Here is a 57182-nt window from a genome sequence, read left to right as displayed (position 1 = left end):
TGGGGTGTGCCGCGCACGCGGCTGCGGAACTGCGCGTGTGTCACGCGCCGCGAGGGCCGGGCGACGCCGGGCGGAGCGTTCGGTTGCCCGTTCCCTCCGAACCCATACACTGATAATTCTAGTCACTTCGGCATAAGAGCGGCAATGTGGACGGCTTCGGGTGAGTGAGGTGGCCGGGTCATGGGAGAGCCCTCGTCGGACCTGTTCCGTTCGTGGCTCCACTCCTACGAGGAGGACCACGAGGACGTGCGGGTCTACCGGCCCGACGACTTCGCGTTCCCGCCCGCGCGCGGGCGCCGCGGCATGGAGTTCGCACCCGACGGCACCTTCGTCGACCATCCGCTGGGACGCGGTGACGCCCCCGGCGCCGTGCCCGGCCGCTGGCGGCTCCTGCCGGAGGACCGCATCGCGCTCACCTTCGGCGGCACCCGCCCGGACCGGGAGCTGGAGATCGTGCGCTGCGGCACGGACGTCCTCCAAGTGCGGCGCCTGACCTGAGGAGGGACGCCCGACACGGGCCTGCCCGGGGGCTGACGCGGGCCACTTGGCGTGGGCGCACCTGACGAGGGGGCGCCTGGCGAGGGGCGGCGAAGGGCCCGTCGGTTGCCCCGGCAACCAACGGGCCACTTGTTCCCGCCGCGGAGATCAGACCTTGAGGGGCTCGCCCTCGTCGTTCCGCGCCGCCGGTGCGGCGACCGCCTGCGGCGTCTCGTCGTGCGTGAGGTCCGGCAGCCGGTGCAGCCACTTCGGCAGGTACCAGTTGCGCTCGCCGAGCAGCGCCATCACGGCCGGCAGCAGCACGCCCCGGATGATCGTCGCGTCGATGAGCACCGCCGCCGCGAGGCCGACGCCCATCTGCTTCATGGACTGCATGGACAGCGTCCCGAAGATCGCGAACACGGCGACCATGATGACCGCGGCGCTGGTGACCACCCCGGCCGTGGTGACCACGCCGTGCCGGATCGCGTCCTTCGTCGCAAGACCCCGCAGCCGCGCCTCGCGGATCCGGGAGACGACGAACACGTGGTAGTCCATCGACAGGCCGAACAGGATGACGAAGAGGAACAGCGGCAGCCACGTGATGATCGCGCCGACCCCTTCCGCGCCCACCAGGGAAGCGCCCCAGCCGTGCTGGAAGACGGCGACGAGGATGCCGTACGCGGCGCCCACCGACAGCAGGTTCAGCACGATCGACGTGATGGCGATGGTCAGCGAGCGGAACGACAGCAGCATCAGCGCGAAGGCGAAGACCACGACGAACGCGAACACCGGGACGACGGCGCCCGCCAGCTGGTCGTTGAAGTCCTCGGAACCCGCGACCTGACCGGTGATGGGCGCCTCGACCCCGTCGACCTTGCCGAGCGTGGCCGGCCGTACCTCGTCGCGCAGCTTGTCCAGGCTCGCGCCCGCCTTGTCCAGATCGGAGCCGCCGACGAGCGGGACGTAGACGAACGCGATGTTCTGCGCGTCGTGCAGCTTGATCTCCACCGGGCCGCGCGAGGCTCCCGAACGGATCGCCCGGTCACGGAAGTCGGCGAGCGCGGACTTCACCTCGGGCGCGTTGATGTCGTCCGCCTTCACGACCACCTCGGCCGGCTCGGAACCGCCCGGGAAGGCCTCGTTGAGCCGGTTGTACGTCTGGACGATCGGCAGCGAGTCGCCGAACTCCTGGTCCAGCGTGAGCTGCTGCGTCTTCATGCCGAGCGCGGGAGCAGCGATGGCCAGCAGCGCTCCGGTCGCGACCGCCACCGCGATCACCGGCCTGGCGAGGACGCGCCGCAGCACGGCCGTCCAGAACCGGCTGTCCTGACCGCCGCCGCTCCGCTTGCGCCGGCCCAGGAACGGGATGCGGCCCTTCTCGACGCGCTCGCCGAGCAGCGACAGCAGCGCGGGCAGCACCGTCACGGACCCCACCATCGCCACGGCCACCACCATCAGTGACGCCAGGCCCATCGCCTCGAACTCGGCGAGGCCGGTGAACAGCATGCCCGCCATCGCCACGCACACCGTGACACCCGAGACGACGATCGCCCGGCCGCTGGTCGCCGCGGCGATCCTCAGGGCCGTCTGCGCGTCCCGGCCGGCCTCGCGCTCCTCGCGCTCGCGGCGCAGGTAGAACAGGCAGTAGTCGACGCCGACGGCCAGACCGACCAGCAGCATCACGGAGTTCGCGGTGTCGCTCATCGGCATCACATGGCTGACGACGCCCATCAGACCCATCGTCGCCATGATCGCGGTGATCGCCAGCACCACCGGCAGCAGCGCCGCGACCAGCGCGCCGAACGCGATCAGCAGGATGCCGAAGGCCACCGGCACCGCGGAGTACTCCGCCTTCTTGAAGTCGTCGCCGTACGCGTCGGCGAACGTCTTCATCATGCTGGCGCCGCCGATCTCCTCGATCCGCAGTGCCTGATGGTCCTGCTGCACGCCCTCGACGGCCTTCAGCACCGGCTCGACCCGCTCGCCGGCGGTGTCGGCCTCGCCGCGCATGTCGAACTGCACGAGCGCGCTGCGGCCGTCTTTCGAGATCGTCTTCGTGTCGTACGGCGAAGTCACCTCGGTGACCCGGCCGGTCTCCTCGACAGCCCGCACGACGGCCTCGACGGCATTCCGGAACTCGGCGTCCGTCGCCTTCAGATCACCGCCCTTGGCCTGGATCAGCACCGTCTCACCGGCCGGCTCGTCGATCCCGGCGTCCTCGATGATGCGGGCGGCGGTGTGCGTCTCGCCCTTCAGCTGGTCGCTGTCCTTGACGTCGACCCGGCCCGCTGCCGAACCGAGCCCCATCGCCAGGACGACGAACAGCACCCAGATACCGACGGCAGCCCATCGGTGCCGGGCGCTCCAGCCGCCGGCCCGGGCGGCCAGGCCCCGCACCCGTATGTCTCCGTTCCCCATGACGGGCTTGCCCCCTCACGATGCGGTGGCGGCCCCCTGCCGCCCCCTTTCGCTTCGAAGGTATGGGCCGGATAAGGCCATCTCGTCGTGCTGTCCGGTGAACCGGCGGGGCCCGGACTCATCCCCATGGCGCGAGCTCTCTCCCCACTGGGGAGGACCCTCACGGACTGCGGCCCCTTACACCTATCGCCGGACATTTCGGTCTCCTCGGGTGTGTGGATCCTGGGCAGACGGTTGTGCCCCGCGAAGACGGGTGAGTAATTTACGGGGCCGGGCAGCTGCCCGCGGCGGCCGTCGTGCCCACCCCCACGGGGCACGACGGCCGCTTTATCGTGAGCGGATGACGACGACATACGCGGCCCTGCTGCGCGGCATCAACGTGGGCGGCAGCAGGAAGGTCCCCATGGCCGACCTGCGCACGCTCCTGACGGACCTCGGCCACGACGACGTCCGCACCTACCTCCAGAGCGGCCAGGCCGTGTTCTCCTCCGGCCGCGTCGGCGAGGACGCCCTGGCCGGTGAGATCGCGCAGGCCATCGAGAAGCGCTTCGGGTTCGGCGTCGACGTGATCGTGCGCGACCACGCCTATCTGAAGGCGATCGCGGGCGCCTGCCCGTTCCCGGCCGCCGACCTGGAGCCCAAGCAGCTCCACGTCACCTACTTCTCCGCGCCCGTCACCCACGACCGCTTCGCCGGGATCGACCAGGACGCCTACCTCCCCGAGGAGTTCCGCCTCGGCGACCGGGCCCTGTACCTGTACGCCCCGAACGGTCTGGGCCGCTCCAAACTGGCCGAACACCTGTCGAAGCCGCGTATCAACAAGGGCGTGATCGCCACGACCCGCAACTGGAACACCGTCGTCAAGCTGGTGGAGATGACAGGTGCCTGAACGCAACCCGGCCGTCGAGTCCGCGATGGAGGGCGAACTCGCCCTGCTCACCCCGAAGGTCCGCCGGTCGCCCGAGCGGGTCGGGGCGCTGCTGCACCCCGACTTCCACGAGTTCGGCGCCTCCGGCCGGCACTGGAGCCGGGCCGCCATCATCGCCTCCCTGGCCGCCACCGCCGATTCCGGCGCCGAGACCGTCGCCGTCTCCGCCCTGAGAGGCGTACAGCTCGCGCCGGACCTGGTCCACCTCACCTACGACACCGAGTACGACGGCAGCCGCGCCCACCGCAGTTCGCTGTGGCGGCGCACGGAGGGCCGCTGGCTGCTCTGGTTCCACCAGGCGACCCCGTTCAGCGCACGGGCGACGTGACCCGGCGGTTCCCCGGGCAGGGCGTGCACGACGCCGGTCCGGTCCTCCGCTCCGGGGCCGGGCCGACCCGTCGGTCGTTCCTGTGAACACCTCCGCCGTCCGCTGCGTACCTACCCACGGACGGCACTAGAACGGAGTCTCGCGAGAGGAATCGCACGGCCACCGACAGGAGCCCGCAGTCATGAGCGACACGAACCTCGTCTACACCTACGCGGTCCTGCGCCGCACCCCCGAGGCCGCGGCGGCCACGGCCCACCTGCGCGGTGTCGCCGGAGAGCCGATCCACCTGGTCGCCCCGGCCGTCAGCGGCCACCAGCTCGCCTTCGCCATCGGCCATGTCCCGCCCGCCGACTACGACGACATCCCCCTCCAGGCCCATCTGCACGACGTGGACTGGCTGGAGTCCACGGTCCGTACCCACCACGCGGTGGTGGCCGCCCTGGTCGCCTCCGGCGCCGCCGTGCTGCCCCTGCGCCTGGCCACCGTCTACCCGGACGTGGACCGCGCCCGGCAGGCGCTCGACACCCGCCGCGGCTACTTCCTCTCCCTGCTCGACCGCCTCACGGGCCATGTCGAACTCGGCGTCAAGATCTACGCGGCGCCGGACATCACCCCGCCCGAGGCAGACCCGGAGCCCGTGCAGGACCCGGTCACCGGCCTCGGGGTGGGCCGCGCCTACCAGGTGATCCGCCGCCGCAGACAGCGCCGGAACGAGGAGGCGTGGCGCACGGTCGCCCTGGCCGCGGCCCGCCTCACCGACACGGCCGGCGCCCTCGCCGTGGACCGCGTCTCCCACACCCCCGAGCGCGGCAGCCTGGCGGGCACGGCCCCCGGCACCAACGTCGCCAACGACGCCTACCTCGTCCCGGCCGACCGCGTCGTCGCCTTCCGCGCGGGCATCCTCGCAGCCGCCCAGGGCGTCCCCGGCCTCCGCGTGGAGATCACCGGCCCCTGGGCCCCGTACTCCTTCGCCCTCCAGCCGGAACCCCACGAGGAACCGGCGGCGTGACGGTCGGCCCGTCCGGCTGACGTATCAGGCGCTCACAGCCGACCGCAACGGCATCCGTGCCGCCTCGTACCGTTCCAGCACCACCCGCGCCACCTCCGGCGCCGGGCCCAGGACGTCCGCCAGGACGTCCGCCTGTGCCGCGCCCCGGGCGATTCGGTCCGGGAGGAAGCCGGGGGCCAGGACGTACGGGGCGACGGCGACGCGGGAGCAGCCGAGCGCGCGCAGTTCGCGGACCGCGTCCTCGGTGCGGGGCAGGGATGCGGAGGCGAACGCAGGCCGCACGGCGCACCAACCGGTGTGCCGCCACTCCCGCGCGATTTCTGCGATCACTGCGATCGCCTCCGGGTCGGTGGACCCCGCCGAGGCCAGGACGACCCCGGTCGAGGACTTGTCGGCGGGCGTCAGGCCCGCCTCGTACAGGCGCCGTTCCAGCGCCGCCAGGAGCAGGGGAGAGGGGCCGAGGACGTCCGCCTGGTGGATGCGCAGCTGCGGCGGCGCGTCCGCGAGGACCGCGGGGATGTCCGCCTTCGCGTGGAACGCCCGGGTGAGGAGCAGGGGCAGCGCGACGACGTCGCGCACGCCCTGCACCGCCAGGGACTCCAGAACCCCCTGCACCGAGGGGACGTTGAAGTCCAGGAAGCCCGTCTCCACCCGTACGTCGGGACGCGTCGCGCGCACCCGGCGTACCAGGGCGTGCACCGTCGCGGCGTGCCGCGGGTCGCGGCTGCCGTGGGCGATGACGAGGAGAACGGGCTTGTTCGTCATGGGACTCAGTTCTTCACCAGCAGGCCGCGGCTGCGCAGCACCCACCGCTCCAGCGGGCTGAAGATCAGCAGGTCGATGGCGATACCGACGATGAGGATGAGCAGGATCGCCTCGAACACCATGGCCATGTCGCTGGCGTTGCGGCCGTTCTCCAGCAACTGGCCGAGGCCGACGCCGAGGTCGGGGAAGGACGCGATGATCTCGGCGGCCATCAGGGAGCGCCAGGAGAAGGCCCAGCCCTGCTTCAGGCCCGCCACATAGCCGGGCAGGGCGGCGGGCAGGACGATGTGCCAGGTGCCCTTCAGGCCCGTGGCGCCGAGTGTGCGGCCCGCGCGCAGGAACAGCGGGGGCACCTGGTCGACGCCGGAGACCAGGCCGTTGGCGATGGAGGGGACCGCGCCGAGCAGGATCACCGCGTACATCATCGAGTTGTTCAGGCCCAGCCAGATCACCGCAGGCGGCACCCAGGCGACCGACGGCAGGGACTGAAGGCCCGACAGGATCGGGCCGATCGCCGCGCGGACGAACTTCACCCGGGCCACGATCAGGCCCAACGGCGTGCCGATCAGCAGGGCGAAGCAGAAGCCGAGCAGGCCGCGCGAGACACTGGTCCAGATGTAGCCGAGCAGCTCGCCCTGGAGCCACGCCGTGTGGACGACGTCCCACACCGCGGACGGCGCGGGCAGCTTGGTCGGGTCGTCGACGACCTTGAACGAGACGAGCGCCTGCCACACCGCCAGGACCAGCGCGACGGCGAGGACGGGCGGCAGGATCTTCTGGGTGAAGGTCTGCCGGAACGGCGTCCGGCTCGTCTGCCGCGTCTCCAGCGCGTCGAGGCCCGCCTCCAGCCCGGCGAGATCGTTGCCGTCCTTGGCGACGGTCGTCGAATCAGTGCTGGCCATGACGGCGGATCTCCCCACGCAGTTCTTCGGTGATCTCGACGGACAGCTCCGCCACGGCGGTGTCCTCGATACGGCGCGGATGCGGGATGCCCACCGTCCACTCGCGCGCGATGCGCCCGGGACGGGAGGACAGCAGCACCACGCGCTGCGCGAGCCGGACCGCCTCGCGCACGTTGTGCGTGACGAACAGGACGGACACCTGCGTCTCGCGCCAGATGCGGGTCAGCTCGTCGTGCAGCACGTCCCGCGTGATGGCGTCCAGCGCCGCGAACGGCTCGTCCATCAGCAGCAGCTTGCTCTCCTGGGCGAGGGCACGCGCCAGGGCGACGCGCTGGCGCATACCGCCCGACAGCTCGTGCACCCGCTTGCCGTACGCGCCCTTCAGCCGCACCAGTTCGAGCAGCTCCTCGGCCCGCTCCCGGCGCTCGGCCTTCGGCACGCCCCGGAGCTTCAGGGCGAGTTCGATGTTCTTGCCCGCGGTGAGCCACGGGAACAGCGCGTGCTCCTGGAACATCAGCGCCGGACGGCCGTCCGTGGCGATCTCGCCGGCGCTGGGGCGGTCCAGACCCGCCACCAGGTTGAGCAGCGTGGACTTTCCGCAGCCCGAGGCCCCCAGGAGGGTGACGAACTCTCCGGGCGCGACATCGAGGGTGATGTCGTCCAGGACGAGCTGCTGCCCGGCGGGGCCCGCAAACGACTTCGACACGTGGTCGATCCGGGCGGCGTGCGTGGCCGACTCGGTGCCGTCGGCGGCCTTGGCGAGGGTCGTGGCCATGGTCGTCACCTCCTGGGAACTCTTCACAATGCGGCTTCGGGACGCGGGCTTACTTCACGCCGAGACCGGCGTCGTCGACCGCGGGCTCGCCCTCGGCCTTGAGGACCTTGTTCAGCGGCGCGAGGTCGTAGATGCCCTTCAGGTCCGGCTTCTCCAGCAGACCCGCCTTCACCGCGTGCTCCGCCTCGGTGTTGAGGGTGGAGGCCAGCGGGTCGTCGGTGAACCGGATCGACTTCCACGCCGGGTCCAGCACCTCGGCGGGCAGCGCCTTGCCGGTTTCCTCCTCCAGCAGCTCGTTCGCCGCTTCCTTCGCCGCGTCCGGGTTGGCGTCGATCCACTTGTTGGTCTCGACCGAGCCCTTGAGCACGGCCTCGACGACCTTCGGGTGCTCCTTGAGGAACTCCTGCCGCACGATGATGTTCGTGATCACGAACTTCTTGTCCGGCCACAGCGTCGACTCGTCGAGCAGCACCTTGCCGCCCTCGGCGACCAGCTTCGACGCGGTCGGCTCCGGCACCCAGGCGCCGTCGATCGAACCGGCCTTGAAGGCGTCCGGGGTGACCTTGTTGTCGCTGCGGACGACCGTGACGTCACCCTTGCCGCTCTGCGGGTCGACCTTCCAGCCCTGCTCCGCCGCCCAGTTGAGGAACGCCACGTCCTGCGTGTTGCCGAGCTGCGGGGTGGCGATCCGCTTGCCCTTGACGTCCTTCAGCGACTTGACCTTGTCCGGGTTGACCACCAGCTTCACACCACCGGACGCCGAACCGCCGATGATGCGCAGGTTCTTGCCCGCGGACTTGGTGTAGCCGTTGATCGCCGGCGACGGGCCGATCCAGCCGATGTCGATCGAACCGGAGTTGAGCGCCTCGATCTCCGAAGGGCCGGCGTTGAAGACGGCCGGCTCGACCTCGGTGGCGCCCAGGGCCTTCTGGAAGAAGCCCTTCTGCATGCCCACCAGAGCGGTGCCGTGGGTCAGGTTGCCGAAGTAGCCGATCCTGACTTTGTCGAGACCGTCGATCTTCTTCGCCCCGGCGGCGACCTTGGCGGCGCCGTCGTCCTTGGCCTGGGAGCCGTAGCCGCAGGCGGCCAGCGTGAGCAGGGGAAGTGCGGCGATGACCGCGAAACCGCGGCGCAGAGCGGATGGAGCAGGCACGGGAGGTGGTCCTCTCACCAGGCCCGGCGGTCACGGTCTCTCAGGTCGTGGCCGGGAGGTCGGCAGGTTTTCGTCTACGGCGGTGGGGGGTGCGGGCGCGCGGGCAGTGCGCGTACGTCAGCGCACACATCGCGCGACTCCGCCCTGCCCGCTGCCGAGAGCACCGCTGCCGACGCGGCCGCCCTCCTTGGCGAACATCGAGTAGAAGTCGGGGGAGGTCATGTCAGAAGTCCCACCCGTCGTCCTCGGACTCGTCCTTGACCGGCTCCGGGGCCGCGAAGGACTCGCCGACCATGCCTGCGGTGAGGGTCTGGCCGTCGTTCGGGTCGATCAGGATGAACGAGCCGGTACGGCGCGAATCGGCGTAGGAGTCGACCGGCAGCGGCTCGGCGGTACGGACCTTCACCCGGCCGATGTCGTTGGCGACGAGCTGTCCCGGGTGCGGGTGCAGGGACAGGTCGTCGAGCGTGAGACGGGACGGGATGTCCTTGACGATCGCCTTGACCGTGCGGGTGCCGTGCTTGAGGAGCACCCGGTGGCCGACCGTCAGCGGGGCGTCGGCGACGTGGCAGACGGTCGCCTCGATGTCCTGTGTGGTCGCGGGCGCGTCTTTGCTCGGCACGATCAGGTCGCCGCGCGAGATGTCGATGTCGTCCTCCAGCAGGAGGGTCACCGACTGCGTCGTCCAGGCCACGTCCACCGGCTCGCCCAGCAGGTCGATGCCGGCGATCTTCGAGGCGCGGCCCGACGGCAGCACCGTGACGGACTCGCCCACGTGGAAGGAACCGGCTGCGATCTGACCGGCGTAACCCCGGTAGTCCGGGTGGTCCGCGTTCTGCGGCCGGATCACGTACTGGACGGGCAGCCGGGCGTGGCAGTGACTCAGGTCGTGGCTGACCGGCACCGTCTCCAGGTGCTCCAGCACGGTCGGGCCGCCGTACCAGTCCATGTTCGCGGACGGCTCCACCACGTTGTCGCCGACGAGCGCCGAGATCGGGATCGCGGTGACCTCCGGGACACCCAGCTCGGTCGCGTACGCCGTGAACTCCTCGGCGATACCAGCGAACACCGTCTCCTCGTAGCCGACGAGGTCCATCTTGTTGACGGCCAGGACCACGTGCGGCACGCGCAGCAGGGCGGCGATGGCCGCGTGCCGGCGGGTCTGCTCGACCACGCCGTTGCGGGCGTCGACCAGGATCACCGTCAGCTCGGCGGTCGAGGCGCCGGTGACCATGTTGCGCGTGTACTGCACGTGGCCGGGGGTGTCGGCGAGGATGAACCGCCGCAGGGGCGTGGCGAAGTAGCGGTACGCCACGTCGATGGTGATGCCCTGCTCCCGCTCGGCCCGCAGGCCGTCGGTGAGCAGCGCGAGGTCCGGGGCCTCCTGGCCGCGGCTCGCGGAGACCCGCTCCACGGCCTCCAGCTGGTCGGTCAGGACCGACTTGGAGTCGTGCAGCAGCCGCCCGACGAGGGTGGACTTGCCGTCGTCGACGGAGCCGGCGGTGGCGAACCGCAGAAGCGTCGTTTCCGCGAGTTCCTCGGTGGTGATGGTGCTCATCTCTAGAAGTACCCCTCGCGCTTGCGGTCTTCCATCGCGGCCTCGGACATCTTGTCGTCGGCGCGGGTGGCGCCACGCTCGGTGAGCCGGGAGGCGGCGATCTCCACGATCACCTTCTCGATGGTGTCGGCGTCGGAGTCCACCGCGCCGGTGCAGGACATGTCACCCACGGTCCGGTAGCGCACGAGCCGCTTCTCGACGCTCTCGCCGTCCTTCGGCCCGCCCCACTCGCCGGCGGTCAGCCACATACCGCTGCGGGAGAACACCTCGCGCTCGTGCGCGTAGTAGATCTGCGGCAGCTCGATGCCCTCGCGGGCGATGTACTGCCACACGTCCAGCTCGGTCCAGTTGGACAGCGGGAACACCCGGACGTGCTCACCGGGCGCGTGCCGGCCGTTGTACAGGTTCCACAGCTCCGGGCGCTGGCGGCGCGGGTCCCACTGGGAGAACTCGTCGCGCAGGGAGAACACCCGCTCCTTGGCCCGGGCCTTCTCCTCGTCGCGGCGGCCGCCGCCGAAGACGGCGTCGAACTTCTCCGCCTGGATCTTCTCGGTCAGCGGCAGCGTCTGGAGCGGGTTGCGGGTGCCGTCCGGGCGCTCCTTGAGGACACCGCGGTCGATGTAGTCCTGCACGGAGGCCACGTGCAGCCGCAGCCCGTGCTTCTCGACCGTGCGGTCGCGGTAGTCGAGGACCTCGGGGAAGTTGTGCCCGGTGTCCACGTGCAGCAGCGAGAACGGCACCGACGCCGGCCGGAAGGCCTTCAGCGCCAGGTGCAGCATGACGATGGAGTCCTTGCCGCCGGAGAAGAGGATCACCGGCCGCTCGAACTCGCCCGCCACCTCGCGGAAGATGTGCACCGCCTCGGACTCCAGGGCGTCGAGGTGCGACAGCGCGTAGGGGCTGCCGGTCTCGTCGGAAACGGTGGCGACGGTCGTCATGCCAGTCCCCTTTCGGTCAGCAGGGCGAACACGGAAGCCGCGGACTCCTGCACGGTCTGGTTCTGCGACTCGATGCGCAGATCGGGCGACTCGGGCGCCTCGTACGGGTCGTCGACCCCGGTGAGCCCGGTGAGCTCGCCCGCGGCCTGCTTGGCGTACAGCCCCTTCACGTCACGCTCGCTGCACACCTCTACGGGCGTCGCGACATGCACCTCGACATACGCCGTGCCGTTCGCCTGGTGGCGCTTGCGCACCGCCTCCCGGCTGTCCTGGTACGGCGCGATGACCGGGACGAGGGCGAGCACACCGTTGCGGGCGAGCAGCTCGGCGACGAAGCCGATGCGCTGCACGTTGGTGTGCCGGTCCTCGCGGCTGAAGCCGAGACCCGCCGAGAGGAACTCGCGGATCTCGTCGCCGTCGAGCACCTCGACCCGGTGGCCCTCCTCGCGGAGCCGGGCGGCCAGCTCGTGGGCGATCGTGGTCTTGCCGGCGCTCGGCAGACCCGTGAGCCAGACGGTGGCTCCGGTCGTCACGTCACTCTCCTGAATCGTCGTCGTCATCCGTGCAGCCCGCACTCGGTCTTGCTGCGGCCCGCCCAGCGGCCGGCGCGCGCGTCCTCGCCCTGAAGGACCCGGCGGGTGCAGGGCGCGCAGCCCACGGAGGCGTAGCCGTCCATCAGCAGCGGGTTGGTCAGCACGCCGTGCTCGGTGACGTAGGCGTCCACGTCGTCCTGGGTCCAGCGGGCGATCGGGGAGATCTTGACCTTCTGCCGCTTCTCGTCCCAGCCGACCACCGGGGTGTTCGCCCGGGTCGGTGACTCGTCGCGGCGCAGGCCGGTCGCCCAGGCCTGGTAGTCCTTCAGGCCCTGCTCCAGCGGCTGGACCTTGCGCAGTGCGCAGCACAGGTCGGGGTTGCGGTCGTGGAGCTTCGGGCCGTACTCGGCATCCTGCTCGGCGACGCTCTGGCGCGGGGTGAGCGTGATGAGGTTGACGTCCATCACGGCCTCGACCGCGTCGCGGGTGCCGATGGTCTCCTCGAAGTGGTAGCCCGTGTCGAGGAAGACCACGTCGACGCCGGGCATCGCACGGGCGGCGAGATGGGCGACCACCGCGTCCTCCATGGAGGAGGTCACGCAGAACCGCTTGCCGAACGTCTTCGCCGCCCACTGGAGGATCTCCAGCGCGGAGGCGTCTTCAAGATCGCGGCCCGCCTGCTCGGCGAGCTGCTTCAGGTCTTCGGTGGTGCGCTCTTCCTGAGCGGTCGTCATATCTGTGCCCCTCCGGAATCGGATCGCTTCGCGCCCCTCTTGTGAACGGCGTTCGCCTCCGGAGCGCCGAAGTCGGTGTCGAGCAGCCGACCGTGCTCAGCCCCTCCTTCGTCGGGGCCTCCGCGCGCTCGGCCACTCGACACCGACGCGCTCCTCCGGCTCACGCCCTGGGCCAGCAGCCCGAGGAACTTCAGCGAGAAGGCCCGGCTGCACGCCGCGCATTCCCACGCGCCGTGCCTGCCCTCCGCGGCCTCGCTCGGACGCAGGTCCTCGTCGCCGCAGTAGGGGCAGTAGAACGGTGCCGCCCGCTCGCTCACGACAGGGCCTCCTCGTCGGCCCGCGCCGCCCACGCGGCGAACCGCTCGCCGTCCTCACGCTCGGCCTGGAACCGCTTCAGGACGCGCTCGACGTAGTCGGGCAGTTCCTCGGAGGTGACCTTCAGACCGCGGACCTTGCGGCCGAAGCCGGCCTCCAGGCCCAGGGCGCCGCCCAGGTGCACCTGGTAGCCCTCGACCTGCTCGCCCTGGTCGTTGAGCATGAGCTGGCCCTTGAGACCGATGTCCGCGACCTGGATACGGGCGCAGGCGTTCGGGCAGCCGTTGAGGTTGATGGTGAGCGGCTCGTCGAAGTCCGGCAGACGGCGCTCCAGCTCGTCGATCAGCTGCGAGCCGCGCTGCTTGGTCTCGACGATGGCGAGCTTGCAGAACTCGATGCCGGTGCAGGCCATGGTGCCGCGCCGGAACGAGGAGGGCCGGGCGGTGAGGTCGAGCGCCTCCAGGGCCTCGACGAGCGAGTCGACCTGGTTCTCCTCGACGTCGAGGACGATCATCTTCTGCTCGACGGTGGTGCGCACCCGGCCCGAGCCGTGGGCCTCGGCGAGGTCGGCGATCTTCGTGATCGTCGCGCCGTCGACGCGTCCCACCCGCGGGGCGAAACCGACGTAGAACCGGCCGTCCTTCTGCCGGTGCACACCGATGTGATCGCGCCACAGCTGGGACGGCTGCTCCGGGGCGGGCCCGTCCACCAGCTTGCGCTTGAGGTACTCGTCCTCCAGGACCTGCCGGAACTTCTCGGCGCCCCAGTCCGCGACGAGGAACTTCAGACGGGCGCGGGTGCGCAGCCGGCGGTAGCCGTAGTCGCGGAAGATCGAGATGACGCCCTCGTAGACGTCCGGGACGTCGTCGATCGACACCCAGGTGCCCAGCCGCACGCCCAGCTTGGGGTTGGTGGACAGGCCGCCGCCGACCCACACGTCGAAGCCGGGGCCGTGCTCGGGGTGGACGACTCCGACGAACGCGACGTCGTTGATCTCGTGCACCACGTCCAGCACCGGCGAGCCCGAGATCGCCGTCTTGAACTTGCGGGGGAGGTTCGAGTACGCCGGGTTGTTCAGGACGCGGCGCTTCATCTCCTCCAGGGCCGGGGTGCCGTCGATGATCTCGTCCTCGGCGATGCCCGCCACCGGCGAGCCGATCATCACACGCGGGGTGTCGCCGCAGGCGGTGACCGTCGACAGGCCCACGCCTTCCAGCCGGTTCCAGATCTCGGGCACGTCCTCGATCCGGATCCAGTGGTACTGGACGTTCTGCCGGTCCGTGATGTCGGCGGTGCCGCGCGCGAACTCCTGCGAGATCTCGCCGATGACCCGCAGCTGCCGGGTGGTCAGGGCCCCGCCGTCGATCCGGACGCGCAGCATGAAGTACTCGTCGTCCAGCTCCTCCGGCTCCAGGATCGCCGTCTTGCCGCCGTCGATGCCGGGCTTGCGCTGGGTGTACAGACCCCACCAGCGCATGCGGCCGCGCAGGTCGTTCGGGTCGATCGAGTGGAAGCCGCGCTTGGAGTAGATCGTCTCAATGCGTGTCCGCACATTGAGACCGTCGTCGTCCTTCTTGAACTGCTCGTTGCCGTTCAGCGGGGTGTGGTGCCCCACGGCCCACTGACCCTCACCGCGGTGACGGCTCACCTTGCGGCGCGGAGTCGCGGCGGCAGGCTTCTGCGGGGTGGCGGCCATGGTTGATACGTCCTTCGGACAGGCGGGAATGCGGCTCTGACCTGCGCGTGCGCGCATGGGCATACATGCGCTTCATTGCGCGGGAAAGGAGAAGAGGAAGAGGATGTCGGGCGCGGGCTGAGTACGCTCAGTGCGCCGGACAGATGGCGCTGGACATGCGGCCGAGGTCGACGTGCCGCCGACTCACCAAGGCAATTCCAGTTCCAGACATGACGGAAGCGTGTCACGGCGATCTGGACACAGTCCAGCTTCGTCCAAGATGCGGACACCCTTGTCTCGCAGAGTAAGACAAGGGTGTTGTAGGTCACATCGAGCGGTCCTGCGGTGTCCGTCCAGGTCAGACGGGGAACGCCCCAGGCCACGGTCCCGGAGCGGCGGCCTCCGCCTCCTCCTCGACCTTGGTGTCGAACAGCTTGAAGCCCCGCCGCAGGTAGTTGTCCATCGCGTGCTCGCCGTCCTTGCTGCACGTGTGCAGCCACACCCGCTTCGTCGGCGCCAGACCCGCCCAGCGGTCCGCGAGGTCCCAGGCCCGGGCCGTGCCGTACGACAGCAGGTGCCCGCCGATGCGCCGCCCCCGGAAGGCGGGGAGCAACCCGAAGTAGACGATCTCCACGACCGCGTCGTCCTGCGCCTCCAGCTCCACGTACCCCGCCGGCGAGCCCCGGTCGTAGGCCACCCACGTCTCCACCCCGGGCCGCTCCAGGTGCTCCACCCAGCGTGCGTACGGCCAGCCGAGCCGGTCCGTCCAGAGGATGTCGCCGCCCACCGACGCGTACAGGAACCGGCTGAACTCGGGCGAGGGCACCTCGGAGCGGACGACCCGGACGTCCCCGTCCGGCGCGACGGCCGGCAGCAGGTCGGTCGGGGCGGTCTGCTCCAGGGACCAGGTGGTCACGGCGATGGTGGTCATGCGGGCCAGAAAATCATCCGACCCTCCAGTCTGTCGATCGGCCCCGCGCCCCGCGGCCCGCCCCCGTCAGTCCAGCGCCCGTTCGATCGACGTCAGCGGCACCGCGAACAGCATCCGCCCCGACTGGGACCAGACCTCGCCGGTCTCCTCCCAGTAGGACAGGGAACCCGACCGGCCGCTCCAGCAATGCCGCGTCCCGTCCGTGCCGCACTCCGCCGCCCCTGCGCCGTCCGTGTCCTGGCGCCACAGCGTGCCGTGCCCGCCCGGGCTGCCCGACGCCCGGTCCAGGTACCAGCCGGTGCGATGGGCCAGCACGCCCCGCACATCGGCCGTCTTCGTCTCGTACGCCTCGACCGGGTCCGCGTCCCCGGCGGAGTCGGTGGCGAGCAGGCCGGAGCGGGCCGGGTCACGGCTCAGCGCGTAGCGCCACAGCCGGGTGCGCCGGTCGCCGTCCGCCGGCACCCACTCGCTCGCGACCAGACTGTCGGGAGAGGTGCTGCGGTCCAGGGAGACGGTGGCCGGGCGGGCCGCGTCCTCCCCGCCGGGCAGCGTGTACGAGCCGACGGCCGGCAGCACGAACCGGGAACCCTGCGCGGCCCAGCCGCCCCGCACCCGGCCGACCGCGTCGGACTCGACGGTGGCGCGCTGGATGCGGTCCATGTCGTACACGTACAGCGCGTTCCGGTCGCCCTCGCGGGTCGTCACCAGCAGCTTGTCCTGGTACCAGACCATGCCGGACAGCGGGGAGACCAGCCCCCGGTAGTCCCGGCCGCCGTCCACCGGGACGGCCAGCAGGGCCCACGTGTAGCGCGGCGCCCCGGGATCGTTCGCGTCGACGAAGGCGACCTTGGCCAGGCCCTGCCCGGGGGCCGGGCCGTCCAGGGAGCCGCCCTCGGCGCCCCGGGTCCAGCCGGACAGGATCACGCGGTTCGCGCCCCAGCGGCCGTCGTCGTCCGCGTCGCCCGAGGTCGTGACCGCGCCGGCCCGCCAGCCCCGGGTGCCGGAGCCGTCGAAGCAGTACGCGCGCGTGGCCGCCGGCTCCACCGGCAGAGCGTGCTTCTCGGAGGCCGGGCAGTCGGCCGCATCCCGCAGCGGGCGGTCGGCGTTCTCCAGGACCGTGCCGACGCCGACTGGCCGGCCCATCTCCGACGCTAGCCGGTCCAGCCACCGCCCGGGCACCCGGTGCTCGGCCAGCGGCAACCGCCCGGCACCGTCGGACGCGGAGACCGGCTTGAGAGCCCCGGGGGCGTCGGCGACTGTGGCCTGCGAGGCGCTGATCAGGGTGGCGGCGGCGGTGAGCGCGAGAGCCGTCCCGGCCAGGGTCGCGCGCAGCGCCCTGCCCCGCCTGCGCCGCCGGTGTCTGCCGCGATGCTTCATAACGTCCTCCCGAGACGGACCAACTGCGCCTGTTGATCCGCACGTTGACGGAGGAGCAGGTGGGGTGGCCCGTAGAGGGATGCTACGGCAGGTGAACGGTGCACGGGACGAAGACCCTGCAAATATGCGAAAGATGCACCCCCCGGGTCGCCTTGTACGGCACTCGCGGTGAACCTCAGGGCGCCGCTGCGGATCCCCGCCGCCCGCTCACCGCCGGTGCGGTCGAGTGCGGCAGCAGATCCCGCGGGTCGTCCGGGAGCAGCACCTCGATCTCGGCGTCCTCGGCGAACCGGTACGGCCGGTGCTCCAGGAACGCCCCCAGGTACCGCCGCACCCGCGACATCTCGGCACGCACCGTCACCGTGCGGGCCGGATCGCCGAACACGTCCCCGGCCAGGCCCGATGCGCTGCGCCCGGAGCGGTGAACGGCGAGCAGATACAGCAACTCGGCGTGCCGCGGGCTCAGTTCCCGGGTCCATGAGCCCGCCCCGGCGAGCACCTCCACCGACCAGCGCCGCGCCTGCCGGAGGTCCAGCACGATCCTGGCCGGGCCGCGCGGCACCGGCTCGTCCTCGGCCGACCGCACCAGCCAGCCCCCGGCCAGCGGCTCCACCGAGCACAGCCCGAGCGCCGGCAGCCATCTCGGGCCCGCCGACAGCGACTTCGGCAGGGCCACCCGCCGCGCGTACGGCATCCCGCTGACCGCGGCGGTCCAGCCGTCCGGGTCGACGACCAGGGCACGGCCGCCGATCCGGGCCAGCACCGGCGCCGCCACCGCGCGCAGCCGCTCCAGCGACTCCGTGTGCATCTCCCGCAGCCGGGCCTCGGCGAGCCGGGCCACCGAGCCCACCCAGGCGAGCGTGGCCGGATGCATCGTCTCCAGCGGGCCGCTCACGTCCACCACGCCCAGCAGCCGGCCGTCCCGCGGATCCGTCAGGGGGGCACCCGCGCACGTCCAGCCGGCCTGGGAGCGCACGAAGTGCTCGGAGGCGAAGACCTGCACGGGCCGGCGCACCACCGCCGGGGTGCCGAGACCGTTGGTGCCGACGACGTCCTCACGCCAGTCCGCGCCGAGTTCGAAACCCAGCCCGTCGGCCCTGCGCAGCACCGGCGGGCTGCCCTCGCGCCACAGCACCCGGCCGTCCTCGTCGGCCACCACCATGATGTGGTGGGCGACGTCCGCGGCCGCCAGCAGCCCCTCCCGGAGCACCGGCAGCACATGGCGCAAAACCGATGTCTCGCGCCGCCGCTGCACCTCCTCTCGGGACAGCGGATCCGCCCGGACGTCGTGGTCCGGATCCACACCGCTGCGCATCATCCGCTCCCAGGACCGCTCGATCACCGGACGCGGCGCCACCGGAGCGGGCTGCCCGGCCAGCCGCGCCGAGCGGACCTGCTGGAGAACCCGGGCCGCGCGCGTGCTGTCGACGGCGGCCAAGTGAGTGACGTCCATGCGCGTGCGCCCCCCGGAATCGCTTTCTGACTGTGTGTCTCATAGTGCCGCCTGCCCCCGGTGGCGCGCGCACACTCCGCACACAGTCAGCAGCAAGTTGCAACCCCCTGCAACCCTGGTGGACGGCCCGCCCGTGTCCGAAACTTGAGCGGCGCCGTCCCGAGCGGCGTTCAGCGGCTCGAACGGGCCCGTGCGGCGGGGGTGGTGCCGTGTCGGCGCAGCACCACCCCCGCTCCTTCGCGCACGCGCGCGAGGGCCCGCCGGATCAGCACACCGGCCGCGCCCGCTCCACCACCGACGCCAGGTCCAGCGTGTGCGGCAGCGTCCCGAAGGCGGCGCCCCCGTCGCCGCCGAGCCGCCCCGCGCAGAACGCGTCGGCGACCTGCGGTGGCGCGAACCGGACCAGCAGCGAACCCTGGAGCACCAGCGCGAGCCGCTCCGCGAGCCGCCGCGCCCGCCCCTCCACGCCCTCCAGGTCGGCGAGTTCGGTCAGCAGGTCCTTGATCGCCGCGTCCAGGCGGTGATCGGCGCCCCGCGCCTGCCCGACCTCGCGCAGATACGCGTCCAGCGCGCCCGGCTCCCGCTGCAACGCCCGCAGCACGTCGAGCGCCTGGACGTTGCCCGCGCCCTCCCAGATCGAGTTCAGCGGCGACTCGCGCACCAGCCGCGGCATCGGGGACTCCTCCACGTACCCGTTGCCACCGAGGCACTCCGCCGCCTCCACGGCAACGGGCGGGCACCGCTTGGTCACCCAGTACTTGGCGGCCGGCACCGCGATCCGCAGCAGTGCCCGTTCCTGCTCGCCGCCGTCGTCCCAGGCCGCCGCGAGGCGCAGCGCCAGAGCCGTCGCCGCCTCCGACTCCAGTGCCAGGTCGGCGAGGACGTTGCGCATGAGCGGCTTGTCGACGAGCCTCCCGCCGAACGCCTCGCGGTACGTGCAGTGGTGCACCGCCTGCGCCACCGCCTGCCGCATCAGCCCGGCGGAACCGAGCACGCAGTCGAGCCGGGTCGCCGCGACCATCTCGATGATGGTGCGCACCCCGCGCCCCTCCTCGCCGACCCGGCGCGCCCACGTCCCGTCGAACTCGACCTCGGCGGAGGCGTTGGACCGGTTGCCCAGCTTGTCCTTGAGCCGCTGGATCCGGAACACGTTGCGGGTGCCGTCCCGCAGCACCCGCGGCACCAGGAAACAGGTCAGCCCGCCCGGAGCCTGCGCCAGCACCAGGAAACCGTCGGACATGGGCGCCGAGCAGAACCACTTGTGGCCGGTCAGCTCGTACGTCCCGTCCTCGGCGAGGGGCCGCGCCGACGTGCGGTTGGCCCGCACGTCGCTGCCGCCCTGCTTCTCCGTCATCCCCATCCCGAACAGCGCCCCGGCCTTGAGGTGCGCGGGCCGCAGCTCCTGGTCGTAGACCATGGAGGTCAGCCGCGGCTCCCACTCGGCGGCCAGCTCCGGGTCGGTGCGCAAGGCGGGCACCGCGGCGTGCGTCATCGACAGCGGGCAGCCGTTGCCGGCCTCGACCTGCGTCCACACCACGAAGGCGGCGGCCCGCCGCAGGTGCCCGGCCGGCCGGTCCCACGCCGCCGTCAGGCCCGCGGAGACGCCCTTGCCGAGCAGCCGGTGCCAGGAAGGGTGGAACTCGACCTCGTCGGCGCGGTTGCCGTACCGGTCGTGCGTCAGCAGCCGCGGCGGGTTCTCGTTGGCCAGCCTGCCCCAGTCCTGAACCTGCGCCGAGCCGGAGGTGCGGCCCAGTGCCGACAGCTCGCCGAGGACCTCCTCACGCAGGTCCGGATCCAGATGCCGGGCGACCGCGTCGGACAGGGCCCGGTCCGCGGAGAAGACGTCGTACCCCACCAGCGGCGGGACCTGGTTCGTCACGGTGTGCGTGCTGCCTGCCATGCTGCGAAAGTACCCCGCGGTAGCACCTTGGTCACCAGCGAACCCGGCCCGGTCCGCGAAGACCCGGCCTGTGGGTGAGTGGGACCCGGCCCGGCGGATACCGTTAGGGGGTGCAGCCAGCAAGTGACACCCCCGACACACCCTCCGGGCGCCTCCACCGGGCGCGAGCCCTCTACCGGAACGTCTCCAAGCGCAGGACCGCCTGGCTGCTGCTCAAGGACACCGTCAACTCCTGCATCGAGTACCGGATCCTGGGCCTCGCGGCCGAGGCCGCGTTCTTCACCCTGCTGTCGGTGCCGCCGCTGCTGCTGAGCATGATCGGACTGCTCGGCTATGTCGACGCCTGGACCGGCGCCGACACCATCCAGAGCCTCCAGACCAACCTCCTGGAGGCATCCCGCACCGTCCTGTCCGACCAGGGCGTCCGCGAGATCGCCCAGCCGATCCTGCACGACGTGATGAAGGGCGGCCGGCCCGACGTCATCTCCATCGGCTTCCTCTTCGCCCTGTGGTCGGGCTCCCGCGCGGTGAACGTCTTCATCGACACCATCACCGTCATGTACGGCCTCGACGGTGTCCGGGGCATCGTCAAGACCCGCCTGCTGGCCTTCCTGCTGTTCATCGTGGCCCTGCTGATCGGCTCCGTCGCGCTGCCGCTGATGGTGGCCGGGCCCGACGCCGTGGTGGACGTCGTGCCCTGGTCGACGACGGTCGTACAGGTCCTCTACTGGCCCACGGTGATCCTCCTGTCGATCGCCTTCCTGACGACGCTGTACCACGTGTCCGTCCCGGTCCGCTCCCCGTGGATCGAGGACGTGCCCGGCGCGCTGGTCGCCCTCGGCATGTGGGTGCTCGGCAGCTTCCTGCTGCGGATCTACCTGACCAGCACCGTCGAGGGCCCCACCATCTACGGCTCCCTCGCCGCGCCCGTCGCCGTGCTGCTGTGGATCGGTGTGTCCGCGTTCGCCGTCCTGGTCGGGGCCGCGGTCAACGCCGCCATCGACCGGGTCTGGCCGGCCGCCGCCACGGCCGCGGCCCGCGAGGCCAACGAGCGGCTGCGGCAGGCCCAGGTCGCCGAGTACGTGGCCCGCGCGGGTGCCGCGGGCGAGGCCGACCCGGACATGCCCTCCGAGTTCCCGGAACGCTGGTCCCGCTTCCTGCCGCCGGAGGACGTGTCGGCCCGCCTGCGCACCCATGTGAAGAGCACCCACGTGAAGAACACCCAGTTGAAGAGCACCCAGGTCAACGGGGAGGGGCCCCCGCCCGAGGACCAGTGACGGCCACCGGCCCTCAGGCCTTCCAGGTCCCGGCCGCGGCCTCCTCGCGCACGAAGTCGCCGAAGTCCCGGGGCGCGCGGCCCAGCACCTCCCGCACACCGTCCGAGAGGTGCGCGTTGCGGCCGTCGAGGAGCGTGCCGAAGATCTCCGTCATCGCCGCCACCTCCTCCGGCGGCACGCCGAACCCGGCCAGCGCCTCGCCGTAGTCCCGCGTCGAGACGGCCCGGTACGCCAGCGGACGCCCCGTCGCCGCGGCGATCTCCGCGACGGCCTCCCCGAAGGTCAGCAGCCGGGCCCCGGAGAGGGTGAGGATCCGCCCCACGTACCGGTCGTCGGAGGTCAGCACGCGCACCACCACGTCCGCGACGTCCCGCACGTCGAGGAACGGCTCGCGCACCTCGTCGGCCGGGAACACCAGCTCGCCGCGCTCCCGCAGCTCCGCCACCAGCGGCCCCTCGCTGAAGTTCTGCGCGAACCACGCCGCCCGCACGACCGTCCAGTCCGCCCCCGAGGCGCGCAGCGCCTCCTCGGTGGGCAGGGCCTGGTCCTCGCCCCGCGCGGACAGCAGCACCAGCCGCCGCACGCCGAGCCCGGCCGCCTCCCGCGCGAGCGCGCCGACCACCTCCGCGGCGCCCGGGGAGCCGACGTCCGAGGGATGGGCGAGGTAGGCCGCGTCGGCGCTACGCAGGGTGTCCGCCCAGGTCGAGGCGTCCCACCAGTCGAAGCCCGTCGCACGTGAAGCCGCCCGGACCGTGAGCCCGGCCGCCCGCGCGGCCCGCGCCACCCGGCTCCCGGTACGCCCCGTGGCGCCCGTCACCACCACCGTCCTGACCTGCGTGTTCCGTGCACTGTTCCGCGCCGTGTTCTCCGCTGTGTTCGTCATGCCGTCGAGTCAACTGCCGTACGCCGCACGGAACCATCGCTGAACGGCTCATTCCCATACGCCCGCGTCTATGCTGGCCGCATGGACGCTCTCGCCGGTCTGCTGGAGGGGCCCCGCGCACGGGGCGCGTTCATGATCAGGGCCTGCTTCGACCCGCCGTGGGCGGTGCGCGTGGAGGACCGGGCCCCACTCACCGTGATGCTCGTCGTCCGAGGCGAGGCCTGGATCGTCCCCGACCGGGGCGAGCGGACGCGGATCGGGGCCGGCGACCTCGCCATCGCCCGCGGCCCGGACCCGTACACCTGCGCGGACGACCCCGGCACGCCCCCGCAGGCGGTGATCCTGCCGCACCAGGAGTGCCGCTACCCCGACGGACGGCCCCTCAACGGCTCCATGGACCTCGGCGTGCGCACCTGGGGCGACCGGCCCGACGGGGACACCGTGATGCTGATCGGCACCTACCCGGTGCGGGGCGAGGTCGGCGGACGGCTGCTGGACGCCCTGCCTCCGCTGCTCACCCTCACGTCCGACGTGTGGGACTGCCCGCTCACGCCGTACCTCACCGAGGAGATCGTCCGGGACGAGCCGGGGCAGGAGGTCGTCCTGGACCGGCTGCTGGACCTGCTGGTCATCGCCGCGCTGCGGGCCTGGTTCGCCCGCCCCGAGGCGGAGGCACCGGCCTGGTACCGGGCCCTCGCCGACCCGGTCGTCGGCCGTGTGCTGCGCCTGCTCCAGGACGACCCGGCCCACCCCTGGACGGTCGCCTCGCTCGCCGCGAAGGCCGGGGTTTCCCGGGCGGCGCTGGCCCGCCGCTTCACCGCCCTGGTGGGCGAACCCCCGATGACCTACCTGACCGGCTGGCGCCTCGCCCTCGCCGCCGACCGGCTGCGCGACTCCGCCGACACCCTCGACGCGGTGGCCCGCAGGGTGGGCTACGGCAGCGCCTTCGCCCTGTCGACGGCGTTCAAGCGCGCGTACGGGATGAGCCCGGTGGAGTACCGGGGGCGGCGGGTGGCGTAGCGGCACCGGTGCTGATCCTCGCGCCCGCCGCCGCGGCACGGCGTAGCCTGGCCCTCGTGTACGTGGAGCGGACGTCGCGGCTGCCCGGGGCGGTCGTGTGGACCAACACCCCGTCGCGGCCCGGGGTGGCGCGGGTCCTGCCCGACGGGTGCATGGATCTGCTGTGGCACGACGGGCGGCTGATGGTCGCCGGGCCCGACACCCGCGCGTACCTCCCGGACGGGGTGTCCGGCCCCTGGGCCGGTGTCCGCTTCTACCCGGGCACCGCCCCCACCCTCCTGGGCGTGCCGGCGCACGAACTGCGCGACCGGCGCGTCGAGCTCGCGGACCTGTGGCCGGCCGCGCAGGTACGGCGCATGTCCGGCCGGGTGAACGCGGCCCCCGACCCGGCGAGCGGCCTGGAGGAACTGGCGCTGCGGCGTGCGGCCGGTGCCGAGCCCCCCGACCCGCTGCTCCGGCAGATCGTCGCCGCCCTCGACGCGGGCCGCCCGGTCGCCGCCACGGCCGACGAACTCGGTCTGGGAGAGCGCCAGTTGCACCGCCGTTCGCTCTCCGCCTTCGGCTACGGCCCCAAGACCCTGGCCCGCATCCTGCGGCTGCGCCGCGCCCTCGCACTCGCCCGGGCCGGTGTGCCCTTCGCGGAGACGGCCGCCCGGGCCGGATACGCCGACCAGGCCCATCTGGCCCGCGACGTAAGGGACTTGGCGGGTCTGCCGCTGGGTGAGCTACTCGGCAGCGGCGGCTAGCGGGGCGAACAGGTCCACCCCGTTGCCGTCCGGGTCGTGCACCACGGCGTACCGCTGGCCCCAGAAGGCGTCCCACGGCTTGAGCTCGCCTTCACAGCCCGAGCCGACCAGTTCGTCGTACAGCGCGTCCACCTCCTCCGGTCCGTCGCAGCGCAGGGCCAGCGAGGTCCGGCCACCGCCGGCGGGCGGCTGCCAGCCGGGCAGGAAGGAGCGGACCGTCTCCTCGGTGTCCAGCAACAGCCGCAGCCCGCCCGGCAGTTCCGCCTCGGCGTGCGGCTGGTTCTCGGCACCGTCCGGGAAGGCGAACCCGATCCGGCGGTAGAACGCGACGGAGGCGGCCATGTCGGAGACGACCAGGCCGATGGCATCGAATCGTGCAGTCATGGAGCCACCGTAGGCAGGCCCGCACGCCCGGTCTTGAAGAAAACGGACGCCCTGTGCCGCCCCCCGGGTGCCCGTCGGCTGCGCCCGGCCTCCCGGGCGGCATCACCTGGACGGCCCGGCTGCTCCCGCCGCCCGGACCGCGCCCGGACGCGGCCGCCGCGCCCGCCGCCGTCGGCCCTCCGCCCCGGACGCGGTCCCCGCCGGCCCGTCTCCGGCCGGGACGCCGCCGCACCGCGCCTGAACCGTCCCAGGACGGCCCCGGGACGCCGGCAGGGCTCGCCGCGGGTGCCGCCGGCCCCTGAGGCTGTGCCGTGCCAGACGAGACGAGCCGCCCCAGGGGAAACCCGCCGGGGGACGGCGGTTCGGAAAGGACAACCGCATGAGCATGCGCAATCGGGCCGTGGCGATGGCGACGGCCGTGCTGCTGGGGGCCGGGGGGACCGGCATCGCCCTGGCTCCGGCGGCGAACGCCGCGCCCGCCTACTTCGGCATCGACGGCAAGGGTGCCGTGACCAACGACTGGGAGGACGAGGAGAATCTCGGCGTCGACGCCTACTCCCGAGGCAACGCCATCGCCCTGTGGGAGACCGTGCTGTGGGCGGACGGCGCCGAGTGGGAGGACGACGAGGGCGAGTGGCAGCCCTTCAGGAAGAGCCGGATCGACGGCTCCTTCGGGCCGGAGACCGAGTCGGCCACCCAGTGGTGGCAGAGCCGGCACAACCTCCCCGAGACCGACGGCACCGTCGACAGCGAGAGCTGGGACTTCGCCCAGACCCGGCTCCAGAGCCTCCCGGGCAACATCGTCCAGTACAAGGGCCTCGTGCGGAACGTCAACTTCAAGCGCGTGGGCGGGAAGTACCAGGTGAAGCTGAAGAACGTCGGGCCGTGGAAGTACGCCCACTACCGCACGGTCGGCTGAGCCGGCCGTCGCCGGGGGAGCGGCCGGCCGTGACGGTCATCCGCTCCCCGAGGGCAGCATCCACAACAGCCCGGCCAGCAGCACGACGATGACCCCGAACGACACCAGGGCCGCCGCCCGCCAGCGCCGGTACTCGGCACCGGCCGGCGGCGCGTCCGCCACCGGCCCCGCGGGCCCGGCCGCCACCGGCACCCCGTGGGGCCACGTCGCGTCGGCCAGGTCCCACAGCGCCAGCAGCCGCGCCTGGTCGGCCCCCGCCACCCGGCACAGCGCCTGCACCGCTCCCCGCGGCGGCTGCTTGGCCCCGCTGAGATACCGCTGCCACGACGACTTGCTGTAGGCGGTCCGCCGGGCCAGCTCCGCGAGGCTCAGCCCGGTGCGGTCCTTCAGGGCCCGCAGCTGTTCGACCAGGTGCCGCGCCTCCCTCGGCAGTACGTCCGGAAGCGGCCGCCAGCGTGTCATGGTCGTCCCCCCACTGCTCGCCGCCGCCCCGCCCCCGGACACCGGCCCCTCCCCACCGCACCGTTCGACGCCGGCCCGTCCCGGCCAGTTCCCCCGGGTGGCGGGCGCGCGACGCGTACGAGGGGTGCGCGGCCCGACGCCCGTGCGACCACGGGCCGGGCCCTGTGCGCCGGTCGGGGCGACCGCGGGGAGCCGACCGCCGGGCGCGGCCGGGAGCACTCCTACGCGCGCGGCGCCGCCGTACTCGCCCGTTCCACCAGCCGCGTCGACAGTTCGGTGCGCGTGCTCTCGGGACGGTGCCCGTCCATCATGCGCAGCAGTGACCGCAGGGCCGTCGCGGCCATCTCGGACAGCGGCTGGCGGACGGTGGTCAGGGCGGGGGAGGCCCAGCGGGCCTCGGGCAGGTCGTCGAAGCCGACCACACTGATGTCGTCCGGGACCCCCAACCCCCTTTCGGCCAGGGCCTGGTAGACACCCAGCGCCATCCGGTCCGAGCAGACGAAGACGGCGGTCGGCGGTTCGGGCAGGTCGAGGAGTTCCAGCATGCGGCGGTGGGCCGCGCTCTCGTCGAAACCGGCGTGCCGCACGTACTCGGCGCGGTGCCGGACCCCGGCCGACGCGAGTGCCGAGCGGTATCCGGCGACCCGCGCGCTGCTGCACATCGTGCGCCGAGGACCGGCGATGACCGCGATCCTGTCGTGCCCCATGGACAGCAGATGCTCCGTGGCCGTCAGACCGCCCTGCCAGTTCGCGGCGCCCACCGAGACCACGCCCTCCGGCGGTTCCTGCACCGGGTCGATCATCACGAACGGTATGCGGTGCTGCTCCAGCCACGCGTACTGCGAGTCGCTGAGCTCGGCCAGGTTGAACAGGACCCCGGAGGAACCGCGGACGACCAGCTTGTCGAGCCAGCCCCGCTCCGGGCGGCCGACCCGGGAGCGGATCAGGGCCGCCGACACCACGACCTCCAGGCCGGCGTCGTGCGCCGCGTCCTCCACCCCGTGCAGCACCGCACCCGACCAGGAACTCTCCAGCGAGTGCACGACCAGATCCACCAGCCGGGGTGCCTTCGCCGCGTCGAAGCGGGGTCTGCGCACGTACCCGAGCCGGTCGAGTGCCTCGGTGACGCGGCGGCGGGTCTCGGGCGCCACGTCTTCGCGGCCGTTGACCACCTTCGACGCGGTCGGCACCGACACCCCCGCCTCGCGCGCCACGACCGCCAGCGTCGGACCGGCAGCCGCGCTCGCACTCGCCGTACGGACCATCGGGAACCCACCTCTCCGGCCCGCCCGAGGGCCGTGGAAAGTTTCGACCAGCTCTGCGCACGGCGGACACGGGGACGCCGGGCAGAAAGCGCTTCCTACTGTAGGTGCGGCGCAGGACGGGTGGAAGAGAAGTGAATTCACCGCTTCCCGCCGGTCAAAACTTTCGAAACCCCGAACAACTCGCTCAGCCCGGTGTGCAGGTCAGCCGAAACCCGGTGAAGTCCGCCGTGAACGCCGCGTCCACGAGGTCCCTGGCGTGGATCCCCGCCATCGCCCCCGTGAACCGCAGCCCGGAGCCGTGGTCGTCGGAGAGCCGGCCGAAATCCAGCGCCGGCCCGATCGCCGTGCGCACCCCCTCGCGTACGTACCAGAAGCGTGCGTCGGCCCCTTCCACCGTCACCCCCAGCGTCACCGGCCCGTCCGCGGACACCTCGACGACGGCGGCCTGCCGCACACCGTCCTCGTCGCGTTCGACGAGGCTGAGCACCGTACGGCCCGGGGACCCGTCCCACTGCTGGCCGCGCTGCGGCTCGCCCTCCGGCTCCGCCCACGTCAGGTCCAGGGCGAGATACGCCTCGGGGTTGTACCAGAGCACCAGCCCGGCCGCCTGCGTGAAGGTGTCCGGCCGTGCCTCGACGGTCACTTCGGCCTCCGCACGGTGCTCGGTGACGCGCTGGGCCAGCAGCCCGGGCGCCCACCGGGACTCCGGCCCGTGCCGGCCGCGCAGCCGGATCCAGCCCGGCCGGGTCGCGGTGTCCGCCCAGGACGGGTCCGGCGGTTCGCGCAGGGTGCTCCACGGCCACGACAGACCCTCCGGCGGCGCGGCCGGAGGCAGCGGGTGCGGCCGCGTCGGTACGCCGACCCGGACCGCGGGGTGCCAGCCCCCCTGCCGCAGCCGGGGCCAGCCGTCCGCGTCCCAGATGACGGCCTGGATCGCCGTCTCCCGGCCGAGCGTGCAGCGGCGGCCCCGCGGGGTGCGCAGCGGACGGGCCGTCAGATGGCTGAGCAGCCACTGCCCGTCCGGCGTCACCACCAGCTCGCCGTGCCCCGCCTTCTGCAAGGGCCCCTCCGGATCGTCCCGGGTCGTCAGCAGCGGCCGTGCGTCGAGTTCGTACGGCCCCGTCAGCTCCTTGGCGCGAGCCACCCGCACCCCGTGCTCCCAGCCGGTGCCGCCCTCCGCCACCAGCAGGTAGTACCAGCCGTCGCGCCGCAGCAGTTTCGGCCCCTCGATCAACCGGTCGTGCCGGAGCAGCAGACGCGTCCCGCCGACGGGCTCCAGCGTGGCCCGGTCCAGCTCCGTGACGACGATCCCCGCGAACCGCTCGCCCCCCGGCCGGTGATCGTTCTGAAGGTTCAGCAGCCACAGCCGGCCGTCCTCGTGGAACAGGGCCGGATCGAAACCGTGACTCGCGACCCGGCGCGGAGCACTCCACACGCCGTCGACGCGGGCGGCGGTCGAGACGTACGTGTCGAGGTCGAAGTACGGCGTGCCGACCGAGCGCACGACGGTGTACGTCACCCAGAACCGTTCCCCGTCCCAACTCAGCGACGGGGCCCAGACGCCACCCGAGTCGGGCACACCGGCCAGCGAGTCCCCCGGAACCGCCCCCCGCACGTGACCGGCGTACTCCCAGTGGGCCAGGTCCCGGGAACGGTGCACCGGGATGGTCGGAAACCACTCGAAGGAACTGGTCGCCACGTAGTACCAGTCACCCACCCGCACCAGGGACGGGTCGGGGGCGAAGCCGCGGAGGACGGGGTTGCGCAGAACGGTCACGCGAGGGCTCCCGGAGCGTCGGTCACCCTGGGGGCCGCAGGGAGTCGGGTCACCTGCGGCCCCCAGGAGTCGGGTGGGGGACAAGGGGGAGGGGCATCACTTGAGGGCGCCGAGCGTCACGCCGGTGCGCCAGTAGCGGCGCATCGCGACCATCATGATCGCCATCGGGACGATGGACAGCAGCGCGCCGGTCAGCACCAGCCCGGTCAGGTCGATGCCGGACTCCAGCCGCGTGCCGGTCCAGTTGTAAAGACCGAGGTTGAGCGTCCAGTTCTCCTTGCCGCGCAGCACCGTCAGCGGCAGGAAGAAGGCGTTCCAGGTGTTCACGAAGGCCAGCAGGAACACCGTCGCACCCCCCGTCGTCATCATCCGCAGCACGATGCTGAAGAAGATCCGCAGCTCCCCGGCGCCGTCGATCCGGGCGGCCTCCAGCAGCTCGTAGGGGATCGTCGCCTCGGTGTACACCTTGGCCAGGTACACGCTGAACGGGTTGATCAGACAGGGGATCAGCATCGCCCAAGGCGTGTCCACCAAGCCGATCGCGGAGAACAGCAGATACAGCGGCAGCGTCAGCAGCGCGATCGGGATCAGGAACGAGCCCACGACGCACGCGAAGATCGCGTTGCGCCCGGGGAAGTCGAAGCGGGCCAGTCCGTAACCGGTTGCGAGCGCGATCAGCGTGCCGCCGAGCGAGCCCACGCCCGCGTAGAGGAACGAGTTGGCCGTCCACCGCAGGAAGATCCCGTCCTGGTACGTGAACACCTGCTGGAGGTTGTCCCACAGGTGCCAGCCCGAGAACCACAGGCCGTTGCTCTGGTACAGCCCCGTACGGTCCTTGGTCGCGGCCACGATCAGCCACCACACCGGGAACAGGCTGTAGGCGCTGGCCAGCGCCAGCCCCACGAGCAGGAAGCGCTGACCGCCCCGCCCGCGGGCGGCCGGGTCCGGCCGGGTCAGCCTCCGGACACCGCGGACTTCGGGCCGCTCGGCGGTCTGCTCGGTCAGCGTCATCAGTCGGCCTCCTTCGAGGTGAGCCGGTAGAAGAGGAAGGAGGCGACGCCCAGGATCAGGGCGAGCAGCACCGACAGGGCGGCCGCGTAGTGGTAGTTGCCCGCGTTGAACGCCTGGTTGTAGATGATCATGATGGGGGTGAAACTGTCGCTGACCGTCTGCGGCGTGATGTTCCGGAACAACGCCGGCTCGTTGAAGATCTGAAGCATCTGGATGATCGACAGCAGACCCGTCAGGACCAGCGCCCCGCGCACGAACGGGATCTTGATGCTGCGCGCGATCCGCAGCTCCGAGGCACCGTCCAGCCGGGCCGCCTCGAACAGCTCCCGCGGCACACCTTGCAGGGCCGAGTAGATGATCACCATGTTGTAGCCGATGCCGTGCCAGGTCAGCAGGTTGCCGATGGCCGGCCACACCATCGACGGCGCGAAGAAGTTCCAGTCGAGACCGAGGGACTTGCCGATCGAGGTGAGCGGGCCGACGTCCGGGCTGTAGAGGTTGACCCACACGATCGCCGCGACCACGCCGGGGATCATGTACGGCACCAGCAGCACGATCCGGAACCTGCTCGCCGCCCTGGACGTGAGCGCGTCCAGGAACAGCGCCAGCAGCAGGCTGATCAGCAGCATCATCGGGATCTGGACACACGCGAAGAGCACCACCCGCAGGATGGAGTTCATGAACGCCGAGTCCGTCAGCCCCTGGGTGTAGTTGTCGAGCCCGACGAACTCCGTCGTCGCGCCACCGAGACCGAGCCCGGACTGCCTCTCCGTGAACAGCGACTCGTGGACGGCGTAGCCGATCGGGAGCAGATACAGGAAGACGAAGCCGAGCTGGAAGGGCACCGTGAAGGCGGCACCCTTCCAGCGCATGGACCGAATCATCGAGTGCCTCAGCCCTTGACGCTGATACCGCGGGACTTCAGGTCCTTGACCGTCCACTGCTGCATGTGCGCGAGCAGGTCGGTGACCTTCTGCTCCTTGTTGACGACCTTGGCCCACCCCGCCTGGAGCTCGGTGAACATCGCCGTCCAGTTGGGCCCGAAGGTCCAGTCGGTGGTGACGGTGCCCAGGCTGTCCGTGACGACCTTCTGTGCCGGCTCGTAGTTCTTGCCGAGCAGCTTCTGCGAGATCGACTCGCCGACGTAGGAACCGCTGTCCCTCAGTGCCGGCATCACGCCGTTGCCGGTCTCCGGGCTCGCCATCGTCTTGACCGCGTCCGGGTTCGTCGACATCCACAGGGCCGCCTGAGCCGCCTGCTTCTGGTCCGCGCACTGCTTCGTCACCAGCGTGACACCGCCGGTCAGATTCGTGCCGGCGGGCGTCTTCGCCGCCTCGCCCCGGTACGCCGGCCAGGGCGCCAGCGCCCAGTCGCCGAAGGACTTGGTGAAGTTCTGCACCATGCCGGCCATCTGCCAGGTGGAGATCTGCCGGGTCGCGGTGGCACCACTGTCGTAACTGCGCTGCACGGCCGCGTAGTCGGCGAACGACAGCTTGGCGTTCAGGTCGTTGTCGATGATCTCCTGGATCACCTTCGCGGCCTTCAGGGTGCCCTCGTCCTGGAAGTTCACCTTCCAGGCGTCGCCGTCGATCGCGTACCAGTGCGCACCGGCCTGCATCGCGAGCACCTCCAGGGTGCTCGGGTCCTCACCGGCGTAGTTGGTGATCTTGATGTTGTGCTTCTTCAGCTCCTTGCCCGCGGCGATGAAGTCGTCCCAGGTCGTCGGGGGCTTGAGGCCGTACTTCTCGAAGATGTCCGTGCGGTAGATCGTGAACTGGGGCGCCGAGCTGGTGGGCACGCCGTAGAGCTTGCCCTGCACCTGCGCGCTCGCCCAGGCGCCGGTGTTGAACTCGCCCTTCTCGCCCTCGACGTAACCCGTGATGTCGGCGAGGGCGCCCTGCGACACCCAGCTCGTGACGTACTCGGCGGTGTTCTGCACCAGGCAGGGGGCGTTGCCGGCCTTGACCGCGTTGGTCAACTGCTTCTGCATGGTCAGCTGGTCGGTGACCTTCGTGTACTTCAGCTGAATGTCCTTGTGCGAGGCGTTGAACGCCTTGACGACCGCCTCCTGGCCGTTGGCCCAGCCCCAGAAGGGGAGCGTGACGGGGCCGGACTTCGAAGCGGCGTCGTCGCCCGAGCCGGATCCGCCGCAGGCGGAGAGCAGACCTGTCAGCGCGATGCCCGCGACAGCGGCGGAGGCGAACCTGCTCCGGGGGCTGGTGAAGTTCATCTGACCGTGATCCTTCGGAATAGGGCGTTCTCAGAACGAGAGGACGGCGGCGGCTCGTGGTGCCGGCCAGGAACGGCGGCCGGAAAACGTCGGCTCGCGGTTGCGGGGGGTTCGGCCAAGCGGAAGCAGAAGCTGTAGTAAGCGGTTGCTGGGACCGTAGGCGGACGACTCGGCTCTTAGCAAGAGGTGTGCGGGAAAATTGTTTCCCGGGGGCCGACTGCGGGACTGTCCCCGGACGGGCTGCGTCCACCCGTACGTTCTCGTATAACCGCAGGTCAGTGCGGTGCCCTAGGTGTCGGCCCATGCCGCGGCGGCCAGGCCGGCGCAGCCTCGAACGAGGGGTGACGGTAGCGGAAAACGGTTACGTAACGAGGTCTGCTCGTTATCCGCGCTGACCTTGCGGCCGCACCGAGTTGCGGACCACGACGTGCGTGCCCAGCACCAGGTGGTCGCCGTCGGCACTCCTGCGTCGACCCGCCCCGCCCTCGCGCCGGTCTGCCACCGCGCGCAGCGCGACGCGGCCCATCTCCTCGTACGGCACGTGCACGGTGGTCAGTTGGGGAGTGAGCTGGGACGCGAGCGGGATGTCGTCGTAACCGACGATCGAGACGTCCTCGGGTACCCGCAGACCCGCCGCGCGCAGGGCCTGCATGGAGCCCGCCGCGACCACGTCCGTCCCCGCCAGCACGGCGGTGAAGTCCGGGGTGTCGTGCAGGGCCGCCTCGACGGCCTCGTACCCGTGCTCGTAGTCGTACGGGCCGTGCCGCACCATGCCCGGGTCGAACGGCACTCCGTACGCCTCGAAAGCCCGCCGCGCTCCCTTCAACCGGCCCTGCGCGGTGGTCAGTTCGGCATGTCCTGGCAGGACGAGGACGCGTCGGTGACCGGCCGACAGCAGGTGGCTGGCCATCGCGTAGGCGCCGCCCTCGTTGTCGTAGTCGACGGTCGTCGCCGGGACGTCACCCTCCAGCGGGGGCCGGCCCACGAGGACCAGATGCGAGCCGGCCGCGTCCAGGGAGCGCGCGAAGCGGGCCATGCGCAGCTGGTACTCGTCGTAGTCGTAGGCCCCGCCGAGCAGGATCACCGCGGCCACGCCCTGCTGGCGCATCAGATTCACCAGGGCCAGCTCCCGCTCGGGGTCGTCGCCGGTCGTGCCGACCAGGGAGAGCCAGCCGCGCAGGGTGGCGGCGCCCTCGACCCCCTTCGCCACATGGGCGAAGGCGGCACCGGTGATGTTGTTGATGAGGATCGCCACCGTCGGTGTACCGCCGCCGGCCAGCGAACGGGCGTGGGCGTTGGTGACGTAGTCCAGGTCCCGGACCACTTTCATCACCCGGCGGCGCAGCTCCTCCGACACCGGGTAGTTGCCGGACAGCACCCGGGAGACGCTGGCCACGGAGACGCCCGCGCGCTCCGCGACATCACGGATGGTCGCCCGGCCGGCGTCACTCGTCGCCTTGCGCTGACTCACCCTTGCGGCTCCTTCGCGGTAGTGGCCCGGCCTGTTGTCGTCCGGTCGGTGGCCGGCCGGGCCGCGCCTGCTGCCGGGGTCCTGCCCGCTCCGTGCGGAAACCGTATCCCATCGTTGCTCCAGGGCTGGAGGGCCTGTGGACAAGTGCTGACGACCTCCCGCCCGGCATGACGCGCGGTGCTGACGGCCCCGCCCGGCATGAGGCGGGGGAGCGCCTGCCCCACGGTGACAGGCCGCGCGTCGCGTCCCACGGCCGCCGAGCCGTGACTCCTTCCGCGCCTGCGGCGGCGCTGCTCCGGCAGGCGCACCGAGAGGAGACCCCCGGAGTGACGCGCCGTCCCCGGAGTGCGGGCCACGGCGTCACGCCACCCGCGCCAGATCCGCCCGCAGCACCTCGTGGGCCGGTGGGGCGCCCGACACCAGGCGCTCCAGTTCCTCCACCACGATGCGGCCGAGCCGCTCCAGTTCGTTGCCCAGGGAGCCGGCGATGTGCGGGGTGAGGAACACGTTGGGCAGGTGGTACAGCGGGGAACCGGCGGGCAGCGGCTCCGGGTCCGTGACGTCGAGGACCGCGCTGAGCCGGCCCGACACCAGCTCGTCGGCGAGCGCGTCGTGATCGACCAGCGCGCCGCGGGCGGTGTTGATGAGGACGCCGCCGTCCCGCACCAGGGCGAGCCGGTCGCGGTCGAGCATGTGGTGGGTCTCGGGGATGTCGGGGGCGTGCAGACTCACGATGTCGCTGTGCCTGAGCAGGTTCTCCAGCGACACCGACTCGGCACCGAGGGCGGCGGCCTCGGCCGGGCTCACGTACGGGTCGTGCAGCAGAACGGTGAGGTCGAAGGGCCGCAGCAGTTCCAGTAGGCGGCGGCCCACGCGAGAGGCGCCGATGACGCCGACGCGACGGCCCAGGTTGCCGGTCACCGCGGTCTCCGCAGGGCCCGGGTAGGCATGGGACCGGCGGAAGCGCTCACGGTGGTCGAAGGCGTCCTTGCCCACGAGCAGGATCATCGCGAGCGTGTACTCCGCGACGGGCACGGCGTTGCCCGTCACCGCGCTGGACACCTTCACGCCGCGTTCCCACAGGGCGTCGCCCACCAGGGAGCGCACGGACCCGGCCGCGTGCAGGACGGCGTCCAGCTTCGGGGCCGCCGCGAGGACCCCGGCGTCCAGATGCGGGCAGCCCCATCCGGTGATCAGCACCTCGGCGGAGGCCAGGGCGGCGGCGCCGGCCGGATCGGCGAAGTCGCGCACCACCAACCCGGGGTCGATGTCGGCCGTGCGCCTCAGCCGCTCCATCAGCGGCGGAGGGAAGAGCAGCGGGAGGTGCACCGGGTCCATCGCGAACACGGCCCGCGGCAGCTGAGGGCTGGGCATGACTCTCCTGGAGCAGGGGGATAGAAACGTTTTCAGAAAGCGCCTTCTACCGTAGATCTGTTGGGAAGCGGCGGTCAATCGCCCGGTCGGGGCCAGCTGTGCGGGCCTCGGTGTTCGGTCGTCCTCACTCCGCAACCCCGTACCGTCACTGTTTCCGGAAACCCATTACTGCTGTTTCGGTGGCGAGGAGTCACCCCTCAGTGGCCCGCCTGCGGGGCAAAGCAGTGCTGAAGAGGGGTGCGGCAACCGGTTCCCACCCGTTCCCACCCGTTTCGCTGTCCACAGTCTTTTCGAAAATCGGTTCAGGCTCTTGACGGGCCATCGAGGCCGGAAGAAGCTCTGCCCCACGCACAACAACCGGTTTCCACACAGGTGCCCTGCGGTTGCCAATCGGTTGCCATGCGGCCTTCTCCGGTCGGCGATCCGTCATTCGACCGGTATCTCGAACAGCAAGTGCAGGAGGTGGTGCGTTCATGCACCCACGTGCTGGTGCTTCCCTGAGCCGCCGCCGATTCCTCGCCCTCTCGGCCGCCGGCGCCGCGACCGGCGCGGCGTCGCTGAGCGGCTGTGCGATGCAGGTCTCCAGCGGAGTCGGCGGCGGTGGCGAGACCGTCACGGTGATGGCCAAGCCCGACGACATCTCTCCGGAGCTGATCCGGCAGGCCCGGAAGGACATCGGGGTCAAGATCGTCACGGTGCGCTACGACATCACCAAGCTCATCGGCATGATGACCAACGGCGCGCCGCCCGACCTGGTGCGCGGCGTGGGCGCCACGGACGCCCCCTACTTCGCGGCCCGCGACGTGATGGAGGACCTGGACCCCTACTTCGCCCGGAGCCACGTCCTCAAGGCCGGTGACCTCGACCCGGTCAACGACCTGTGGCGCTTCGACGGCCGCACCCAGGGCCAGGGCCCCCGCTACGGCATGGCGAAGGACTTCTCCCAGGACTCCATGTACTGGTACAACACCGCCCTCTTCGACGAGGCGGGCGTCGACCACCCGCCGGAGACCGAGCCGGTCACCTTCGAGGAGTGGCTGGAGAACGCCGAGCGGCTCACCCGGCGCAAGAACGGCCAGACGATCGTCTTCGGCGGAAGTTACCAGGGCGTGCTCACCCCCAACCTGCTGGCGAGCCTCACGGCGTCCGCCGGTGGCAGCCTCTTCAACGACGACTTCTCCCGCATCGACTTCACCACCCCCGAGGCCCGCAAGGCGCTGAACTGGTACGTCGAGTACGGCCGGAGCAGGGTCGGGCCGAGCATCGTCCAGCCCGACCCCAACGCCTGGGACGGCCCGACCTACCAGGCGAGCCGGATGGCCATGAGCAACTCCGGCTACTGGCTCGGCGGTCTGATCAACACGGACAAGAAGCTGGCGCCACTCTCGCGCCTCGCCCCGGCCCCGCTCTTCGCGGGCGGCCGACGGGTCAGCCCCTGCCAGGCCGGCACCGGATTCTGGATGCCGAAGCAGGCGAAGAACAAGGACGCGGCCTGGCGGGTCTTCGAGTGGTTCTTCGGTGAGGGGCCGGCCAAGGCCCGCGCCTCCGGCGGCTGGGGCATACCCACCCTGAAGTCCCTGCGCCCGCTGATGCCCGCCCGGGAGGACTACCAGAAGCGGGTGCTGAAGGTGCAGAACGCCGAGCTGAAGCACTTCTCGGTGATCGCTTTCACGCCCTACGCCTCGGCGGACTCGCTCTACGCCCTCTTCAACCAGGAGGCGCCGGCCGCGATGAACGGTCACCTGTCCGTCGACGCCCTCGCGGGTCGCCTGAACTCCGTCATGAACGAGCAGCTGAAGCGCGGTAGGGAGCAGGTGGGATGACGGTTCAGCAGATACCCGTCACGGGGAGGCCGGGCGGCCCCGCCGCGAACACCGCCCGCACGGCACCGGCCGAGCGGCCCCGGATCTCCATGACGGGCCGCAGGCATCGCGCCTTCTACCTCTTCACCGCGCCCTGGATCACCGGCTTCCTGCTGCTGACCGTCGTGCCGATGGCGTACGCGCTGTGGCTGAGCTTCACCACGTACGACGGCATATCGCCGCACTGGCGGTACGTCGGCCTCGGCAACTACAGCGAACTGTTCTCCGATCCGCAGACCTGGAAGTCCCTCGGCCGCACCGGGCTGTTCGCGATCACGTCGGTGCCGCTGTCGATCATCGCGGGGCTGGGGCTGGCCGTCCTGGTCAACCGGCCCATCAAGGCGCGCGGGCTGTTCCGCACGCTGCTGTACCTGCCGGCCGTGGTGCCGCCGGTGGGCGCCGGACTCACCTTCAAGGCGCTCTTCGACCAGAACTCCGGCGCCGCGAACGGCGTCATCACCCTGTTCGGCTTCGACGCGCTGGGCTGGCTCGCCGACCCCTACGCCCGCTACGTGCTGCTGATGAGTGTGCTGTGGGCCGCCGGCAACATCATGATCATCTCGCTGGCGGGGCTCCAGGACGTGCCCCGCGAACTGCACGAGGCGGCCCGGATCGACGGAGCGAGCGCCTGGCGCACCTTCCGCAGCATCACCGTGCCCCTGCTGTCTCCGGTGCTGCTCTTCCAGACCGTCACCGGTGTGATCGCGTCCGTGCAGACCATCATGCCGCTGCTGCTGACCCCGGACGGCACGACCGCGGGCGTCACCGCGCTGCCGCAGTCCAACTACCTCTACATGATGCACGTGTTCTCGCATTACTTCGCGCTCGGCCGCTACGGCTACGCCTCCGCGCTGCTGTGGGTGCTCTTCGTCCTGATCCTCATCGCCACCGGGCTCATCTTCAGGTTCACGTCCGGCGTGGTGTTCTACAACGTCGACCCGGAGGCGAAGAAGTGACCGCCACCAGTGTGACCCCCGAGCCCTCGCCCAGGGTGCGGATACGCGTCCACCGTCTGGTCCTCTACACGGTCCTCGTCGCCGTCACCGGCCTGTTCGTCGGCCCCTTCGGCTGGCTGGTCCTCAGCGGCCTGAAGACCCCGGCGGAACTGGCCGCCTCACCCGTGCACTGGCTGCCCACCCACGTCCAGTGGCACAACTTCACCGACGCCTTCCACCTGATCGACTTCCTCGGCTACGCCCGCAACTCCCTGATCATCGCGCTCATCTACGCCACCCTCGTCACCCTCACCTCCGCCTGGGTCGGCTTCGGCTTCGCCCGGCTGGAGGCTCCGGGAAAGAAGACGCTCTTCGGCATCCTCATCGGCTCGATGATGCTGCCCCAGATGATCACCCTGCTGCCGACGTACCTGATCTTCGCCAAGCTCGGCATGGTCGACACGTACTGGCCGTGGGTGTTCTGGGGACTGGCCGCCGCTCCCTATTTGGTCTTCCTCTTCCGGCAGTTCTTCGCCGGACTGCCCCGGGAGCTGGAGGAGGCCGCGATCGTCGACGGCTGCGGTTACGGCATGATCTTCTGGCGCATCTTCCTGCCCCAGTCCTGGCCGGTGCTGTCCGCGAGCTTCGTGATCGCCTTCACCTGGAGCTGGGGCGACTACATCGCGCCCCAGCTCCTGCTCTCCACCGACAAGTCGACGCTCGCCGTCGCCGTCATGTCGACGTACGTCACCTCGGCCGGCACCCCGGTCGCCAACCTCCAGGCCGCGGCCTCCGTGATGTACGTCGTCCCGATCCTGCTGATCTTCCTGATCGCCCAGCGCGGTTTCGTCGCCGGGATGTCCACGACCGGCCTGAAGTAACACCCTTACCGAAGCTTTCGCAAGGAGTTGCACATGAGTAAGCCGCTTTCACGCCGAACCACCCTCCAGGCCGCCGGTGTCATCGCCGCCGCGGGCTTGGCCGGCAGCATCGCGGGCACCGCACAGGCCGCCGCGGCGCAGGAGAACGGCACCACCGGCGACAGGGTGGTCATCCACCCGCCCCTTCCGAAGGTGCCTGTCAACAACTCCTTCACCGTCAAGGTCCGGCCGGCCGGAGGTACCTGGCAGAAGCTCGGCGTCTACCTCGCCAAGCTCGCACTGATCGACCCGAGCAACGGCAGGAACCAGGCCCAGAACTCCTCGTGGGCCGCCTTCGACTTCTCCGGCACCGTCGAGGTCGAGGTCACGTACAACCCGGGCGGCGGCGAGAAGGTCCGCATCCGCCCGGACTCGTACGGCATCAAGCCCGAGGTGCTCGGCAGCACGGCGCGCTTCACCCTGGACCGGCCCCGCAACATCGTCGTCCAGATCGACGACAAGGTCTTCGACTGCCTGCACCTGTTCGCCAACCCGATCGAGCAGGACGTGCCCTCCGAGGGCGACAAGAAGGTCATGTACTTCGGGCCCGGTCTGCACACGCACCCCGACCGAACCCTGAAGGTGCCCGACGGCACCACCGTCTACCTGGCCCCGGGCGCCGTCCTCACGTCCGCCGTGATCTTCGAGGGCGTGGAGAACTGCCGGCTCATCGGCCGCGGCGTCGTCTACGACACGACCGGCGGCGCGGTCTTCGTCCGCAAGTGCGAGAACCTCACGATCGACGGCGTCACGATCCTGAACCCCCGGTACGAGAACATCAGAGTCGCCGAGTCCAGGAACCTCACCATCAAGAACCTGCGCGCCTTCAGCCACCAGGGCTGGGGTGACGGCATCCAGCTCTACTGCTCCGAGAACGTCACGGTCGACGGCTGCTTCCTGCGCACATCCGACGACTCCGTCGCCCTCTACACCCACCGCTGGGACTTCTACGGCGACACCCGCAACATCACCGTCAAGAACTGCTCCCTGTGGGCCGACGTCGCCCACCCGATCAACATCGGCGTGCACGGCAACTCCGACACCCCCGAGGTGCTGGAGAACCTGCGCTACGAGAACATCGACATCCTCGACCACCGCGAGCCGCAGGTGACCTACCAGGGCGCCATCGCCTTCATGGTCGGCGACAGCAACCTCGTCCGGGACGTCAGGTTCGACAACATCCGCGTGGAGGACTTCCGCTGGGGCCAGCTCATCCACATGCGGGTCGAGTACAACCCGAAGTACAACACGTCGGCAGGCCGCGGCATCGAGTCCGTCTACATCAAGGACCTCAGCTACAACGGCAAGAACGCCGACCTCTCGATCATCGCCGGCCTCGACGCCGAGCACGCGATCAAGGACGTCACCTTCGAGAACCTCACCGTCAACGGCAGGGTGATCCGGGACAGCGGCGGCAAGCCCGGCTGGTACCTGGCCTCGGACGGCGTGCCCATGTTCGTCAACGAGCACGTGACGAACCTCAAGTTCCTCACCACCGCCGAGGCGGCCGCGTCATGACCACGTCCGCTCCGAGCCGCCGGGGCTTCCTCGGCGGTGCGGCAGCCCTGCTGGTGGCGGCGAGCGCGAGCGGACTGCTCGCCCCCGCCGCCGCCCGGGCCGCCACGGCCGGCACCCGTTCCTTCACCCACCCCGGTCTGCTGCACAGCGCCGACGACCTGGCCCGTATGAAGGCCGCCGTCGCAGCGAAGCAGTCCCCGGTGTACGACGGCTTCCTCGCCTTCGCCGCCCACGCGCGCTCCAAGGCGACCTACACCGTCCAGAACACCGGCCAGATCACCTCCTGGGGCCGCGGCCCCACCAACTTCCAGAACCAGGCCGTCGCCGACTCGGCCGCCGCCTACCAGACCGCCCTGATGTGGTGCATCACGGGTGAGCGCGCCTACGCCGACAAGTCACGGGACATCCTCAACGCCTGGTCGGCGTCCCTCACCGCCGTCACGGGAGCGGACGGGCCACTCGGCGCCGGACTTCAGGCCTTCAAGTTCGTCAACGCGGCCGAATTGCTCCAGTACACCGGTTACGACGGCTGGGCCGAGGAGGACATCGCCCGCTGCAAGGAGTCCTTCCTGCGCGTCTGGTACCCGGCGATCTCCGGCTACATGCTCTACGCCAACGGCAACTGGGACCTCACGTCCGTCCAGTCGATCCTGGCCATCGGCGTGTTCTGCGAGGAGCCCACCCTCTTCGAGGACGCGCTGCGCTTCGCCGCCGCGGGAGCCGGCAACGGCAGGGTCGGGCACCGCATCGTGACCGATGCCGGACAGGGGCAGGAGTCAGGGCGCGACCAGGGCCACGAGCAGCTCGCAGTGGGCCTGCTGGCCGACGCGGCGCAGGTCGCCTGGAACCAGGGCGTCGACCTGTACGGCTTCGAGGGCAACCGGCTGCTGAAGAACGCCGAGTACGCCGCCCGTTACAACCTCGGCGGCGACGTGCCCTTCGTCCCCGACCTGGACCGCACCGGCAAGTACATCAAGACGACCGTCTCCGACAAGGTCCGCGGCACCCTGCCGCCGATCTACGAGATGGTGTACGCCCACTACGCCGGTGTCCGGGGCCTCGCCACCCCTTCCACCGAGGCGGCCGTCTTCCGAGGCACCGACGGCGCCCGTTTCGTCGAGGGCAGCAACGACGACCTGCCCGGCTGGGGCACCCTCACCTTCGCCGGCACCAAGGCCCCCGCCCCGGCCGAACCCACGGCCCCGGCCGGTGTCACGGCGGTGGGCGGCCACAAGTCCGTCACCGTGGCGTGGGTGCCGTCGGCGTGGGCCGATGCGTACACCGTCCTGCGGGCCACGAGCGCCGACGGACCGTACGAGAAGGTCGCGGCCGGCCTCGCCACTCCGGCGTACACCGACCGTGACGCCCGCGCGGGCAGGCCCTCCTACTACACGGTCACGGCCACCAACTCCCTGGGCACCAGCACCCGTTCGGCCTGGGCGGCGGCGGTCCCCGGGCTGCCCGGGCCCTGGGAGACACGAGACGTCGGGGACGTGAAGATCCCCGGGTCGGCCGTCTTCGACGGTGAGCGGTTCGTGCTGGAGGCGTCCGGGACCGCCGCCACCCACCGGCTGGCCTGCCTGCCCTTGCGCGGCGACGGCACGATCACCGCGCGGATCGTGTACCCGCTCAGCTCCCAGTACTCCAGGATCGGCGTCACCGTACGGGCCGGCCTGGACGAGGACGCGGCACACGCCGCCATGCTCATCCAGGGACTGCCGCTGCACACCTGGAGCGGCGTGTGGTCCGTACGGCGCAAGGCGGGAGCCGGGATCAAGGGCACCGGCAGCACACCCGTGCCGCCCTCCCAGCAACAGACGATCACCACCGCCGCCGCCTTCCCGATCTCCTCCCTCGGCGAGCTGCCCGAATCGGCGACCCCGCTCGAAGCCCCGTACGTCGAGGGCGCGGGCGACGGCTACCGGATGCGCATGCCGTACTGGGTGCGTGTGACCCGCCGGGGCGCCCGCTGCACCGGCGCCATCTCCCCGGACGGCATCCGCTGGACCGAAGTGGGCTCCAGCGACATCGCGCTGGGAAGCACCGCCTACGTCGGCCTCACCCTCACCTCCTGCCTCGGCGTGGACGAGGACTACGCCGAGACCGGCACGGGCGCCTTCGACAACGTCAGCGTGTTCTCCCGGACCGCCGGCGAGGTCTGGTCCGTGCCCCGCCCGGCCACCGCCCCCGGCGACCTGCGGGCCACCGCCGGCGCCGACGCGGTCGAGCTGGCCTGGACCGACCCGGACCTCTCGGCCCGCTACAAGGTGCTGCGCGCCGCCGCGGCCGACGGCCCCTACGAGACGATCGCCACCGGCATAGGCGCGGTCGGCTTCGGCACCCGCGTCCGGTACGCCGATGCCACCGGCACTCCGGGCACGACGTATCACTACGCCGTCGCCAAGACCAACTGCGCCGGACGCGGCCCCCTGTCGCAGTCCGCCACGTCGGCGATGCCGACCCCGTCCATGCCGCACCTCACCTCCGCCACACAGGCGTTCGCCAACCGGGGCGAGCCCTTCAAGCATCTCCTGCGGGCCTCGCACGAACCGGTCCGGTTCACCGCGGACGGACTGCCCGGCGGCCTGCGCGTCGACCGGCGTACCGGCCGGATCTCCGGGACACCCACGCAGACGGGTCAGTTCGAGGTCACCACCACAGCCGGCAACGCCGCCGGAGAAGCCACCGGCACACTCACCCTCACCGTCGGCACCCCGCCGCCCGCGCCCTGGACCCACGGCGACCTGGGCGACGTCATCCTCGACGACCGCGTCTACGGCACCCTCGGCGTGGTCGCCGTCCGGACCCCCGGCAGCACCGCCCACGAGGACGGGACCTTCGTGGTGCGGGGCGCGGGGACCGACCTGAGCGTCAACAACCAAGGAATGACCGGCCAGTTCGTACGGCGGCCCGTCAGCGGCGACTGCCAGGTCACCGCCCGCCTGGTCTCCCGCGCCGGAGCCGCCGGCGACCGGGTGGGCCTGCTCATGGCCAAGTCCCTGTCGCCGTTCGACCAGGCGGCCGGGGCGATCGTCACCGGCGGCACGAGCGCCCAGCTGATGCTGCGCCCGACCGTCGCCGGAAAGTCCACGTTCACCGGCGGCGCGGCGGTCACCGCCCCCTGCCTGCTGCGACTGAAGCGCACCGGCACGCACTTCACCGCGGCCGCCTCGGCCGACGACGGCGCCACCTGGACCCCCCTCGCCGAGGGAGACCTCCCCGGCTTCGGTGACGCCCCCTACTACGTGGGCCTCGTGGTCTGCTCCCGCGACCCCCTGGCCCACAGCACCACCGAGTTCGACGAGGTGAGCATCACCCCCCTGTAGTACTCCACGGATCGGAGAACCCCACATGAGCCGCACGTCCCCCCACGCGCACCACGAGGGCGGCCGGATGAGCCGCCGCGGTCTGCTCAAGACCGCCGGCGGCCTCACCGCGGCCCTCGCCGTCGGCGCCACGGCCACCGCCACCACGGCCGGCGCCGCCCCCGCCGCCTTCGCCCACCCCGGCATGCTCCACAACGCCGGCGACATCAACCGCGCCAAGGTCAGGGTCGCCGCGGGCGACGACCCCTGGCTGTCCGGCTGGAACAGACTGACCGCCAACTCCCACTCCCGGTCCACCTGGACCAACCGGGCCACAGCGACCATCATCCGCGGCGGCACCGGAGAGAACTACCCGCAGCTCTACAACGACATCGCGGCCGCCTACCAGAACGCGCTGCGCTGGAAGGTCGCCGGCACCGAGGCCAACGCCCAGTGCGCCGCGAACATCCTCAACGCCTGGTCACGCACCCTCACCACCATCACCGGCAACGCCGACCGGTTCCTCGCCGCCGGCATCTACGGCTGGCAGTTCGCCAACGCCTGCGAACTCATGCGGGACCACCCGGCGTTCGACCTCGCCGCCGCCCAGGACATGATGGTCAGGGTCTTCCACCCGCTCAACAACCAGTTCCTCACCGGCCACAACGACGCCTGCATCACCAACTACTGGGCCAACTGGGACCTGTGCAACATGGCCTCGGTCATGGCCATCGGGATCCTCACCGACGACGCCGCCACGTACGACCAGGCCGTCACCTACTTCAAGTCCGGAGCGGGAAACGGTTCCATCCGGCACGCCGTCCCGTTCCTGTACGGCAACGTCGAGGGCTACGACCTCGGCCAGTGGCAGGAGTCCGGCCGCGACCAGGGCCACACCGTCATGGGCATGGGCCAGATGGGGGCGCTCTGCGAGATGGCCTGGAACCAGGGCGACGACCTCTACTCCTACGACGGCCGCCGCTTCATGAAGGCCGCCCAGTACGTCGCCAAGTACAACCTGAACATGGACGTGCCGTTCACCACCTACACCTGGGGCACCGGCCAGAACTGCGCCCAGCAGTCGCAGACCGTGCCCGGCGCCACGTCCCGCGGCCAGGGGCGACCCGTGTGGGCGATGCTCCACTACCACTACGGGCGGCGCCTGCTCCTCGACGACAAGTACATCGCCCAGATGTGCTTCTCCGTCGCCCCCGAGGGCGGAGGAGGTGACTACGGCACCACCAGCGGCGGATTCGACCAGCTCGGGTTCGGCACGCTGATGTACGCGAAGTAACCCGAACGGCCCTCCCACCCGCCCGTGCGCCGGAATACCGGAACAGAATGAGTTGCTCTGATCTTCACGGTGCACGAGCGCGGTGAGGAGGCTGGTGGACGGATGACGGCAGACCAGACGGACCCCGTGGTGAGGACGCCCTTCGGTGCCCTGCGGGGCCGGTACGAACGCGGAGTCGCGGTCTTCCGCGGCATCCCGTACGCGGCACCGCCCTTCGGCCCCCGCCGCTTCCGCCCGCCCGTGCCCCTGCCGCCCTGGGACGGTGTCCGCGACGCCGGCGCCTTCGGCCCCACCCCGCCGAAACCGCCGTACTCCGATGCCTTCGCCCACTACCTGTCCGACCCGGTCGTGCCGGGGGACGACTGCCTCAACCTCAACGTCTGGACCCCGCAGCCCGGCCCCGGAGCCCGCCTCCCCGTCCTGGTCTGGCTGCACGGCGGCGCCCTCACCAGAGGGTCCTCCGCCGTACCCGTCTACGACGGCCACTCCTTCGCCCGCGACGGCGTTGTCTGTGTATCCATCAACTACCGGCTGGGCGTCGAGGGCTACGGCCTGTTCCCGGACACGCCCCCGAACCCGGGCCTGCGGGACCAGATCGCCGCTCTGACCTGGGTGCACGAGGCCATCGAGGCCTTCGGCGGCGACCCCGGCCGCATCACCCTCTTCGGCCAGTCCGCCGGGGCGATCAGCATCGGCGCCCTCCTCGCCGCCCCGCAGACCCAGGGGCTGGTGCGCCGGGCCGTCCTCCAGAGCGGACCGCCCGAGGCGTCCGAGCGGGCCAAGGTGCGGCGGATGGTGCGGCGGATGGCCGCGCGGCTGAAGATCCCCGCCACCGCCGAGGCCTTCGCCGCCGTCGACCGCGACCTGCTGCTGCGCACCCAGGCCGAGGTGGGGAAGCGGAGCAGCCCGGTGGTAGGCGGCCCCGCCTTCGGCCTGGTCGTCGACGGCGACGTCGTCCCCCGCGACCCCCTGGAGGCCCTCACGGACGGCGGCGCGGCCCCCGGCGTCGAGCTGCTGCTGGGCTGGACCCGCGACGAGTACCGGCTGTGGCTGGTGCCGGGCGGCCTCCTGGAACGCGTCGACCGCCTCGGGGCCGTCGCCGTCGCGGGCGCCATGGCCCGCTGCCACTGCGGCAGCGAGGTCCCGCGCGGCTACCGCGCCCTGCACCCCGAGGCCGGCACGGCGGAGATCGTCGGCCAGCTCGTCACCGACCACCTGCTCCGCCTCCCCCTGCACCACCTCGCCGACGCCCGCACGGAACCGTCGTACGTCTACGAGTTCGCCTGGCCCTCGAACCTGCCCGGCCTCGGTTCCTGCCACGCGCTGGAGCTGGGCTTCGTCTTCGACACCGGGGAGGCCGCGGAGTCCCGGAAACTGGCGGGGGAGGGGGCGCCGCAGGAGCTGGCGGACGCCATGCACGCGGCCTGGGTGCGGTTCGCGACGAACGGCGACCCGGGCTGGGAACGCTGGGACGCGGCCCACCCGGTGCGCGTCTTCGGAGACCGCGCACCGGATGCCGAGAACGGGGTGGCCTACACGGCGTACGGTCCCCGGGACCGTGAACTCGCCCTGTGGCAGGCCGACGCCCTCCGACCCCCGGAACCCGCACCCGTGACGGTCCCGGCCGACGTCTCGCCCCACCGCGCCACCGAACTGCGGTCGGCCGTACGGCGGCTGCGCCGCTCCGGCGCCCTGCGGCGCCACTGACGGCCGCTCACCCCGACGCAGCCGTGACCGGCGGACAGGGGAGGGGGAGGGGAGAGGGCGCTCAGCGTGCCCGAGCGCTCAGCGTGCCCGGGGCGGCCCCACCGAGCCCCTCACCACCACGTGCGTGCCCAGCAGCAGGTGCTCGTCCGGGGCGCCCGGGGTGCGCTCCAGCGCCGTGCGGACGGCTAGGCGGCCGAGTTCCTCGTAGGGGACGTGCACCGTCGTCAGGGCGGGGTGCAGGTCGCGGGCATAGGGGATGTCGTCGTAGCCGGCGAGGGAGACGTCGTCCGGCACCGTCAGGCCCGCCTCGTGCAGGGCGGTGAGGGCACCGGCCGCGACCATGTCCGTGGCCGCCACCACCGCGCTGAACTCCAGGCCGTCCTTGAGCGCTTGCTGCATCAGGCGGTGCCCGGCGTCGCGTGTGAAGTCGCCGTGCAGGACGAGGGACGGGTCCGGGTCGAGGCCGCGGGCCCGGTGTGCGGCGAAGTAGCCGCGTTCGCGGCCCAGGGCCGTGGTGTGGTCCGCCCGGCCGCCGAGGTACAGCACCCGGCGGTGGCCCTGCGCGAGCACGTGGGCGACCAGGGTGTAGGCGCCGCCCTCGTTGTCGTACTCGATGACCGTCACCGGAGCACCCGGGCCCAGCGGCGGCCGGCCGCACAGGACCAGGCGGGAACCGGCGGAGGCGAGGGAGTCGGCCATGCGGTGGGTGCGTTCGCGGTACTCGGGGGTGTCGGCCGTGCCGCCGACCAGGATCACCGCGGCGGCCCGCTGGGCGCGCATCATCTCGACGAACTCCAGCTCGTGCCGGACGTCGCCCTCCGTGCTGCACACCAGGCAGAGATGGCCGAGCCGGGTCGCCTCGCGCTCCACGCCGTGGGCCATGTGGGCGAACGACGGGCCGGTGATGTCCTCCAGGACGAAAGCGAGGGTGGGCGTGCCGGCGCCGGCGATCGCCTTCGCCCGGGCGTCGGCCACGTAGTCCAGCTCGCGGACCGCCCGCATCACGCGCCCGCGGGTCGCCGCGCTCACCGGATACTCGCCGCCCAGCACGCGGGACACGGTCGACGCGGAGACCCCCGCGCGCGCCGCCACGTCCCGGATGGTGCTACGGCTCGCGTCCCCGCTCTTCCTCGTCATGCCTGCCTCGTCTCTCCCGGGGCACCGGTCCGCGCCCCACCCCCGCAGGAACCGCGGCAACGCCGTAGCAACCGGTTCCCATGACGGAGGCTAGCAGTGCGGGCAGGGGCGGAGGAGGGGGCGGGCGCGCGCTGCCGGAACGGTGTGGGCCCGCGGCCTCGTTACGCCGCCTCCAGGGCTCCCGCGATACCCGCGACGCCGTCCGGGCCGACCCGGCAGCAGCCGCCGATCAGCCGGGCCCCCGCCTGCTGCCAGCCCTTCACCTGGCCGACGGTGAAGGTGGAGCGGCCGGTCCAGGCGCGGGCCCCGGCGTCCCAGGTCTCGCCGCTGTTGGGGTAGACGACGACCGGCTTGCCGGTGACCCGCGCCGCCGTCGCGGCCGCGCCGTCCACGTCCTGCGGAGCGCAGCAGTTCACCCCGACCGCGATCACCTCGTCCGCCTCGGCGGCCAGGGCGAAGGCCTCCTCCAGCGGCTGCCCGGCCCGGGTGCGGTCACCGGCGACGGAGTACGTCAGCCAGGCCGGAACCCCGAGCCCGCGCACCGCCCGCAGCAGGGCCGCGGCCTCGTCCGCATCGGGAACCGTCTCCAGTGCGAGGACGTCCGGCCCGGCCGCGGCCAGCACCTCAAGGCGCGGCCGGTGGAAACGCTCCAGCTCGTCCACGCTCAGTCCGTAGCGCCCCCGGTACTCCGAACCGTCCGCCAGCATCGCCCCGTACGGACCGGCCGACGCCGCCACCCACAGGGGCCGCGAGACGTGTGCCCGCCGGGCCGCCTCCCGGGCCGACTCCACGCTCAGCGCCATGAGTTCGGCCGCCCGCTCACGGGCGATCCCGCGCTTGGCGAACCCCTCGAACGTGGCCTGGTAGCTGGCCGTGATCGCCACGTCCGCACCCGCCCGGAAGTAGGCGAGGTGCGCCTCGGTCACCGCCTCCGGCTGCTCGGCGAGCAGCCGCGCCGACCACAGCTCGTCGCTCAGGTCGTGCCCGGCCGATTCGAGCTGGTTGGACATGCCGCCGTCGAGGACGACCGTCCCGGCGGCGAGGGCTTCGGCGAGGGTGATGGTGCTCGTCATGCGAACGACCGTAGCCGAGATCCGCCCCCGGCCCCCAGCCGCATGTGTCCATCACATGAACAGGTCGACCAGCATATGGGATGACGGTTTACGATCAGGATCCTCCCCCTCCGCTTGTACAGGAACCCTCATGACCGTCCCCAGCCCCACCGAGGCCGCCGAACCCGCCGAGCCGCCCGCCCCCGCGGCGCCCGCTCCCCGCCGCACCTTCGGCCTCGCCGCCGCCACGGCCCTCGTCATGGGCAACATCATCGGCGGCGGCATCTTCGCGCTGCCCGCCACCGTCGCCCCCTACGGCACGGTCAGCCTGCTCGCCTTCCTCGTGCTCTCCGTCGGAGCCGTCCTGCTCGCCCTGCTCTTCGGCAGGCTGGCCCGGCGCAGCCCCGTCACCGGCGGCCTCTACGTCTACCCGCGGGACGCCTTCGGCGAGTTCGCCGGGTTCCTGTCCGCCTGGTCGTACTGGACGATGTGCTGGGTCAGCATCGCCGCCCTCGCCGTCGCGGTCGTCGGCTACGTCGAGGTCCTGATACCCCTGCACGGCAACCACGCCCTCCAGGCCCTCGTCGCCCTGGCCGCCCTCTGGCTGCCCGCCGCCGCCAACTTCGCGGGCACGCGCTGGGTCGGCACGGTCCAGGTCGTCTCCACCATCCTGAAGTTCGTCCCGCTGCTCCTGCTCGCCACGGTCGGCCTGTTCTTCGTCGACGTGGACAACTTCGGCCCGTTCAACGCCTCCGGCCAGAGCGTCTCCGGGGCGCTCGCCGCCTCCGCCGCCCTGCTGCTGTACAGCTTCCTCGGCGTCGAGTCGGCCGCGGTCAGCGCGGGCGAGGTCCGGGACCCGGAGCGCACGGTCGGCCGGGCGAGCGTCCTCGGCACCCTGGCCTCCGCCCTCGTCTACGTCCTCGGCACCATCGCCGTCTTCGGGCTGGTCCCGCACGACCGGCTCGTCGACTCGGGCGCCCCCTTCGCCGACGCGGTGAACGCCGTCACCGGCAGCTCCTGGGGCGGCACCGCCATCGCCCTGGTCGCCGTCGCCTCGATCACCGGCTGCCTCAACGGCTGGATCCTCATGGCCGCGCAGATGCCGTACGCCGCCGCCCGCGACGGACTCTTCCCCGGGCCCTTCGCCCGCCTCGGCAAGGGCGGCGTCCCCGGCTTCGGGGTGTGGGCCTGTGCGGTCCTCGGCACCCTCCTCATCGGCCTCAACTACACGGCCGGCCCGGACACCACCTTCCGCGTCCTCGTCCTGATCACGACGTTCACCGGCTGCGTGCCCTACCTGCTGTCGGCCGCCGCCCAGTTGTACTGGCTGGCCAGAGGCACCCGCGCCCGCGTCCGCCCCGCCGGACTCGCCCGCGACCTGACCGTCGCCGTCCTCTCCTTCGGCTTCTCCTTCTGGCTGATCGCCGGAGCCGGATACGCGGCCGTCTATCAGGGCGTGCTGTTCCTGTTCGCCGGCATCCCGGTGTACGTGTGGCTGCGGGGACGCAAGGACACGGCGGAGGCGTCGGCATAGCATCGGGGGATGCCCGAGGTCGCCGCAGCGCATGCCGAAGTCCGTGAGGTCCTCAGGATCCCGGCACACGAGGCGGTGTTCGAGCCGCTCCCGCACAACCCGTCCAACGGTGTCACGGCCGGGGTGTGGCGGGTCACCGGCGGCGGCCGCTCGGCCGTCCTGAAGGTGCTGACGCGCACGAAGGAGACCGGCGCCTCGTGGGCGGCGTCCAACGACCCGCGGCACTGGAACTTCTGGCGCCGCGAGGCGTACGTCTACCGGTCCGGGCTCGCCCGGGTCTGGGAGCGGCACGGCATCCGCGCGCCCCGGCTCCTGGAATGCGCCGAACGCCCGGACGGCGACGTGGCGTTGTGGCTGGAGGACGTGCCGGGCGAACCCGCGACGACCTGGTCCCTGACCCGCCACGTCGACCACGCCCATCGCCTGGGCACCGCACAGGGCGCGGTCGGCGCGGGGGAGGACGCCCCGTGGCTCTCGCAGGGCTTCCTGCGCGACTACACGTCGGACAGGACCACCGGTGAAGCCGTGCTCGAAGACGACGAGGCCTGGCGACACCCCCTGGTCCAGCGGCACTTCCCGCCCGGCCTGCGCGAGGACATGGTCCGCCTCCACCACGACCGCGAGTGGTTCCTCACGGTCATGGAGTCACTGCCCCGCGCCCTGTGCCACCTCGACCAGTGGCCGGCCAACGTCCGCTCCGGCGGCGCCGGCACCAGCGTCCTGCTCGACTGGGCGTTCACCGGCGACGGCGCCCTCGGCGAGGACCTCGGCAACTACCTCCCGGACGCCGTCTTCGACCTCTTCGTGCCCGCCGCCGAACTCCCCGGCCTGGCCAAGGAGGCGTACGACGCCTACGTGCACGGCCTGCGCGAGAGCGGCTGGCGCGGCGACGAACGCCTCGTACGCCTCGGCGTGTGCGCCTCCGCCGTGAAGTACGACTGGCTCACGGCACTGATGCTGGCGCGGACGGACGAGGAGCAGGTTGCCTACGGCGGCGAGGGCACCGTGCCGACCGGACTCCGCTACCGGGAACGGGGCCTGGCCCTGGCCTTCCTGGCCGGATGGGCGGCCGAGGCACGGCAACTGGCTCCCCGGCTCGGGTTCCCCGAGGCCCCCAGCGGCCGCTGAGCCCCGCAACGGAACGGATGGTCATGGCACGCGTCGTCGAGTTGTCGTACTACCCCGTCAAGGGCTGCGCCGGCACGTCGGTGGGTGAGGCGCTGCTGACGCCGGCCGGACTGGCGCACGACCGCAGCTTCATGGTGGTCAGCGAGGAAGGCGTGTACCGGACGCAGCGCCGGGATCCACTGCTGGCCGTCATCCGGCCCCTCATCACCCCCGACGGCGACCATCTGACGCTCACCGCACCCGAGGCCGAGTCCCTCCACCTCCGGGTGGACACCTGCGGCACCCGCCGGAAGGTGGATCTGTTCGGAACCGCCTACCAGGGCATCGACCAGGGCGACGAGGCGGCGGACTGGCTCACGGCCGTGCTCGGCGCGCCGAGCCGTCTGGTCCGGACACCCCCGGAACACGACCGGGTGACCGACGGCCTGACCCCCGGCACCTCGGGCTACGCCGACAGCAGCGCCCTGCACGTCATCTCCCGCTCCACCCTCGACCTCCTCGACACCCGGCTGGCCGCCCGCGGCGCCCACCCCCTCCCACGGGACCGTTTCCGCCCGAACGTCGTCATCGACGGCTGGGACGACCCCCACACGGAGGACCGTGCCCACCGCCTCCGCATCGGCGACACGGACCTCGGCTACGCGAAACTCGCCATCCGCTGCGCGGTCACCCTGGTCGACCAGCACACCGGCACCCGAGCGGGCCCGGAACCCCTGCGCACCCTCGCCGCCTACCGCCGGGCCGCCCGGGGCGGAGTCGCCTTCGGCACCAAGTACGCGGTACTCCGGCCCGGCCGGGTGGCGGTGGGGGACGAGGTGACGGTGACGGTGTGGGGGGAGTCGGAGCTGTGAGCACCGGGCGGGTCAACGCCGGGCGCGGCCCGCGTGCCGTCCGCCCCGGCGCCCGTTCCGCCCCCGTCGCGTCGCCACCGGTATCGCGAGGCTGATGGTCAGACCGGCGGCGAGGGCGTAGGGCCACCAGCCGAAGCCGGTGGCTTCCGAGGCGCCGGCGCTGCGCGGGTTGGCGGGGGCCGGGGCGGCCGGGGCGGCCTGGGCGGTGGCGGAGCGGCCGGGGGAGGCGACGGCCGTCAGGACGACGTCGTTGCCGTCGCCGCCCCGGTAACTGATCCGGTAGGGCGTGTCCGCCCGCTTCAGACGGGCGCCTTCCCGCATGCCGGTGAAGGTTCCCGAGGTTCTGGCCTTGCCCTTGTTGTCGAGCACGGTGATCTCGCGAGCCGCACGAGGGGCGGCCGGCACGTCGAGGTGCCCGGCCAGCCGGACCCGGCCCGTCACCGTCAGCGGCTTGTCCCGCAGGACCAGCGTGCCCTTCCGGCTCTGGGTGTAGGGGCCGTCGACGGTGAGGCCCGTCGTGACGGTGCCGTCGTTGGCGACCGTGCCGCTCACGATGCCTTTGCCGGTCAGCGTCGTCGCCACGCGCAGGCCCGGCCGGCCCGGGTCCAGCCTCGCGCCGGCCGAGGTGAGCCGGATCGACCTGCTGTGGGTGAGCGTGGCTCCGCCGCGCAGGGCGAGGGTGCCTTCGGACACCGTCGTCGGCCCGGTGTACGTCACCGCCCGGCCCGTCAGGGTCGTCGTGGCGGTGCCCGACTGGGTGAGGGAGCCGCTGCCGCCGACGCGGGACAGGGTGAGCGGCCTGGCCGTGTTGCGCACGACCAGGGAGCCGTCGTTGACGAGCCGGTAGCGGGCGCCGCCGGTGTACAGGCCGCCGTCGCCGCCCCGTTCGCCGCTGCCCAGGCGCAGGACCGCGCCCTTCTCCACCGTGGTGGAGCCGTCGTAGTACTGCACGGCCGCGAAGGTCACGTCGTTGCCGGGGGTGCCCGCGATGACGACGTCGCCGGCGCCGGGGGCGGAGAGCGTGTCGTGGAACCTGCCGCCGCCGATGGGGGCGCCCAGCGTCACCGGGCCGTTGTAGTCGAAGGTGAGCCGGGAGCGCGAGCGGGCCGCCAGCAGGTTGATGTAAACGGTCTCCGCCGTGCCCGGCATGAAGATCCGGTCGGTCGTTCCGTCGCCCCACCGGACGTCCGCACCTTTGATGTTGGTGCCTCGCTTGTTGACGTTCCTGCGGGCCGGCGTCCAGTTGAGGGCCGGGTCGCTGAGCGACGGGTTCCTGTCGCCGCCCTGGTCCGACCAGCTGTACTGGCCGGTCAGGACGACCTTTCCGCCCGGCCGCGACTGGACGTTGATGTCACTGCCGTACTCGCGCTGGTAGAAGTCCATGCCCATCGTGACGGTCCGGCCCAGCGGGGTGTCCACCGTCCAGGTGCCCTGGTTGAGGATCTTGCGGACCCGTGGGAGCGAGGTCGCGTACTCGGGCCGCCCGGCGTTGGCCTGCGTGCCGTTGTCGATCACCCCGGAGAAGGAGTGGGTGCCCGGCAGGTCCCACGTGCCCCACAGGAACCTCGGCTGCGTGATCAGGCCCGAGCCGCTGATCGTGCCCAGGTTGTAGACGCTCCTCAACGACAGCCGCAGGGTGCCGTCGACCCGGATGTTGTCCTGGTTCAGGCGGAACGCCGGGGTGTTGTAGGGGAAGCGGCCGATCAGGCCCGTCGTACCGCCGTCGCCGTACTGGAGCGTCGCGCCCCGCTCCACCGTGACCGCCGGCGGGTCGGGGCGGGTGACCGTGACGTACGGGTGATTCCCGCCCGGCGTCCGTACCTGCTGCCGCTGCCGGGACTGCGGGAGCGTGAAGTCGCTGTCCCTGGTGAGGACCAGCGTTCCGGTGCCGCGCACCGTGAGCGTGCCCTCGCCGCGGAAGACGCCGTCGTACGTCGTCGTCCCGGGCGGCACGGTGACGACCGTGTCGCCGTCGAGCGTCACGCTCCGGCCGGCCAGCACGTCGGCCGTGACGTCCCGGGGGCCCGCGGCCACCGCCGGGGGAGCGGTGAGGAGGGAGGCGACCGCCGCGAGGACGCCGGCGGCCGCTGCTGTGGTGTGGGTGAGGCTGGGCACATCACCGGAGACGGGCCATGTCCCCGCCGATAACAGAAACTTCGGCGGCCGCCGCTTCCGGAACAGGCCGGACGGGTTCGTCCCGTCAGACCCGTTGACCTCCTCGTGTCACCCCCTTACCTTTCCACCGTTCGTAATGACAGATGGTGTTCGAAATCTCAGACGCTGCATCGGACGACAACGCCGTGTGTCCCCCAGTGAGAGGCAGGCCCCACCGCATGAGCCGCGACCGCGACCACGCTCTGCCCGAACCCCCCAGCCGCAGACTGCTGCTGAAGGGCGCCGCAGCCGCCGGTGCCCTGGCCGCAGTCCCCGCCCTCCCCGGCGTCGCCGAGGCGGCGCCCCAGGGTGAAACCGCTGCCGGAACACCCGCCGGGCGCCCCAGGCCGGCCCCGTTCGTGAACCCCCTCGTCCGCAACCGCGCCGACCCGCACATCCACCGGCACAAGGACGGTTTCTACTACTTCACCGCCACCGCCCCCGAGTACGACCGCATCATCCTGCGCCGCTCCCGCACCCTGGGCGGACTCGGCACGGCGGACGAGTCCGTCATCTGGCGCGCCCACCCCACCGGCCCCATGGGCGCCCACATCTGGGCGCCCGAACTGCACCGCATCGGCGGCAAGTGGTACATCTACTTCGCCTCCGCGCCCGCCGAGGACGTCTGGGCGATCCGGATATGGGTGCTGGAGAACGCCCATCCCAACCCCTTCAAGGGCACCTGGGTGGAGCGGGGCCAGATCAAGACGGCTTGGGAAACCTTCTCCCTGGACGCCACCACCTTCACCCACCGGGGCAAGCGCTACCTCGCCTGGGCCCAGCACGAGCCCGGACTGGACAACAACACCGGCATCTTCCTCTCCGAGATGGCGAACCCGTGGACCCTGAAGGGCCCGCAGGTGAGGCTCTCCACCCCGGAGTACGACTGGGAGTGCATCGGCTTCAAGGTCAACGAGGGCCCCTACGTCCTCAAGCGCAACGGCCGCCTCTTCATGACGTACTCGGCCAGTGCCACCGACTCCAACTACTGCGTGGGCCTGCTGACCGCCGACGCCGACAGCCACCTCCTGGACCCCCTGAGCTGGACCAAGTCGCCGACGCCGGTCTTCACCAGCAACGACACGACCAAGCAGTACGGCCCCGGCCACAACTGCTTCACCGTCGCCGAGGACGGCCGCACCGACGTCCTCGTCTACCACGCCCGCCAGTACAAGGAGATCAACGGGGACCCCCTGAACGACCCCAACCGCCACACCCGCGTCCAGAAGCTCGGCTGGAAGCCCGACGGCACCCCCGACTTCGGCGTTCCCGTCGCCGACGCGGTGAAGGTGAGCGAATGACATGAGACGCGCGTACGCCACCCTCCTCGCCCTGTGCCTGGGCCTGTTCGCGGCCCTCGCCACCGCCGGGCCCGCCCAGGCCGCACCTCAGACCATCGCCAACGGCACCCAGTTCAAGGACACCTCGGGCAATCCCGTCCACGCGCACGGCGGCGGGGTCCTCAAGGTGGGCTCCTACTACTACTGGTTCGGCGAGCACCGCAACGCCGACAACACCTTCCGGTACGTCGACGCCTACCGTTCGACCGACCTGAAGAACTGGGAGTTCCGCAACCACGTCCTGACCGAGGCCAGTGACCCGGAGCTCGCCACCGCCAACATCGAGCGGCCGAAGGTCATGTACAACGCCTCCACCGGCAAGTTCGTGATGTGGATGCACAAGGAGAACGGCACCGACTACAGCGAGGCCCGCGCCGCCGTCGCCGTCTCCGACACGGTCGACGGCGACTACACCTGGAAGGGCAGCTTCCGGCCGCTCGGCCAGCACATGTCCCGTGACATCACGGTCTTCACCGACACCGACGGCGCCGGCTACATGATCTCCGCCGCCCGCGAGAACTACGACCTCCAGATCTACCGCCTCACCGCCGACTACACCGGCATCGCGAGCCTGGTCGCCAACCCCTGGCCCGGCGGCCACCGTGAGGCCCCCGCCCTGTTCAAGCGCAATGGCGTGTACTTCATGCTGACCTCCGGCGCCACGGGCTGGAACCCCAACCAGCAGCAGTACGCCACGGCCACGAACATCGCCGGGCCCTGGTCCGCGATGAAGAACATCGGCGACTCGACGACGTACGGCTCGCAGACCGCGTTCGTCCTGCCCGTGCAGGGCAGCTCGGGCACCTCGTACCTGTACATGGGCGACCGCTGGGGCAACTCGTTCGGCGGCACCGTCAACGACTCCCGGTACGTCTGGCTGCCGCTGACCTTCCCGGGCTCGACCACCATGGCCATGTCCTGGTCGCCGGAGCTCACCGTCGACACGGCGGCCGGGACCGTCACCGGTACCGGAGCCACGTACAGCACGCTGATCGCCCGGCACTCCTCCAAGTGCGCGGACGTCACGAGCCAGTCGCTCTGGGCGGGCGCCCAGCTGAAGCAGTACGACTGCAACGGCGGCGCCAACCAGAAGTACTGGTTCAAGTCCGTCGGAAGCGGCTACTACCAGCTGATGGTCCGCAACAGCAGCCTCTGCGTGCAGGAGAACGCGAGCACGGTCACGCAGGAGAACTGCGCCTCGTCCGCGACGAGTCAGCAGTGGTCGCTGACCACCACCGGCTCGTACGTGAACGTCAGGTCCCGCGCGAGCGGCGAGTGCCTCGACGTGAACGGCGGGTCCACCGCCAACGGCGCCACGCTCATCACGTACACGTGCAACGGCGGCACCAACCAGCAGTGGACGCGCGGGCAATGATGGCCGCCATCAGCGCCTTGGCTGTGTTCTTCCGGTTGTTGCCTCCGGTTCGGTGCCACTGGGCGTCGGCGAACTGCAC

The 57182-nt window shown here is 71.6% G+C and carries 49 protein-coding genes; 20 read left to right on the top strand and 29 right to left on the bottom strand.

The window, feature by feature from the left end:
- Positions 1 to 180: 180 nt before the first annotated feature.
- Positions 181 to 498: a hypothetical protein gene (locus AB0E85_RS15590; RefSeq protein ID WP_361926677.1), complete on the top strand. Its 318-nt coding sequence runs from the start codon at positions 181 to 183 to the stop codon at positions 496 to 498.
- Positions 499 to 645: 147 nt separating this feature from the next.
- Here the strand turns inward: AB0E85_RS15590 and AB0E85_RS15585 are convergent, their stop codons facing one another.
- Positions 646 to 2898, bottom strand: a complete 2253-nt coding sequence (locus AB0E85_RS15585) for an MMPL family transporter (RefSeq protein WP_361926674.1) — start codon at positions 2896 to 2898, stop codon at positions 646 to 648.
- A 340-nt stretch (positions 2899 to 3238) separates the two neighbouring features.
- Here AB0E85_RS15585 and AB0E85_RS15580 point away from each other — a divergent pair, with 340 nt between their 5' ends.
- From AB0E85_RS15580 to AB0E85_RS15570, 3 genes are all read left to right on the top strand, one after another.
- Positions 3239 to 3787, top strand: coding sequence for a DUF1697 domain-containing protein (locus AB0E85_RS15580; protein WP_361926671.1), 549 nt, complete (start codon positions 3239 to 3241; stop codon positions 3785 to 3787).
- Positions 3780 to 4154 (top strand): nuclear transport factor 2 family protein, encoded by a 375-nt coding sequence (locus AB0E85_RS15575; protein WP_361926668.1) that lies wholly within the window; start codon positions 3780 to 3782, stop codon positions 4152 to 4154. Before AB0E85_RS15580 ends, AB0E85_RS15575 begins: the two co-directional genes overlap by 8 nt.
- A 181-nt stretch (positions 4155 to 4335) precedes the next feature.
- Positions 4336 to 5163 carry a GvpL/GvpF family gas vesicle protein gene (locus tag AB0E85_RS15570; protein ID WP_361926665.1) on the top strand — a complete coding sequence of 276 codons (828 nt, stop codon included), beginning with the start codon at positions 4336 to 4338 and terminating at the stop codon, positions 5161 to 5163.
- Between the two features lie 24 nt (positions 5164 to 5187).
- On the opposite strand, the gene AB0E85_RS15565 is transcribed toward AB0E85_RS15570, so the two are convergent.
- The 15 genes from AB0E85_RS15565 to AB0E85_RS15495 form a co-directional block, all read right to left on the bottom strand.
- Positions 5188 to 5928 carry a sirohydrochlorin chelatase gene (locus tag AB0E85_RS15565; protein ID WP_361926662.1) on the bottom strand — a complete coding sequence of 247 codons (741 nt, stop codon included), beginning with the start codon at positions 5926 to 5928 and terminating at the stop codon, positions 5188 to 5190.
- Positions 5929 to 5933: 5 nt separating this feature from the next.
- Entirely contained in the window at positions 5934 to 6830 is an 897-nt protein-coding gene (locus AB0E85_RS15560) for an ABC transporter permease (protein WP_361926659.1), read from the bottom strand.
- Positions 6817 to 7605: an ABC transporter ATP-binding protein gene (locus AB0E85_RS15555; RefSeq protein ID WP_184556049.1), complete on the bottom strand. Its 789-nt coding sequence runs from the start codon at positions 7603 to 7605 to the stop codon at positions 6817 to 6819. Before AB0E85_RS15555 ends, AB0E85_RS15560 begins: the two co-directional genes overlap by 14 nt.
- Positions 7606 to 7654: 49 nt before the next feature.
- A complete protein-coding gene (locus AB0E85_RS15550; RefSeq protein WP_361926655.1) occupies positions 7655 to 8758 on the bottom strand; it encodes an ABC transporter substrate-binding protein in 1104 nt (367 codons plus the stop codon).
- Positions 8759 to 8981: 223 nt separating this feature from the next.
- Positions 8982 to 10316, bottom strand: coding sequence for a GTP-binding protein (locus tag AB0E85_RS15545; protein WP_361926652.1), 1335 nt, complete (start codon positions 10314 to 10316; stop codon positions 8982 to 8984).
- Between the two features lie 2 nt (positions 10317 to 10318).
- Complete coding sequence (gene cysD / locus AB0E85_RS15540; protein ID WP_361926649.1) at positions 10319 to 11254, bottom strand: sulfate adenylyltransferase subunit CysD; 936 nt, start codon at positions 11252 to 11254, stop codon at positions 10319 to 10321.
- The gene (cysC, locus tag AB0E85_RS15535) at positions 11251 to 11787 is read right to left on the bottom strand and encodes an adenylyl-sulfate kinase (RefSeq protein ID WP_361926647.1); all 537 of its coding nucleotides are present in this window, start codon (positions 11785 to 11787) and stop codon (positions 11251 to 11253) included. Before cysC ends, cysD begins: the two co-directional genes overlap by 4 nt.
- 23 nt (positions 11788 to 11810) lie before the next feature.
- The gene (locus AB0E85_RS15530) at positions 11811 to 12521 is read right to left on the bottom strand and encodes a phosphoadenylyl-sulfate reductase (RefSeq protein WP_355832421.1); all 711 of its coding nucleotides are present in this window, start codon (positions 12519 to 12521) and stop codon (positions 11811 to 11813) included.
- Positions 12518 to 12838: a hypothetical protein gene (locus AB0E85_RS15525; RefSeq protein WP_361926830.1), complete on the bottom strand. Its 321-nt coding sequence runs from the start codon at positions 12836 to 12838 to the stop codon at positions 12518 to 12520. The genes AB0E85_RS15530 and AB0E85_RS15525 overlap by 4 nt, the downstream gene beginning before the upstream one ends.
- Positions 12835 to 14532, bottom strand: a complete 1698-nt coding sequence (locus tag AB0E85_RS15520; RefSeq protein ID WP_361926644.1) for a nitrite/sulfite reductase — start codon at positions 14530 to 14532, stop codon at positions 12835 to 12837. Before AB0E85_RS15520 ends, AB0E85_RS15525 begins: the two co-directional genes overlap by 4 nt.
- A 127-nt stretch (positions 14533 to 14659) precedes the next feature.
- Complete coding sequence (locus AB0E85_RS15515; protein ID WP_311241247.1) at positions 14660 to 14743, bottom strand: putative leader peptide; 84 nt, start codon at positions 14741 to 14743, stop codon at positions 14660 to 14662.
- A gap of 126 nt (positions 14744 to 14869) precedes the next feature.
- Positions 14870 to 15442: a GNAT family N-acetyltransferase gene (locus AB0E85_RS15510; RefSeq protein ID WP_361926641.1), complete on the bottom strand. Its 573-nt coding sequence runs from the start codon at positions 15440 to 15442 to the stop codon at positions 14870 to 14872.
- Between the two features lie 66 nt (positions 15443 to 15508).
- Positions 15509 to 16819: a hypothetical protein gene (locus AB0E85_RS15505; RefSeq protein WP_361926638.1), complete on the bottom strand. Its 1311-nt coding sequence runs from the start codon at positions 16817 to 16819 to the stop codon at positions 15509 to 15511.
- 175 nt (positions 16820 to 16994) lie between these two features.
- Positions 16995 to 18272 carry a GAF domain-containing protein gene (locus AB0E85_RS15500; RefSeq protein WP_361926635.1) on the bottom strand — a complete coding sequence of 426 codons (1278 nt, stop codon included), beginning with the start codon at positions 18270 to 18272 and terminating at the stop codon, positions 16995 to 16997.
- Between the two features lie 265 nt (positions 18273 to 18537).
- Positions 18538 to 20172: an acyl-CoA dehydrogenase family protein gene (locus tag AB0E85_RS15495; RefSeq protein ID WP_361926633.1), complete on the bottom strand. Its 1635-nt coding sequence runs from the start codon at positions 20170 to 20172 to the stop codon at positions 18538 to 18540.
- Positions 20173 to 20282: 110 nt separating this feature from the next.
- Here AB0E85_RS15495 and AB0E85_RS15490 point away from each other — a divergent pair, with 110 nt between their 5' ends.
- Complete coding sequence (locus AB0E85_RS15490) at positions 20283 to 21449, top strand: YihY/virulence factor BrkB family protein (protein ID WP_361926631.1); 1167 nt, start codon at positions 20283 to 20285, stop codon at positions 21447 to 21449.
- Between the two features lie 13 nt (positions 21450 to 21462).
- On the opposite strand, the gene AB0E85_RS15485 is transcribed toward AB0E85_RS15490, so the two are convergent.
- Positions 21463 to 22332: an NmrA family NAD(P)-binding protein gene (locus tag AB0E85_RS15485; protein WP_361926629.1), complete on the bottom strand. Its 870-nt coding sequence runs from the start codon at positions 22330 to 22332 to the stop codon at positions 21463 to 21465.
- An 81-nt stretch (positions 22333 to 22413) separates the two neighbouring features.
- On the opposite strand from AB0E85_RS15485, the gene AB0E85_RS15480 reads away from it, so the two are divergent.
- Both AB0E85_RS15480 and AB0E85_RS15475 read left to right on the top strand, forming a co-directional pair.
- Positions 22414 to 23352, top strand: a complete 939-nt coding sequence (locus AB0E85_RS15480) for an AraC family transcriptional regulator (protein ID WP_361926627.1) — start codon at positions 22414 to 22416, stop codon at positions 23350 to 23352.
- A 56-nt stretch (positions 23353 to 23408) separates the two neighbouring features.
- Positions 23409 to 24098 (top strand): helix-turn-helix domain-containing protein, encoded by a 690-nt coding sequence (locus AB0E85_RS15475; protein ID WP_361926625.1) that lies wholly within the window; start codon positions 23409 to 23411, stop codon positions 24096 to 24098.
- Here the strand turns inward: AB0E85_RS15475 and AB0E85_RS15470 are convergent.
- Entirely contained in the window at positions 24078 to 24482 is a 405-nt protein-coding gene (locus tag AB0E85_RS15470) for a VOC family protein (RefSeq protein WP_361926623.1), read from the bottom strand. The two genes, AB0E85_RS15475 and AB0E85_RS15470, sit on opposite strands and share 21 nt — an antisense overlap.
- 379 nt (positions 24483 to 24861) lie before the next feature.
- Here AB0E85_RS15470 and AB0E85_RS15465 point away from each other — a divergent pair, with 379 nt between their 5' ends.
- Positions 24862 to 25401: a peptidoglycan-binding protein gene (locus AB0E85_RS15465; protein WP_361926621.1), complete on the top strand. Its 540-nt coding sequence runs from the start codon at positions 24862 to 24864 to the stop codon at positions 25399 to 25401.
- Between the two features lie 36 nt (positions 25402 to 25437).
- Here the strand turns inward: AB0E85_RS15465 and AB0E85_RS15460 are convergent, their stop codons facing one another.
- The 8 genes from AB0E85_RS15460 to AB0E85_RS15425 all read right to left on the bottom strand — a co-directional run bounded on the left by AB0E85_RS15460 (position 25438) and on the right by AB0E85_RS15425 (position 34991).
- Entirely contained in the window at positions 25438 to 25863 is a 426-nt protein-coding gene (locus tag AB0E85_RS15460; RefSeq protein ID WP_361926618.1) for a helix-turn-helix domain-containing protein, read from the bottom strand.
- Positions 25864 to 26084: 221 nt separating this feature from the next.
- On the bottom strand, positions 26085 to 27128 hold the full coding sequence (locus AB0E85_RS15455; protein WP_361926615.1) for a substrate-binding domain-containing protein: 1044 nt from the start codon (positions 27126 to 27128) through the stop codon (positions 26085 to 26087).
- A 184-nt stretch (positions 27129 to 27312) separates the two neighbouring features.
- Positions 27313 to 28905, bottom strand: a complete 1593-nt coding sequence (locus AB0E85_RS15450; protein ID WP_361926612.1) for a glycoside hydrolase family 43 protein — start codon at positions 28903 to 28905, stop codon at positions 27313 to 27315.
- Positions 28906 to 29001: 96 nt separating this feature from the next.
- Positions 29002 to 29916 carry a carbohydrate ABC transporter permease gene (locus tag AB0E85_RS15445; RefSeq protein WP_361926609.1) on the bottom strand — a complete coding sequence of 305 codons (915 nt, stop codon included), beginning with the start codon at positions 29914 to 29916 and terminating at the stop codon, positions 29002 to 29004.
- A complete protein-coding gene (locus AB0E85_RS15440; protein ID WP_361926607.1) occupies positions 29916 to 30800 on the bottom strand; it encodes a sugar ABC transporter permease in 885 nt (294 codons plus the stop codon). Before AB0E85_RS15440 ends, AB0E85_RS15445 begins: the two co-directional genes overlap by 1 nt.
- Positions 30801 to 30808: 8 nt before the next feature.
- Entirely contained in the window at positions 30809 to 32146 is a 1338-nt protein-coding gene (locus AB0E85_RS15435; protein ID WP_361926605.1) for an extracellular solute-binding protein, read from the bottom strand.
- 382 nt (positions 32147 to 32528) lie between these two features.
- The gene (locus tag AB0E85_RS15430; protein WP_361926602.1) at positions 32529 to 33617 is read right to left on the bottom strand and encodes a LacI family DNA-binding transcriptional regulator; all 1089 of its coding nucleotides are present in this window, start codon (positions 33615 to 33617) and stop codon (positions 32529 to 32531) included.
- 360 nt (positions 33618 to 33977) lie between these two features.
- On the bottom strand, positions 33978 to 34991 hold the full coding sequence (locus AB0E85_RS15425) for a hydroxyacid dehydrogenase (protein WP_361926599.1): 1014 nt from the start codon (positions 34989 to 34991) through the stop codon (positions 33978 to 33980).
- A gap of 473 nt (positions 34992 to 35464) precedes the next feature.
- Between AB0E85_RS15425 and AB0E85_RS15420 the strand changes: the two genes are divergently transcribed.
- The 7 genes from AB0E85_RS15420 to AB0E85_RS15390 all read left to right on the top strand — a co-directional run bounded on the left by AB0E85_RS15420 (position 35465) and on the right by AB0E85_RS15390 (position 46532).
- Positions 35465 to 36814 (top strand): extracellular solute-binding protein, encoded by a 1350-nt coding sequence (locus AB0E85_RS15420; protein WP_361926596.1) that lies wholly within the window; start codon positions 35465 to 35467, stop codon positions 36812 to 36814.
- Positions 36811 to 37809 carry a sugar ABC transporter permease gene (locus AB0E85_RS15415; RefSeq protein WP_361926593.1) on the top strand — a complete coding sequence of 333 codons (999 nt, stop codon included), beginning with the start codon at positions 36811 to 36813 and terminating at the stop codon, positions 37807 to 37809. Before AB0E85_RS15420 ends, AB0E85_RS15415 begins: the two co-directional genes overlap by 4 nt.
- On the top strand, positions 37806 to 38669 hold the full coding sequence (locus tag AB0E85_RS15410) for a carbohydrate ABC transporter permease (protein ID WP_361926590.1): 864 nt from the start codon (positions 37806 to 37808) through the stop codon (positions 38667 to 38669). Before AB0E85_RS15415 ends, AB0E85_RS15410 begins: the two co-directional genes overlap by 4 nt.
- A 33-nt stretch (positions 38670 to 38702) precedes the next feature.
- Entirely contained in the window at positions 38703 to 40226 is a 1524-nt protein-coding gene (locus tag AB0E85_RS15405) for a glycosyl hydrolase family 28 protein (RefSeq protein ID WP_361926587.1), read from the top strand.
- Complete coding sequence (locus AB0E85_RS15400; protein WP_361926585.1) at positions 40223 to 43552, top strand: alginate lyase family protein; 3330 nt, start codon at positions 40223 to 40225, stop codon at positions 43550 to 43552. The genes AB0E85_RS15405 and AB0E85_RS15400 overlap by 4 nt, the downstream gene beginning before the upstream one ends.
- Before the next feature lie 25 nt (positions 43553 to 43577).
- Entirely contained in the window at positions 43578 to 44825 is a 1248-nt protein-coding gene (locus tag AB0E85_RS15395; protein ID WP_361926582.1) for an alginate lyase family protein, read from the top strand.
- Between the two features lie 102 nt (positions 44826 to 44927).
- On the top strand, positions 44928 to 46532 hold the full coding sequence (locus AB0E85_RS15390; RefSeq protein WP_361926580.1) for a carboxylesterase family protein: 1605 nt from the start codon (positions 44928 to 44930) through the stop codon (positions 46530 to 46532).
- A 78-nt stretch (positions 46533 to 46610) separates the two neighbouring features.
- On the opposite strand, the gene AB0E85_RS15385 is transcribed toward AB0E85_RS15390, so the two are convergent.
- Together AB0E85_RS15385 and mmuM are read right to left on the bottom strand one after the other, a co-directional pair.
- Positions 46611 to 47669 (bottom strand): LacI family DNA-binding transcriptional regulator, encoded by a 1059-nt coding sequence (locus AB0E85_RS15385; protein WP_361926578.1) that lies wholly within the window; start codon positions 47667 to 47669, stop codon positions 46611 to 46613.
- Between the two features lie 161 nt (positions 47670 to 47830).
- The gene (gene mmuM, locus AB0E85_RS15380; protein ID WP_361926575.1) at positions 47831 to 48742 is read right to left on the bottom strand and encodes a homocysteine S-methyltransferase; all 912 of its coding nucleotides are present in this window, start codon (positions 48740 to 48742) and stop codon (positions 47831 to 47833) included.
- Between the two features lie 130 nt (positions 48743 to 48872).
- Between mmuM and AB0E85_RS15375 the strand changes: the two genes are divergently transcribed.
- From AB0E85_RS15375 to AB0E85_RS15365, 3 genes are read left to right on the top strand one after another with little or no spacing between them, the layout of a single operon-like run.
- Complete coding sequence (locus AB0E85_RS15375) at positions 48873 to 50255, top strand: amino acid permease (protein ID WP_361926572.1); 1383 nt, start codon at positions 48873 to 48875, stop codon at positions 50253 to 50255.
- Positions 50256 to 50264: 9 nt separating this feature from the next.
- The gene (locus tag AB0E85_RS15370) at positions 50265 to 51383 is read left to right on the top strand and encodes an aminoglycoside phosphotransferase (protein ID WP_361926570.1); all 1119 of its coding nucleotides are present in this window, start codon (positions 50265 to 50267) and stop codon (positions 51381 to 51383) included.
- Positions 51384 to 51406: 23 nt separating this feature from the next.
- Positions 51407 to 52234, top strand: coding sequence for an MOSC N-terminal beta barrel domain-containing protein (locus tag AB0E85_RS15365; protein ID WP_361926569.1), 828 nt, complete (start codon positions 51407 to 51409; stop codon positions 52232 to 52234).
- A gap of 12 nt (positions 52235 to 52246) precedes the next feature.
- On the opposite strand, the gene AB0E85_RS15360 is transcribed toward AB0E85_RS15365, so the two are convergent.
- Positions 52247 to 54349 (bottom strand): autotransporter-associated beta strand repeat-containing protein, encoded by a 2103-nt coding sequence (locus AB0E85_RS15360; RefSeq protein WP_361926566.1) that lies wholly within the window; start codon positions 54347 to 54349, stop codon positions 52247 to 52249.
- 218 nt (positions 54350 to 54567) lie between these two features.
- Between AB0E85_RS15360 and AB0E85_RS15355 the strand changes: the two genes are divergently transcribed.
- Positions 54568 to 55689: a glycoside hydrolase family 43 protein gene (locus AB0E85_RS15355; RefSeq protein ID WP_361926563.1), complete on the top strand. Its 1122-nt coding sequence runs from the start codon at positions 54568 to 54570 to the stop codon at positions 55687 to 55689.
- 1 nt (position 55690) lies between these two features.
- Positions 55691 to 57103, top strand: a complete 1413-nt coding sequence (locus AB0E85_RS15350; RefSeq protein ID WP_361926561.1) for an RICIN domain-containing protein — start codon at positions 55691 to 55693, stop codon at positions 57101 to 57103.
- Positions 57104 to 57182 lie beyond the last annotated feature (79 nt).

Origin of the sequence: Streptomyces sp. NPDC029044 (genome assembly GCF_040637495.1) — a bacterium.
Classification (GTDB): Bacteria; Actinomycetota; Actinomycetes; order Streptomycetales; family Streptomycetaceae; genus Streptomyces.
This window is presented reverse-complemented; position numbering and strand designations above follow the sequence as displayed.

Coding starts and splice junctions, on each gene's coding strand:
- AB0E85_RS15590 (WP_361926677.1), top strand. CDS start 181: ATGGGAGAGCCCTCGTCGGACCTGTTCCGTTCGTGGCTCCACTCCTAC.
- AB0E85_RS15585 (WP_361926674.1), bottom strand. CDS start 2,898: ATGGGGAACGGAGACATACGGGTGCGGGGCCTGGCCGCCCGGGCCGGC.
- AB0E85_RS15580 (WP_361926671.1), top strand. CDS start 3,239: ATGACGACGACATACGCGGCCCTGCTGCGCGGCATCAACGTGGGCGGC.
- AB0E85_RS15570 (WP_361926665.1), top strand. CDS start 4,336: ATGAGCGACACGAACCTCGTCTACACCTACGCGGTCCTGCGCCGCACC.
- AB0E85_RS15565 (WP_361926662.1), bottom strand. CDS start 5,928: ATGACGAACAAGCCCGTTCTCCTCGTCATCGCCCACGGCAGCCGCGAC.
- AB0E85_RS15560 (WP_361926659.1), bottom strand. CDS start 6,830: ATGGCCAGCACTGATTCGACGACCGTCGCCAAGGACGGCAACGATCTC.
- AB0E85_RS15555 (WP_184556049.1), bottom strand. CDS start 7,605: ATGGCCACGACCCTCGCCAAGGCCGCCGACGGCACCGAGTCGGCCACG.
- AB0E85_RS15545 (WP_361926652.1), bottom strand. CDS start 10,316: ATGAGCACCATCACCACCGAGGAACTCGCGGAAACGACGCTTCTGCGG.
- cysD (WP_361926649.1), bottom strand. CDS start 11,254: ATGACGACCGTCGCCACCGTTTCCGACGAGACCGGCAGCCCCTACGCG.
- AB0E85_RS15530 (WP_355832421.1), bottom strand. CDS start 12,521: ATGACGACCGCTCAGGAAGAGCGCACCACCGAAGACCTGAAGCAGCTC.
- AB0E85_RS15520 (WP_361926644.1), bottom strand. CDS start 14,532: ATGGCCGCCACCCCGCAGAAGCCTGCCGCCGCGACTCCGCGCCGCAAG.
- AB0E85_RS15515 (WP_311241247.1), bottom strand. CDS start 14,743: ATGTCTGGAACTGGAATTGCCTTGGTGAGTCGGCGGCACGTCGACCTC.
- AB0E85_RS15510 (WP_361926641.1), bottom strand. CDS start 15,442: ATGACCACCATCGCCGTGACCACCTGGTCCCTGGAGCAGACCGCCCCG.
- AB0E85_RS15505 (WP_361926638.1), bottom strand. CDS start 16,819: ATGAAGCATCGCGGCAGACACCGGCGGCGCAGGCGGGGCAGGGCGCTG.
- AB0E85_RS15500 (WP_361926635.1), bottom strand. CDS start 18,272: ATGGACGTCACTCACTTGGCCGCCGTCGACAGCACGCGCGCGGCCCGG.
- AB0E85_RS15495 (WP_361926633.1), bottom strand. CDS start 20,172: ATGGCAGGCAGCACGCACACCGTGACGAACCAGGTCCCGCCGCTGGTG.
- AB0E85_RS15485 (WP_361926629.1), bottom strand. CDS start 22,332: ATGACGAACACAGCGGAGAACACGGCGCGGAACAGTGCACGGAACACG.
- AB0E85_RS15480 (WP_361926627.1), top strand. CDS start 22,414: ATGGACGCTCTCGCCGGTCTGCTGGAGGGGCCCCGCGCACGGGGCGCG.
- AB0E85_RS15470 (WP_361926623.1), bottom strand. CDS start 24,482: ATGACTGCACGATTCGATGCCATCGGCCTGGTCGTCTCCGACATGGCC.
- AB0E85_RS15465 (WP_361926621.1), top strand. CDS start 24,862: ATGAGCATGCGCAATCGGGCCGTGGCGATGGCGACGGCCGTGCTGCTG.
- AB0E85_RS15460 (WP_361926618.1), bottom strand. CDS start 25,863: ATGACACGCTGGCGGCCGCTTCCGGACGTACTGCCGAGGGAGGCGCGG.
- AB0E85_RS15455 (WP_361926615.1), bottom strand. CDS start 27,128: ATGGTCCGTACGGCGAGTGCGAGCGCGGCTGCCGGTCCGACGCTGGCG.
- AB0E85_RS15445 (WP_361926609.1), bottom strand. CDS start 29,916: ATGACGCTGACCGAGCAGACCGCCGAGCGGCCCGAAGTCCGCGGTGTC.
- AB0E85_RS15440 (WP_361926607.1), bottom strand. CDS start 30,800: ATGATTCGGTCCATGCGCTGGAAGGGTGCCGCCTTCACGGTGCCCTTC.
- AB0E85_RS15435 (WP_361926605.1), bottom strand. CDS start 32,146: ATGAACTTCACCAGCCCCCGGAGCAGGTTCGCCTCCGCCGCTGTCGCG.
- AB0E85_RS15425 (WP_361926599.1), bottom strand. CDS start 34,991: ATGCCCAGCCCTCAGCTGCCGCGGGCCGTGTTCGCGATGGACCCGGTG.
- AB0E85_RS15420 (WP_361926596.1), top strand. CDS start 35,465: ATGCACCCACGTGCTGGTGCTTCCCTGAGCCGCCGCCGATTCCTCGCC.
- AB0E85_RS15415 (WP_361926593.1), top strand. CDS start 36,811: ATGACGGTTCAGCAGATACCCGTCACGGGGAGGCCGGGCGGCCCCGCC.
- AB0E85_RS15405 (WP_361926587.1), top strand. CDS start 38,703: ATGAGTAAGCCGCTTTCACGCCGAACCACCCTCCAGGCCGCCGGTGTC.
- AB0E85_RS15400 (WP_361926585.1), top strand. CDS start 40,223: ATGACCACGTCCGCTCCGAGCCGCCGGGGCTTCCTCGGCGGTGCGGCA.
- AB0E85_RS15395 (WP_361926582.1), top strand. CDS start 43,578: ATGAGCCGCACGTCCCCCCACGCGCACCACGAGGGCGGCCGGATGAGC.
- AB0E85_RS15390 (WP_361926580.1), top strand. CDS start 44,928: ATGACGGCAGACCAGACGGACCCCGTGGTGAGGACGCCCTTCGGTGCC.
- AB0E85_RS15385 (WP_361926578.1), bottom strand. CDS start 47,669: ATGACGAGGAAGAGCGGGGACGCGAGCCGTAGCACCATCCGGGACGTG.
- mmuM (WP_361926575.1), bottom strand. CDS start 48,742: ATGACGAGCACCATCACCCTCGCCGAAGCCCTCGCCGCCGGGACGGTC.
- AB0E85_RS15375 (WP_361926572.1), top strand. CDS start 48,873: ATGACCGTCCCCAGCCCCACCGAGGCCGCCGAACCCGCCGAGCCGCCC.
- AB0E85_RS15370 (WP_361926570.1), top strand. CDS start 50,265: ATGCCCGAGGTCGCCGCAGCGCATGCCGAAGTCCGTGAGGTCCTCAGG.
- AB0E85_RS15365 (WP_361926569.1), top strand. CDS start 51,407: ATGGCACGCGTCGTCGAGTTGTCGTACTACCCCGTCAAGGGCTGCGCC.
- AB0E85_RS15355 (WP_361926563.1), top strand. CDS start 54,568: ATGAGCCGCGACCGCGACCACGCTCTGCCCGAACCCCCCAGCCGCAGA.
- AB0E85_RS15350 (WP_361926561.1), top strand. CDS start 55,691: ATGAGACGCGCGTACGCCACCCTCCTCGCCCTGTGCCTGGGCCTGTTC.